Annotated in this window: 59 protein-coding genes and 2 pseudogenes; 25 read left to right on the top strand and 36 right to left on the bottom strand. The window is 64.1% G+C overall.

The window, feature by feature from the left end; translation table 11 throughout:
- Positions 1 to 152: 152 nt before the first annotated feature.
- A pseudogene (locus AB0J29_RS31050) lies at positions 153 to 635 on the top strand (Tn3 family transposase); the annotation flags it as partial.
- 403 nt (positions 636 to 1038) lie between these two features.
- Here the strand turns inward: AB0J29_RS31050 and AB0J29_RS31045 are convergent.
- Entirely contained in the window at positions 1039 to 2004 is a 966-nt protein-coding gene (locus AB0J29_RS31045; RefSeq protein WP_364793928.1) for an SDR family NAD(P)-dependent oxidoreductase, read from the bottom strand.
- Positions 2005 to 2033: 29 nt separating this feature from the next.
- Positions 2034 to 3326, bottom strand: coding sequence for a M24 family metallopeptidase (locus AB0J29_RS31040; protein WP_364793926.1), 1293 nt, complete (start codon positions 3324 to 3326; stop codon positions 2034 to 2036).
- Positions 3327 to 3503: 177 nt separating this feature from the next.
- Between AB0J29_RS31040 and AB0J29_RS31035 the strand changes: the two genes are divergently transcribed.
- A complete protein-coding gene (locus tag AB0J29_RS31035; protein WP_364793924.1) occupies positions 3504 to 4349 on the top strand; it encodes a helix-turn-helix transcriptional regulator in 846 nt (281 codons plus the stop codon).
- Positions 4350 to 4392: 43 nt separating this feature from the next.
- On the opposite strand, the pseudogene AB0J29_RS31030 reads toward AB0J29_RS31035, so the two are convergent.
- Positions 4393 to 4605: pseudogene (locus AB0J29_RS31030) on the bottom strand (IS256 family transposase); the annotation flags it as partial.
- On the opposite strand from AB0J29_RS31030, the gene arsB reads away from it, so the two are divergent.
- The 6 genes from arsB to AB0J29_RS31000 all read left to right on the top strand — a co-directional run bounded on the left by arsB (position 4592) and on the right by AB0J29_RS31000 (position 9129).
- Positions 4592 to 5587 carry an ACR3 family arsenite efflux transporter gene (gene arsB / locus AB0J29_RS31025; RefSeq protein ID WP_364793922.1) on the top strand — a complete coding sequence of 332 codons (996 nt, stop codon included), beginning with the start codon at positions 4592 to 4594 and terminating at the stop codon, positions 5585 to 5587. The pseudogene AB0J29_RS31030 and the gene arsB sit on opposite strands and share 14 nt — an antisense overlap.
- 16 nt (positions 5588 to 5603) lie before the next feature.
- Positions 5604 to 6017 carry an arsenate reductase ArsC gene (locus AB0J29_RS31020; protein ID WP_364793920.1) on the top strand — a complete coding sequence of 138 codons (414 nt, stop codon included), beginning with the start codon at positions 5604 to 5606 and terminating at the stop codon, positions 6015 to 6017.
- Positions 6018 to 6264: 247 nt separating this feature from the next.
- Entirely contained in the window at positions 6265 to 7008 is a 744-nt protein-coding gene (locus AB0J29_RS31015) for a DUF4440 domain-containing protein (RefSeq protein ID WP_364793918.1), read from the top strand.
- Between the two features lie 7 nt (positions 7009 to 7015).
- A complete protein-coding gene (locus AB0J29_RS31010) occupies positions 7016 to 7876 on the top strand; it encodes a methyltransferase domain-containing protein (protein WP_364793916.1) in 861 nt (286 codons plus the stop codon).
- A 128-nt stretch (positions 7877 to 8004) separates the two neighbouring features.
- On the top strand, positions 8005 to 8769 hold the full coding sequence (locus AB0J29_RS31005; RefSeq protein WP_364793914.1) for a hypothetical protein: 765 nt from the start codon (positions 8005 to 8007) through the stop codon (positions 8767 to 8769).
- A 45-nt stretch (positions 8770 to 8814) separates the two neighbouring features.
- Entirely contained in the window at positions 8815 to 9129 is a 315-nt protein-coding gene (locus tag AB0J29_RS31000; RefSeq protein WP_364793934.1) for a GFA family protein, read from the top strand.
- A gap of 50 nt (positions 9130 to 9179) precedes the next feature.
- Here AB0J29_RS31000 and AB0J29_RS30995 read toward each other — a convergent pair whose 3' ends face one another.
- Entirely contained in the window at positions 9180 to 10028 is an 849-nt protein-coding gene (locus tag AB0J29_RS30995; protein WP_364793912.1) for a TauD/TfdA family dioxygenase, read from the bottom strand.
- Between the two features lie 135 nt (positions 10029 to 10163).
- Between AB0J29_RS30995 and AB0J29_RS30990 the strand changes: the two genes are divergently transcribed.
- Positions 10164 to 11300 carry a hypothetical protein gene (locus AB0J29_RS30990; protein WP_364793910.1) on the top strand — a complete coding sequence of 379 codons (1137 nt, stop codon included), beginning with the start codon at positions 10164 to 10166 and terminating at the stop codon, positions 11298 to 11300.
- Here the strand turns inward: AB0J29_RS30990 and AB0J29_RS30985 are convergent.
- The 20 genes from AB0J29_RS30985 to AB0J29_RS30890 all read right to left on the bottom strand — a co-directional run bounded on the left by AB0J29_RS30985 (position 11196) and on the right by AB0J29_RS30890 (position 26625).
- Positions 11196 to 12020, bottom strand: a complete 825-nt coding sequence (locus AB0J29_RS30985) for an arginine deiminase family protein (RefSeq protein ID WP_364793908.1) — start codon at positions 12018 to 12020, stop codon at positions 11196 to 11198. The two genes, AB0J29_RS30990 and AB0J29_RS30985, sit on opposite strands and share 105 nt — an antisense overlap.
- Before the next feature lie 167 nt (positions 12021 to 12187).
- Entirely contained in the window at positions 12188 to 13477 is a 1290-nt protein-coding gene (locus AB0J29_RS30980) for a cation:proton antiporter (protein ID WP_364793906.1), read from the bottom strand.
- Between the two features lie 147 nt (positions 13478 to 13624).
- Positions 13625 to 14431 carry an SAM-dependent methyltransferase gene (locus AB0J29_RS30975; RefSeq protein ID WP_364793904.1) on the bottom strand — a complete coding sequence of 269 codons (807 nt, stop codon included), beginning with the start codon at positions 14429 to 14431 and terminating at the stop codon, positions 13625 to 13627.
- Positions 14432 to 14630: 199 nt separating this feature from the next.
- Positions 14631 to 14774 carry a hypothetical protein gene (locus AB0J29_RS30970; RefSeq protein WP_364793902.1) on the bottom strand — a complete coding sequence of 48 codons (144 nt, stop codon included), beginning with the start codon at positions 14772 to 14774 and terminating at the stop codon, positions 14631 to 14633.
- 84 nt (positions 14775 to 14858) lie between these two features.
- Complete coding sequence (locus AB0J29_RS30965; protein WP_364793900.1) at positions 14859 to 15239, bottom strand: hypothetical protein; 381 nt, start codon at positions 15237 to 15239, stop codon at positions 14859 to 14861.
- A 91-nt stretch (positions 15240 to 15330) separates the two neighbouring features.
- Positions 15331 to 17142 carry a hypothetical protein gene (locus AB0J29_RS30960; RefSeq protein ID WP_364793898.1) on the bottom strand — a complete coding sequence of 604 codons (1812 nt, stop codon included), beginning with the start codon at positions 17140 to 17142 and terminating at the stop codon, positions 15331 to 15333.
- A 153-nt stretch (positions 17143 to 17295) separates the two neighbouring features.
- Complete coding sequence (locus AB0J29_RS30955; protein ID WP_364793896.1) at positions 17296 to 17457, bottom strand: hypothetical protein; 162 nt, start codon at positions 17455 to 17457, stop codon at positions 17296 to 17298.
- A 70-nt stretch (positions 17458 to 17527) separates the two neighbouring features.
- Entirely contained in the window at positions 17528 to 18061 is a 534-nt protein-coding gene (locus tag AB0J29_RS30950) for a hypothetical protein (protein ID WP_364793894.1), read from the bottom strand.
- Positions 18062 to 18069: 8 nt separating this feature from the next.
- The gene (locus AB0J29_RS30945) at positions 18070 to 19374 is read right to left on the bottom strand and encodes a cytochrome P450 (protein ID WP_364793892.1); all 1305 of its coding nucleotides are present in this window, start codon (positions 19372 to 19374) and stop codon (positions 18070 to 18072) included.
- Positions 19375 to 19391: 17 nt separating this feature from the next.
- Positions 19392 to 20600: a cytochrome P450 gene (locus AB0J29_RS30940; RefSeq protein WP_364793890.1), complete on the bottom strand. Its 1209-nt coding sequence runs from the start codon at positions 20598 to 20600 to the stop codon at positions 19392 to 19394.
- 55 nt (positions 20601 to 20655) lie between these two features.
- Positions 20656 to 20856: a hypothetical protein gene (locus AB0J29_RS30935; RefSeq protein ID WP_364793888.1), complete on the bottom strand. Its 201-nt coding sequence runs from the start codon at positions 20854 to 20856 to the stop codon at positions 20656 to 20658.
- A gap of 307 nt (positions 20857 to 21163) precedes the next feature.
- Positions 21164 to 21526 (bottom strand): phosphotransferase, encoded by a 363-nt coding sequence (locus AB0J29_RS30930; RefSeq protein WP_364793886.1) that lies wholly within the window; start codon positions 21524 to 21526, stop codon positions 21164 to 21166.
- A 231-nt stretch (positions 21527 to 21757) separates the two neighbouring features.
- Complete coding sequence (locus AB0J29_RS30925; protein WP_364793884.1) at positions 21758 to 23128, bottom strand: helix-turn-helix transcriptional regulator; 1371 nt, start codon at positions 23126 to 23128, stop codon at positions 21758 to 21760.
- 134 nt (positions 23129 to 23262) lie between these two features.
- Entirely contained in the window at positions 23263 to 23502 is a 240-nt protein-coding gene (locus AB0J29_RS30920; RefSeq protein WP_364793882.1) for a hypothetical protein, read from the bottom strand.
- Positions 23502 to 23750 carry a hypothetical protein gene (locus tag AB0J29_RS30915; protein ID WP_364793880.1) on the bottom strand — a complete coding sequence of 83 codons (249 nt, stop codon included), beginning with the start codon at positions 23748 to 23750 and terminating at the stop codon, positions 23502 to 23504. The genes AB0J29_RS30920 and AB0J29_RS30915 overlap by 1 nt, the downstream gene beginning before the upstream one ends.
- A 412-nt stretch (positions 23751 to 24162) precedes the next feature.
- Positions 24163 to 24672: a hypothetical protein gene (locus AB0J29_RS30910; protein WP_364793878.1), complete on the bottom strand. Its 510-nt coding sequence runs from the start codon at positions 24670 to 24672 to the stop codon at positions 24163 to 24165.
- A gap of 231 nt (positions 24673 to 24903) precedes the next feature.
- Positions 24904 to 25083, bottom strand: a complete 180-nt coding sequence (locus AB0J29_RS30905; protein WP_364793876.1) for a hypothetical protein — start codon at positions 25081 to 25083, stop codon at positions 24904 to 24906.
- A gap of 69 nt (positions 25084 to 25152) precedes the next feature.
- On the bottom strand, positions 25153 to 25518 hold the full coding sequence (locus AB0J29_RS30900) for a DUF4254 domain-containing protein (RefSeq protein ID WP_364793932.1): 366 nt from the start codon (positions 25516 to 25518) through the stop codon (positions 25153 to 25155).
- A gap of 164 nt (positions 25519 to 25682) precedes the next feature.
- Positions 25683 to 26156 (bottom strand): hypothetical protein, encoded by a 474-nt coding sequence (locus AB0J29_RS30895; RefSeq protein WP_364793874.1) that lies wholly within the window; start codon positions 26154 to 26156, stop codon positions 25683 to 25685.
- Between the two features lie 163 nt (positions 26157 to 26319).
- Positions 26320 to 26625 carry a hypothetical protein gene (locus AB0J29_RS30890; protein WP_364793872.1) on the bottom strand — a complete coding sequence of 102 codons (306 nt, stop codon included), beginning with the start codon at positions 26623 to 26625 and terminating at the stop codon, positions 26320 to 26322.
- A gap of 345 nt (positions 26626 to 26970) precedes the next feature.
- On the opposite strand from AB0J29_RS30890, the gene AB0J29_RS30885 reads away from it, so the two are divergent.
- Positions 26971 to 28275, top strand: a complete 1305-nt coding sequence (locus tag AB0J29_RS30885) for a serine hydrolase domain-containing protein (protein WP_364793870.1) — start codon at positions 26971 to 26973, stop codon at positions 28273 to 28275.
- Here AB0J29_RS30885 and AB0J29_RS30880 read toward each other — a convergent pair.
- From AB0J29_RS30880 to AB0J29_RS30870, 3 genes are read right to left on the bottom strand one after another with little or no spacing between them, the layout of a single operon-like run.
- The gene (locus AB0J29_RS30880) at positions 28256 to 29440 is read right to left on the bottom strand and encodes a helix-turn-helix transcriptional regulator (RefSeq protein ID WP_364793867.1); all 1185 of its coding nucleotides are present in this window, start codon (positions 29438 to 29440) and stop codon (positions 28256 to 28258) included. The genes AB0J29_RS30885 and AB0J29_RS30880 overlap by 20 nt on opposite strands.
- 7 nt (positions 29441 to 29447) lie before the next feature.
- Complete coding sequence (locus AB0J29_RS30875) at positions 29448 to 29744, bottom strand: hypothetical protein (protein WP_364793865.1); 297 nt, start codon at positions 29742 to 29744, stop codon at positions 29448 to 29450.
- 16 nt (positions 29745 to 29760) lie between these two features.
- Positions 29761 to 30036 carry an HD domain-containing protein gene (locus AB0J29_RS30870; RefSeq protein WP_364793863.1) on the bottom strand — a complete coding sequence of 92 codons (276 nt, stop codon included), beginning with the start codon at positions 30034 to 30036 and terminating at the stop codon, positions 29761 to 29763.
- A gap of 416 nt (positions 30037 to 30452) precedes the next feature.
- Here AB0J29_RS30870 and AB0J29_RS30865 point away from each other — a divergent pair, with 416 nt between their 5' ends.
- On the top strand, positions 30453 to 30746 hold the full coding sequence (locus AB0J29_RS30865; protein ID WP_364793861.1) for a GNAT family N-acetyltransferase: 294 nt from the start codon (positions 30453 to 30455) through the stop codon (positions 30744 to 30746).
- 5 nt (positions 30747 to 30751) lie between these two features.
- Here AB0J29_RS30865 and AB0J29_RS30860 read toward each other — a convergent pair whose 3' ends face one another.
- A complete protein-coding gene (locus tag AB0J29_RS30860) occupies positions 30752 to 31132 on the bottom strand; it encodes a hypothetical protein (RefSeq protein ID WP_364793859.1) in 381 nt (126 codons plus the stop codon).
- Entirely contained in the window at positions 31116 to 32495 is a 1380-nt protein-coding gene (locus AB0J29_RS30855; protein WP_364793857.1) for a transcriptional regulator, read from the bottom strand. The genes AB0J29_RS30860 and AB0J29_RS30855 overlap by 17 nt, the downstream gene beginning before the upstream one ends.
- A 257-nt stretch (positions 32496 to 32752) precedes the next feature.
- Here AB0J29_RS30855 and AB0J29_RS30850 point away from each other — a divergent pair, with 257 nt between their 5' ends.
- The 4 genes from AB0J29_RS30850 to AB0J29_RS30835 all read left to right on the top strand — a co-directional run bounded on the left by AB0J29_RS30850 (position 32753) and on the right by AB0J29_RS30835 (position 38412).
- On the top strand, positions 32753 to 34108 hold the full coding sequence (locus AB0J29_RS30850; RefSeq protein ID WP_364793855.1) for a hypothetical protein: 1356 nt from the start codon (positions 32753 to 32755) through the stop codon (positions 34106 to 34108).
- A gap of 10 nt (positions 34109 to 34118) precedes the next feature.
- Entirely contained in the window at positions 34119 to 34808 is a 690-nt protein-coding gene (locus AB0J29_RS30845) for a class I SAM-dependent methyltransferase (RefSeq protein WP_364793853.1), read from the top strand.
- Complete coding sequence (locus AB0J29_RS30840; RefSeq protein WP_364793851.1) at positions 34805 to 35731, top strand: glycosyltransferase family A protein; 927 nt, start codon at positions 34805 to 34807, stop codon at positions 35729 to 35731. Before AB0J29_RS30845 ends, AB0J29_RS30840 begins: the two co-directional genes overlap by 4 nt.
- Positions 35732 to 35805: 74 nt before the next feature.
- Entirely contained in the window at positions 35806 to 38412 is a 2607-nt protein-coding gene (locus AB0J29_RS30835; protein ID WP_364793849.1) for a valine--tRNA ligase, read from the top strand.
- On the opposite strand, the gene AB0J29_RS30830 is transcribed toward AB0J29_RS30835, so the two are convergent.
- Entirely contained in the window at positions 38388 to 38657 is a 270-nt protein-coding gene (locus AB0J29_RS30830; protein WP_364793847.1) for a hypothetical protein, read from the bottom strand. The two genes, AB0J29_RS30835 and AB0J29_RS30830, sit on opposite strands and share 25 nt — an antisense overlap.
- Positions 38658 to 38801: 144 nt before the next feature.
- Positions 38802 to 40580: an arginine--tRNA ligase gene (gene argS / locus AB0J29_RS30825; protein ID WP_364793845.1), complete on the bottom strand. Its 1779-nt coding sequence runs from the start codon at positions 40578 to 40580 to the stop codon at positions 38802 to 38804.
- Positions 40581 to 40650: 70 nt separating this feature from the next.
- Here argS and AB0J29_RS30820 point away from each other — a divergent pair, with 70 nt between their 5' ends.
- The 3 genes from AB0J29_RS30820 to aspS all read left to right on the top strand — a co-directional run bounded on the left by AB0J29_RS30820 (position 40651) and on the right by aspS (position 43875).
- Positions 40651 to 40959 (top strand): hypothetical protein, encoded by a 309-nt coding sequence (locus AB0J29_RS30820; RefSeq protein WP_364793843.1) that lies wholly within the window; start codon positions 40651 to 40653, stop codon positions 40957 to 40959.
- A 115-nt stretch (positions 40960 to 41074) separates the two neighbouring features.
- The gene (locus AB0J29_RS30815) at positions 41075 to 41554 is read left to right on the top strand and encodes a GNAT family N-acetyltransferase (protein WP_364793841.1); all 480 of its coding nucleotides are present in this window, start codon (positions 41075 to 41077) and stop codon (positions 41552 to 41554) included.
- A gap of 563 nt (positions 41555 to 42117) precedes the next feature.
- The gene (gene aspS / locus AB0J29_RS30810) at positions 42118 to 43875 is read left to right on the top strand and encodes an aspartate--tRNA ligase (RefSeq protein ID WP_364793839.1); all 1758 of its coding nucleotides are present in this window, start codon (positions 42118 to 42120) and stop codon (positions 43873 to 43875) included.
- 180 nt (positions 43876 to 44055) lie between these two features.
- Here aspS and AB0J29_RS30805 read toward each other — a convergent pair whose 3' ends face one another.
- Both AB0J29_RS30805 and tyrS read right to left on the bottom strand, forming a co-directional pair.
- Positions 44056 to 44469: an NUDIX domain-containing protein gene (locus tag AB0J29_RS30805; RefSeq protein WP_364793837.1), complete on the bottom strand. Its 414-nt coding sequence runs from the start codon at positions 44467 to 44469 to the stop codon at positions 44056 to 44058.
- Between the two features lie 310 nt (positions 44470 to 44779).
- Positions 44780 to 45478, bottom strand: coding sequence for a tyrosine--tRNA ligase (gene tyrS, locus AB0J29_RS30800; protein ID WP_364793930.1), 699 nt, complete (start codon positions 45476 to 45478; stop codon positions 44780 to 44782).
- Positions 45479 to 45529: 51 nt separating this feature from the next.
- On the opposite strand from tyrS, the gene AB0J29_RS30795 reads away from it, so the two are divergent.
- The gene (locus AB0J29_RS30795; RefSeq protein WP_364793835.1) at positions 45530 to 46741 is read left to right on the top strand and encodes a HEAT repeat domain-containing protein; all 1212 of its coding nucleotides are present in this window, start codon (positions 45530 to 45532) and stop codon (positions 46739 to 46741) included.
- An 842-nt stretch (positions 46742 to 47583) separates the two neighbouring features.
- Here AB0J29_RS30795 and AB0J29_RS30790 read toward each other — a convergent pair.
- Entirely contained in the window at positions 47584 to 47787 is a 204-nt protein-coding gene (locus AB0J29_RS30790; RefSeq protein ID WP_328404798.1) for a cold-shock protein, read from the bottom strand.
- A gap of 388 nt (positions 47788 to 48175) precedes the next feature.
- Between AB0J29_RS30790 and AB0J29_RS30785 the strand changes: the two genes are divergently transcribed.
- The 5 genes from AB0J29_RS30785 (at position 48176) to AB0J29_RS30765 (ending at position 54267) form a co-directional block, all read left to right on the top strand.
- The gene (locus AB0J29_RS30785) at positions 48176 to 48577 is read left to right on the top strand and encodes a hypothetical protein (RefSeq protein ID WP_364793833.1); all 402 of its coding nucleotides are present in this window, start codon (positions 48176 to 48178) and stop codon (positions 48575 to 48577) included.
- Positions 48574 to 49473 carry an FAD-dependent monooxygenase gene (locus AB0J29_RS30780; RefSeq protein WP_364793831.1) on the top strand — a complete coding sequence of 300 codons (900 nt, stop codon included), beginning with the start codon at positions 48574 to 48576 and terminating at the stop codon, positions 49471 to 49473. Before AB0J29_RS30785 ends, AB0J29_RS30780 begins: the two co-directional genes overlap by 4 nt.
- Positions 49474 to 49619: 146 nt before the next feature.
- A complete protein-coding gene (locus AB0J29_RS30775; RefSeq protein ID WP_364793829.1) occupies positions 49620 to 50705 on the top strand; it encodes a serine hydrolase domain-containing protein in 1086 nt (361 codons plus the stop codon).
- A gap of 205 nt (positions 50706 to 50910) precedes the next feature.
- Positions 50911 to 51123 carry a hypothetical protein gene (locus tag AB0J29_RS30770; RefSeq protein WP_364793827.1) on the top strand — a complete coding sequence of 71 codons (213 nt, stop codon included), beginning with the start codon at positions 50911 to 50913 and terminating at the stop codon, positions 51121 to 51123.
- Positions 51124 to 52689: 1566 nt separating this feature from the next.
- Positions 52690 to 54267: a protein kinase gene (locus AB0J29_RS30765; protein WP_364793825.1), complete on the top strand. Its 1578-nt coding sequence runs from the start codon at positions 52690 to 52692 to the stop codon at positions 54265 to 54267.
- 117 nt (positions 54268 to 54384) lie between these two features.
- Here the strand turns inward: AB0J29_RS30765 and AB0J29_RS30760 are convergent, their stop codons facing one another.
- On the bottom strand, positions 54385 to 54678 hold the full coding sequence (locus tag AB0J29_RS30760) for an integrase core domain-containing protein (protein ID WP_364793823.1): 294 nt from the start codon (positions 54676 to 54678) through the stop codon (positions 54385 to 54387).
- Positions 54675 to 55007: a hypothetical protein gene (locus AB0J29_RS30755; protein ID WP_364793821.1), complete on the bottom strand. Its 333-nt coding sequence runs from the start codon at positions 55005 to 55007 to the stop codon at positions 54675 to 54677. Before AB0J29_RS30755 ends, AB0J29_RS30760 begins: the two co-directional genes overlap by 4 nt.
- 171 nt (positions 55008 to 55178) lie before the next feature.
- Between AB0J29_RS30755 and AB0J29_RS30750 the strand changes: the two genes are divergently transcribed.
- A complete protein-coding gene (locus tag AB0J29_RS30750) occupies positions 55179 to 55751 on the top strand; it encodes a hypothetical protein (RefSeq protein WP_364793819.1) in 573 nt (190 codons plus the stop codon).
- Positions 55752 to 56419 lie beyond the last annotated feature (668 nt).

The raw sequence follows: 56419 nt of genomic DNA, 5'->3' as shown, positions 1-56419 counted from the left end.
GTTTCGGCATCGAGGCCCGCTCGAGCTGTTGGTGAGGGTGTGACTTTTGTGTCGATGTCGCGCGAGCCTATCTGTCACTCTCGTCCGAGACTTGGTGATCAAGTAGTTCTCTGACGATGTGGGCGAGATCGGAAGTTGTCGAGCGTGACGTTGAGGCACCGACCGGGTTCGTGCCGACGAAGTGGCGCGATACTTGGACGAGGCCCGCAAGTCCGGCAATGCTGTTGCCTACCGGCACTTTTGGGAGCTGTGTGTCCTGGTCCGCTTGCGGGACGGGCTTCGCACCGGTGCCGGGCTCGCGCCGCTACGCAGATCCGGCCGCCTATCTGCTGACCCGAGAGCAGTGGGAGCCGCAGCGTGCCGAATTCTGCCGTCTGGTCGGCAAATCCAATGATCCGGCTCGCGCGCTGGCCACGCTCGTCGAAGAGTGGCAGGAAGCGATGGGTGAGCTCGAGAAGGTGCTGGCCGAGGGCGACGGCCCGGTCCGCCTCGATGAGGAGGGCAGCCTGGTGATCTCGCCGCTGTCGGCCGAAGATATTCCGTCCGAAGCGTCGGCGCTCAAGGCTGAGCTGACCGAGATGCTGCCGTTCGCGCCGATCGTGTCATTGCTGATCGAGCTGGACAAACGCACCGGTCTCAACATAGAATTCGCTCACTACTCATTCTCCTTTCTTCCCAGCGAGATAGCGTTGCCAGAACGCTTCATCGGCGGCGTATGCCTCGTCTTCCAGCTCCCGGGTCACTCCTGTTCCTACTCTGCCTTGTGCGTACTGGTCGATGTGGACGCGCTCGTGCACCAAGTCGCGGAGCAGTGTCTGTTCATCGGCAAAGGCGCTGGGGGCCAGGGCAATATGTCCCGGCGCGGTGCTGGCGCTGGCCTCCATATAGTCTGCATGGGTTTCGTGATATGGGCCGGATCTTACTGCGGGACCATTTCGCCTCTGGTTGTGAATGTCGACTGTCAATGATGCTGTCCCACAACATTTTCCGCGTACTCGCGAGCAATTCTGGTGAGAAACTCCGATTGGAAGCCGTTCGCTAGCGTAGTTGGGCAGGTTCCTCGTTGAGGCGGAGACCGACCAGCCGCTTCGAGTCGTTCCACAGCGTGACCGCGCGCTGCTCGTCGTAGGAGGCCTTTGATGAACGCATCTGCGAGAGCTTTCCCTGATTGGCTTGGAAGTATTGCCCGGACTTCGTGGCGTACTGCTCGTTGACGGCGAGGTCGGCCAGTGCAGCGCCGGAAAATGCGACTGTCGAGGTGGTGACGCCGATGCGCTTGAACGCCGACTTCATCAGCGATCTTGTCGCCAGCCACTGCACCGCTTTGGGCATGTCGCGTAGGAAGCCTGTCTCGGGCACCGCGCCGGGGTCGTAGGCGATGGATGCGATCGAGCTGCCCGCACGGTCGAGCCGGCGCGCGAGTTCGTAGGCGTACATGATGGTGCAGAGTTTCGACGTGGAGTAGCGCTTGCCCGCCGACAGCGGCTTGGCCCCGTTTTTCCCGTCGTTGGCGAGCTTGGTGGCGTTCGGCTCAACGGCTTTGCCGATCATCTTGCCGTCCATGGTGTCGGGGTCGTGGGTGCCACTGGCGGTGAACACGACTCGACCATCTACGGGCATCATCGAGAGGAGGAGCTCGGTGAGGAGGAAGTGGCCGAGGCAGTTCGTTGCGAAGGTCAGGTCGTATCCCTCCGGGCTGTATTTCTCCTGCCCGTCGAAGCGGCCTCCGGCGTTGCAGAGCACCGCTCGCAACGGTCCGATCTCGCCGCGTTCGATCAGCGCAGCGCACCTGACCGCTGCGCTGCGCACCGAGGCGAGCGAGGACGTGTCGAGTTCGACGGTGACCACGGAGATATCGGGAATCGCTTGCAGTTCATCGGCAACCGACTGCATTTTTGCCGGGCTGCGACCGGCGAGGATGATGTCGACCCCTCGCGCGGCGAGCTGTCGGGAGCATTCAAGGCCGATGCCGGAATGACCACCAGTGATGAATACGGTTGTCATACTGTCTCCTTCGGTGAACAGGGGCTTCGCTATTTGCTTGTGCCTTCGGCGCGCAGAATTTGGGCGGTGTAGGGGTTGAGTTCCAGAGGGGCGGGGTCACCGACGATGACGGTGCCGCCCAGATAAGCCAAGTGCCGGCCGAAGACGTAATTCGGTTCCATGGCGAAGGTCATTCCCGGCTCGAGCATCATGTCGGCGCCGATGGTGGGGTGGTCCGGCTCAGGTGGGTAAACATCCGCGCCGGGAATATGTTTCGTGGCGTCTGCGGGGAACCCGCTGAGCACGAAGGCCGGGTTGAGCGAGTGCAGTGAAGGGCCGAACTCCCAACCGTGAGCCGCCTCTGGAACCGTGCGCATGGCGTCGACGACGCTGCCGAATGTCCGGCCCGGACGCAGCGCCTGCAGACCCGCGTCATAGGTTGCGCGCGCAACCTCGGCTGCTCGCAGCAGATCCGGATGCGGATCGCCGATCGTGATGGTGACCTGGTGCTGGGTGTGGCGCCCACCCACGTTGGCGAAAACCTCCGCGGATACGACGTCGCCGTCCCGCAGGATGCGGGGCGCCTGCGGGCGGTAGCTCCACGGTGGCAGCGCCCGGGCCAGTGGATCGGGCCCCGAGTAGAGGTGCATGGCGGCCGGAGTTGTGCAGCGTACATATCCGGCAGCCATTCCCGCCGCGTACACCTCGCATTCCGAGACCCCGGCAGCGGCGGTGGCCACCATGGCCGTCACCATGGCATCGCCGATGCTCGCCGCGCGGCGTACGACCGCGATCTCTTCAGCGCTCAGCGGCAACATCAAACGCGACATCGTCTGGGTGACGGGTGTGAACGTCGCGTCTGGGAATCTGGTGAGAATGTAGTTCCACTGCTGGTAGGGGAGGATGCCCTCCGGATGCCACGGCGCAGCGGGTTCCAGACCGAGGACGCCGATCGTCGCCGCCGACAGCCCCAGTTCGATCAGCGTGTCGGCGATCGCCGCGGAGTCACGCGCTGCTCGGATGTTCTCGGGTGCAATCCAGAGGGGGTCGCCTCGGCGCTCGCATTCCAGATAGTCCCGCCAGAACATCTCCATCGGCAACAGCGATAGCGGGTCGCCGTCACGTGGAAAAACGATCGTGGTGCCGGCCCTGGCGTTAGTGAACCAGGTGTCGTACGCGAACGGCGCGGGACCGGCGTCCTCGTGTTCGCCGTGGACCAGCAGCGCATCAAGCCCTTCGCGCTGCATGAATTCGCGGGCCAGGTTCCATCGGCGGTCACGCTCGGCGCTCGAATAGCTCGGCACTGCTGCGTTGTCTTCGTTTGCGTTGCCTTCGGTGTCCATGTCGCTCTCCCCAATACTTCTGACGTGAAAGCCGCTGACCTGCTCGGCCTGGCCCGCGGTCGCGTCGACTCACTGCTGACACCACCATGGCCCGGCGCCGAGATGCCATCCAGAGACCCTGGAGGCTAGGAGTTGCAGTACCAGGACAGCGGGCACCCAGCCGAGGAGACTGGAGGCATGGACCGCGCCGAACTCGCCTGCGTCCTCAAGGCCGCACGGGCGCGCATCGCGCCCGAAGAGGTGGGCCTTGTGGCGGGCCCCAGGAGGCGGGTCGCCGGCCTACGCCGCGAGGAGGTCGCACAACTGTCCGGGTTGAGTGTGGACTACGTGGTCCGCCTCGAACAGGGTCGCGCACCACGACCGTCGATTCAGGTGCTCACCGCGCTGACCCGGGTGCTGCGTCTTGACCGCGACGGACGCGATCAAGTCTTCCGCCTGGCCGGCAGCGCACCGCCGCTGGCCGGGCGGGTCGAGATGTCGGTACGGCCCAGCGTGCTGCGGCTGCTGCAACGCATGACCGACCTGCCCGCGCTGGTCTTGTCGGCCAAAGGTGACGTACTGGTGCAAAACCCGATGGCCTGCGCGCTCATCGGCGACCTCACCAGCTGGCCCGAGGGACGCCGCAACCTATTCTGGCAGCGGTTCCTCGGCGCCGGTGAAACTCGCGTGGCACTCACCGCGGAAGAAATCGAGCCAGCCGAGCAGCAGGCAGTCGGGTCGCTACGCACCGCGCTCTCGCGCTACCCCGACGACCCCGAGCTGCGCGAGCTGATCGATGATCTGATCGCCGGTAGCCCGCGGTTCCAGGGCCTGTGGCGGACAGGAAACGTCACGACGTGGCGGTCGACGCACAAGACGATCGACCATCCCGACTTCGGGGTCCTGGTTTTGGACTGCGACACCCTGCTGCTGCCTGATACCGACCAATCGATGATCGTCTACTCCGCCGCAGCTGGCACCCGTGAAGCCTCGGCACTCGACATGATGCGCGTCACCGGCACCGAGCGAATGACCGCACGCTGACCTGCTACCCGGCATGAGGTCGTCGCACTGTGTTTGGGGTATCTCAGGCGACTTCCGATCCGGTCGCCCGGGTTTCGGTGCTGGGCGGCTCTGGGCGGTGGGGCGTTTGCCTTCCTGGAAGACAGCTCCGGCGCGCATGAGCGCGACCAGGTGTGGGGCGTTGACGGCCCGCCAGCGGGCCTGTGCGGCGTCGATCAGCTTGTAGGCGACGGCGCAGACCAGCCGCCCGCGACCCCGGCCCCTTGGTCACCTTCGTCCCGCAACCTGTCGCTGCAGGTGACCGCCGCCTCGTCCCCGGCCTCGGTGACGGACTGTCCGCCGTCCAGGTCGACGGAATCTCGCTGCCCATCGCGATCGGCCTGCTGATCATGATGTACCCGGTGCTGGCCAAGGTTCGCTACGACCGCCTCGACTCGGTGACCGGGGACCGCCGCTTGCTGGTCGGCTCCCTGGTGCTGAACTGGCTGATCGGTCCCGCGCTGATGTTCGCCCTGGCCTGGCTGCTGCTACCGGACCTGCCCGAATACCGGACCGGGCTGATCATCGTCGGCTTGGCCAGATGTATTGCGATGGTGATCATCTGGAACGACCTGGCCTGCGGCGACCGAGAAGCCGCCGCCGTGCTGGTCGCGCTGAACTCGATCTTCCAGGTCGTCATATTCGCCGTACTGGGCTGGTTCTACCTGTCGGTCCTTCCCGGCTGGCTCGGGCTGGCGCAGACCACGATCCACACCTCCCCGTGGCAGATCGCGAAATCAGTGCTGATCTTCCTCGGCATCCCCCTGGTCGCCGGTTTCCTCACCCGCCGATTCGGGGAGAAGGCCTGGGGCCGTGACTGGTACGAGTCGACGCTGCTGCCACGCATCGGGCCCTGGGCGCTGTACGGACTGCTGTTCACCATCGTGATCCTGTTCGCCCTGCAAGGCCACCAAATCACTTCTCGCCCATGGGATGTCGTGCGCATCGCGGTCCCGCTGCTGGCCTATTTCGCGATCATGTGGGGCGGCGGCTACCTCTACGGCCGCGTCATCGGTCTGAGCTACGAACGCACCACCACCCTCGCGTTCACCGCCGCGGGCAACAACTTCGAACTCGCCATCGCTGTGGCGATCGCCACCTACGGCGCCACCTCCGGCCAGGCCCTTGCCGGAGTCGTCGGCCCGCTCATCGAAGTCCCCGTCCTCGTCGGCCTGGTCTACGTCTCCCTCGCCCTGCGTCGCCGTTTCTCTGCATCCTGAAAGGTCCACTCATACAATGTCTTCCACGCCGAGCGTGCTGTTCGTGTGCGTCCACAACGCCGGACGCTCCCAGATGGCCGCCGCATTCCTGACCCACCTCGCCACCGACCGTGTCGAAGTCCGCTCCGCCGGCTCCGAGCCCGCCGACCAGGTCAACCCCGCCGCCGTACAGGCCATGGCCGAGGTCGGCATCGACATCTCCACCGAAATCCCCAAGATCCTCACCGCCGACGCGGTCGAATCCTCCGACGTGGTGATCACCATGGGCTGCGGGGACACCTGCCCGTACTTCCCCGGAAAGCGTTACCTGGACTGGAAACTCGACGACCCCGCCGGACAAGGCGTCGACGCCGTGCGCCCCATCCGCGACGAGATCGAACACCGCATCCGCGCTCTGCTCAAGGATATGGGCATACCGTCTGTGGCATGAGCCAGGACACCCGTGTCGAGAGGATACGACCCGCACACCGCGCCGGCCGAGCCCGTCGACACGGTAGCTCAGCCGGGTCATCGACTCGATGGTTCTGGGTTGAGTAAGGCGCAACTGCAACAGCGCCAACTGTTGCGCAGCCGCCGACGATGCGGAATGATCTGACCTGCAAGGATTCGAGCCTAAACGGGCTGAGCTACAACAGATTTAACCAGCTATAGAACTTTGGCGCCCGAACTTGTTGCGTGTGGCCGAATTCGCCGAAGTTCGCATCATCCACTGCGTCGCGCCGCAGCAGGTGCTCCACGATCGCATCACCTGCCGTGCCGAGCGTGACCCTCACCGGCGCGCGCACAACGACGCCGACCTCATCGCCGAGATCGCCGCCGGAACCCGCACTGCAGACTCCTTCGTGCCGGTGAAGATGGACGTCGCGGAAATGACCGTCGACACCGCCAACGGATACCAACCAGGCCTGGACGCCATCGCGCGATTCATCACGAACAGCCCTCACGACACCCAGACCCCGGTCGACTTGGACAGACCACATAACCGACCAAGTGACGAACTCTCAATAGAGGCGAAGCCGATGAACGAACCGCAGATTCCGCCAACCGCACGCAACGCCGACGAACAAATACGGGAAGCTATCGCTGCCGAGATGCAACTACTTGACCCGGCCGTTCGACGATCACGCGAACTTGCCGAAGCGCTGCTGGATCCAGAGTTCGTGGAGGTTGGCGCATCTGGTCGACGATGGAATCGGCACCAAATGCTCGCGGAGTTACCAACGATGTCGGGTTCGGCGGGCAATCAGCGGATCGAGGTCTCCGACGTTCGCGGAGTACTACTGGCACCAGGCCTGGTGCACCTGACCTATCAGACCAACCGCGATGGGCGGCAAGTACTTCGATCTTCGTTGTGGCGCAAGGATTTTGCCGCCACCAGCTGGAGGATGTACTACCACCAGGGAACTTCAATAAAGGAATGATGACGATATGACCGAGACCTCGTCGTCTGCGTCGACACCGCCGAGCTGGCCGGTGCAGCCCGGCTACCGCGAGGATCTGTTTCGCGGGGCCGCGGAGTATTACAGCCGCTATCGCCCGGCCTACCCTGATCCGCTATTCGAGGACCTCCTCGGCAGGGCGGATGAGGGCGGGCTTCTCGTCGACCTTGCCTGCGGCACAGGCGAAGTCGCGATTCCGCTGCACGACCGGTTCGCCGACGTCCAGGCTGTTGACCTCGAACCCGACATGGTCGAGGTCGGTCGCAGCAAAGCCGTCGAAGCCGGCGCGAACAATATCGCGTGGAGCATCGGCAGAGCCGAGGATTTGGTGGTCACCGCCCCGGCACAGTTGGTCACGATCGGCAATGCCTTCCATCGACTCGACCGAGGATTGATCGCCGAACGCGCCGGTCAATGGCTGGCTCCGGGCTGTTGTCTGGCGATCCTGGGCAGCAGCACGCCGTGGAGTGGAACCGAGTCGTGGCAGGCGATTGCCGTCGATGTCGTGGGCCGATGGTCCGGCGAACCGGGACGTCCTGCGAGTGCGTCGCCAGCGACGGCTGACAGCAGCACCCCGACACGGCGCACCCATGAAGACATCCTGCGAGAGGCAGGGTTCCTCGACGTCACCGAGTACCGGTTCCCGACACCAAACGCCTGGACGTTGGACGAGTTCATCGGGTTCTTGTGGTCGACCTCGTACACAGCGCCGATTCGTCAGAACCCCGCTCTCGCTGAAGAATTCGAGAAGGATCTTCGAACGCAACTTCTCGAGTGCGAGCCGTCCGGACAGTTGCGGGAGTCGATCGCGCACTACTACATCCTCGGCCGCAAACCCAACGCCCGATGAGTGCTCGGCCGCGGGATCAGGACGCGTCTTCGACTGACGAGCGGGAGCGGCCTGTAGAAATCTGTCGTGAACGAGTCCGTCGAGCCGGGGAGATCAGGGCCGCGATCGGAGCCGAGTGGATACGACACATGGGTGATCGACCGCGCGAAATCGACGTCATCCGGGGAGAAACGAGCACCACCTGGGTCTTCGTAGTCAGGACTGTGATCCCCATGCCTGTCCGGCTCAGTGTCCTGTTCGGGGAGTGGCTGTATGAACTGCGTGCTGCGCTCGACGGAATCGTGTACTACCTCGCAGTGCGAGACAGCGGCCAGAGCCCCCCACCCGCCGAACGCAGCATCTACTTTCCGACATTCGTCGACGCCGCAAAGTACGACGATCCGAACCACAGAGGGAAGCTGAAAGCGCTGTCCGACGAGACGTTTGCCCTGCTTCGACATGTCCAACCCTTCAACGCTGAACCAGACCATCGGTCGAACATGCTGTGGTGGATCGAAGAACTCGCCCGGATCGATCGCCACCGGCAGGGACACGCCCTCGCCCCCCACATCGAGAAGGTCCGGATCGGTCTCATGGAGCCGCTACGGCCCGTCGGCGATGTCATGGCAGAGCCGCACAAGCCAATCCGGATCGACGAGTCGGCGCCGACGCCGCTCATGAAGTTCGAGGCCCCGCAAGGCTGGGACACGCAGCAGGTCCGAGAGCACCTGGAAGTCACCGACGCCATCACAAGTCGCCTCGACGTCAGCGAATGGGTCCTGAACTCGTCACCGCCCATGAGGTCACTTGAGCTGGGCGAGAGGATGTCTCGATGTGAGAGGTTCGTCCTGGACGGGATCATAGACCCGCTAGCGACGGGCGACATCGTGCTGTCACCAACGCCTGAACAGTGAGATGGGTATGTGCGCTGGCGCTGAACAGAAGCACTTGCCAGGGAACTGTGTTCGTGTCCGCACTGCCAGAAACTGGCAGGAGGACCCGTCACAGCCTGGGTTGATTTCCCCCTCGCCACGGTCGCCTGGATCGGCGATGGCGGCGAGCCGAGCTGGTATCACACCTATCCGACTACCAAGCGCGGGTTCTGTCCGAACTGCGGCTCGCTCGTCGCCGCGTTCGACGAGGGCGGTGATGCGATGGGCATCACGATGATGGCCCTCGACGACCACAGTGCACTGACCCCGGTGCACCAATCCTGCAAGGACAACGCCGTGTCGTGGCTGCCGGTCATTGAAACCATCGACGCCGGCGCCTGACTTTCCCCGGTCGCCGCGCCGAGCGCACCGTTCGGCGCGGCGATCAGGTGTCACATGACCGTGGTGCGATACAGCAGCCGCTGATGGCGAGTGTGATCACACGGTGAGGCGGTGTGCATTGTGGCCCGATTGTCCCAGATGACCAGATCGCCGACCGCCCACCGGTGCGAGTACACATATCGCTCGGCGGTCACGTGGGCATGCAGCTGATCGAGCAGCCCGGCGGACTCGGCCGGGCTGAGACCGACGATATTGCGAATGATCGTGTCTCCCAGCAGCAGTGACCGCCGGCCGGTCTGCGGGTGCAACCGAACCAGCGGATGCACGACGTCGGGCGTCTTCGCTCTCTGAGCCTCGGTTAGTGGCACCTTGGCCGGGTTGTCGGCGGCCTGCTGCTCGAACAGGTGCACCAGCGAGTGCACCGCCTCGCGCCCGTCGACCTGAGCGGCCAGCTCCTCCGGAAGATCGTCGTAGGCCGTGGTCGTATCGGCGAACCGGGTTTGCCCGCCGACCTCGGGCGCGATCACCGAGTACAGCAGCGACACCGAACTCATCGCCGGTTGAAACGACAGATCCGTGTGCCACTCCTGTTCGTTATCGCCGTCATACAAGCCGATCGGCACGCCGTTGCGATGAATATTGCTGATCGTCACGATCTGCGCAAAACCTGGCACCGTGTACTGATCCTGCACATGTATTTCCGGCTCACCGAACACTCTGCTCACCCGGATATGATCCTCGTGAGACAGGGTTTGGTCCCGCACGACCAGGACCCTGTATTTCATCAGATCGTCGACGAGGGAAACCGAATCCGACTCATTCAGCGGCCGGGACAGATCAATCCCTGAAACACGCGCTCCGAAAGTCGATGACAAAGGGTCGATATGATAGCGACTCACCTTCGAATTCTAGCAAGAACAACCCGAATTCAAATACAATCGGTGAGATGTGATCGAACCTCGCGAGACCGCCTACTACCCGGGCAGATCAGGGTTCGCCGCGTGAGGTCGGCCGGATGGGATACCATTCCGGGCATGAGTCAGCCGATTCCGCTGAAAGAATCTGCCATGAACCAGGCACGGGTTGAATCGCTGGCCGGTGACCTATCGCGCGTCGCGCCCAGCTTCGACGCCGAGGGGTTCGTCACCATCGTCATGGCGCAACTTGCGCGGCTGGAACTCAAAGCCCGAATCGCTTGTGTTGCGGACACTTTAGCGGATCACTTGCCCGCTGATGTCAGTACCGCGACAGCGATCTTGGTTACCGCGCTGCCTCCACACGACGATGCAACCTTTACCGGCAGCGACTTCGGTCTCTACACCTACGCCCCGTATTCCGATTTCATCGCCCGCTACGGATGCACTCGAGAAAATCTCGATTCCTCACTCAACGCGTTGAAAGAAATGACCAAGCATTTCACCGCAGAAGACGCGTTGCGCTATTTCCTCAACGCGTACCCCGACGAGACGATGGAAGCAGTCGTGGAATGGAGTCGCGATCCCGATTATCACGTCCGTCGTTTGGCCAGCGAAGGAACACGCCCGAAGCTGCCGTGGTCGCCCCGCATCACCCTTCCCGTTGAAGCGACTATTCCGATATTGGACGAACTATTCTCCGATGATTCTCGATTCGTCACTCAATCGGTTGCCAATCACCTCAACGACATCACCGCCACCGATCCCGAACTTGTGTTGACCACCCTGGGCCGATGGCGTGATTCGAACAGGCAACGCCCGAGAGAAATAGAATTCATCGTCAGGCAATCGCTTCGCACACTGGTCAAAAAGGGGCATCCCGGTGCGTTCGAATTTCTCGGACTGTCGATCACCCCGGCGGTAGATGTGGCCGAACTACGCCTGGACGCGCCCGCGGTGGCCATCGGAAACAGCCTCGGCGTCGACTGCACCCTGCGGGCGACCGGCACCACCACCGAGCGTGTCGTCATCGACTACGTCCTGACCTACCCACGGGCCCGCTCTGGCCACGGGGAGGCGATATTCAAAGGGACCACTCTCGACCTGGACCCCGGTGAATCGCGCACCGTGTCCCGGACACAACCGATGCGTTCAACGGCCAGCCGCAAACTCGCCCCCGGCACCGGCCGAGTGCAGATCCAGATCAACGGCCGTCGAATCGCCGAGGCCGCGTTCGAACTGCTGCCCGCCAGGTGAGGGCATGACGGTGCTCGCGCGGGCCAACGGCAGCGTAGAGCAGCGGAACGCGCCCGGAATCCGGGTGACCTCGGAATAGTCCACCGGAATCACCTCGATTCCCCGGGTATCGAGCTCCGCGGCGATCCGCTCGCTGCGCTCGGCGACGACCACCACCCCCGGCCCAAGCGCGAGCGCGTTCACCTCCACCGCCGCGGCCTCAGCACCGGTCACCGGGATAACGTCGAAATGCTCGGCGAACCACCGCATCTGAGCATCGTCGAACACGCCCGGGTGCACGAGCGCCACCTCCGGCGCGACGATGTTGAAATGGTCGTCAAGGTGCACGATGCCACCGCAGGCGAACCCGATCGGCTGAACCACTCGCTCGCTGCCGAGCTGGTCGAGCTGGTAGCGCAACGCATCGACCCCGGCCGGCGAGGTCTCCTCGCTCAGGCCGACCAGCACGAGCCCGTCGTGCAACATGACGTCACCGCCCTCGATCGTGCCTGCATCGAGATAGGCGACCCGCTCGATGCGCTCCACCAGCCGCCGCACTCCCGCGAACTCACCTTGCCGCCGCCGCGAGTGCAACCGGGACACCACGAACACATCGTCGATAACGAACCCGATGTCGCGGGTGTAATGCTGGCCGTAGGAGCCCGGCGCCTGGTCGGCAAGCACCACATCCACACCGCGGCCGCGCAGGAGATCGATGAAGCGGTGCTGCTGCGCGCGCACACGGTCAGGCGAATATGGCCCCCACCGGCTGGTCTCGCGCTGGCGCGCCAGCACCGGATCCAGCGACCCGGAAAGATCCAGCGTGACCGGTCCAGCATGACGCATCACCACCGACCGCAGCTCCCCGAACTCGCTGTCCACCCCGACCCGTCGCACCCGAACTCCCGTCACTGCCGCGCTCCCGAATCTGCTGCTCGGCGAAAGCTACGCCGCCCACGTCCTGGCGGAGATCCGCCGACGGCGGCCCCATCCTCATGTGGTGCCGTCTGGTCGGCGCCGCGAGCAGCGGTCACGCCGACCAGACGCAGCATCGGCGATGTCATAGCCGTCGTCACCAGTGCCATCACCACCAGCAGCGAATACAGCGGTCCGGCGATGAGCCCCACGCTGAGCCCGACATTGAGGATCACCAGCTCGGTCAACCCGCGAGTGTTCAGCAGCGCCGCGACTGCGGCCGCCGTCCGAGAGCCCAAGCCGACCATGCGCCCGGCGGCGTAGACACTGCCGACCTTGCCCATCACCGCTGCTGCCACGATGATCGCTAACTCACCCACCGCGGTTGCGTCGAGCGCGCCCAGGTCGACCGCCAGGCCCGCGACGACGAAAAACGCAGGCATCAGGACTGCGCTCAGCACCTGGGCGCCGGACTCGACCGCAGCGCGGCGCTCGCGCGGGAAGACCAGCCCGAACGCGAAAGCCCCGAACACCAGGTGCAGCCCGACCCATTCGGTGATCGCTCCCATCAGCAACGCCCCTCCGACCCCGGCCACGATCATCGTCTGATCGGTGCCGCCCGAGGCCAGACGCATCAGCGCGGGCCGCGCCACCCACCACGTCAGCACCATCACCGGAATCAGGCCCGCCCACCGCCAGTACCCGCCGCTCTGCGGGTTCGCGAAAGCGAGCACCACCGCCAGCGCCGCCCACGCCATCAGATCGACCACCGCGGCACACGCGAGGCTGATCTGCCCGACCGGTGTGCGAATCAGCCGATGATCGTGAAGGATTCGCGCCAACACGGGGAAAGCCGTGACTGCAAGAGCGCAGCCGAGGAACAGCGCGAAGTGCCGCCCATCCCCGACCCGGTGACGCGCAAGCACCACCACCGCCATGCCACAACCCAACAGGAACGGCGCGGCGTAGGCAGCCGTCGAAACAACGGGGATCGTGCGGCGCCGGCCCGAAAATACCGAACCGTCGAGCTCCAAACCAGCCAGGAACATGAACACCGCGACGCCGACGGAGGCCAGCAGGCTCAGATACGAGCGGACCTCATGCGGAAACAGTGCGCCCGAGGCTGTGGGACCGAGCACTGTCGGGCCCGCCAGGATCCCCGCCGCGATCTCCCCGACCACCGCAGGCTGTCCGACCTTCTCCGCCAGCCACCCCATGGCCCTGGCCGCCACCAGAATGACGACCAAGCCGACGAGTACGACCACGAGCTGACTACTCGGCATGCACGACCCCCTTCGCTGTGACGCGACAGGCTATGCCGCCCGCGCCACCCATCTCGATACTCTGCCTGGAAAACGCCTGTGGCGCACGGTTACTCGGACTTGGAGGCCCGCCCTGCTGGATAGGCAGACATATGCTGCTCGATCCGGTCAGTGGAGCTTCCCCACGGCGGCGTAGCAGCACACCTGTTCCTCCTGCGGCGGCTCCCAGCGTTTGCGCCGCGCACGGCGACGGTCGAGTTCGTCAGCCGGTCGCCATCGGTGCGGCGCAACCAGCCCCGGCTCGACGAGGTCGCAGCGCGCCAGCAACGAAGCAACTTCCCCTCGCGAGCGGGGCCGAAAATTGATGCCATAGCTGGCGTAGACCTCGGCAGCACTTTTGACCACACCGGGTTCTATGTCGTCGGCGACGTGGCTCAGCGCCACGAAAGAGCCGCGCGGCAACGCGGCGGTCACAGCGTCGACGACGTCGACCGGCTCGGCGATAAACTCCGCCACGAACGACAGACATACCGCCACAGGCGCACCGAGATCCAGCACGGTAGTGATCTCGTTGACGATGGTGTCGGTGTCAGTCAGATCGGCATGGGCGAAGAATGTCTGAGCATCGTCAGCGAGCAGAGCCCGACCGTGAGACGCGACCACCGGATCATGGTCGACGTAGAGGGTGCGCGCGGCGGGCAGGTGTTCCCGCGCCATCTCGTGGACGTTCGGTGCGCACGGGTAGCCCGAACCCAACTCCACGAACTGCGCAACCTGCTCTTCCGCAGCCAGGTACTTCACCGCGCGCAACAGCCACAGCCGCGTCGCGCGAGTCGCCATCTGGAAGCGCTTTGCCTCGGCGGCCAGCCGCTCGCTGGCAGCGAAATCGGGGGAATAGGCATCTTTGCCGCCCAGCAGGGCGCTGTGAATGCGGCCGCTGTGCGCTCGCTCCGGACTGTGTGTATAGCCGTTCATTCGGTTTCCCCTTCCTCGCTCTGGACCGTGCGTCGTTGCGACATAGTCAGTGGCTTTGCAATGTTGATCCGGACCGGCTGGCGCGCTGATGCCGTGCAAGCGGGAATCCGTTGGTGTGGAAAGTGTTTGAGTCATGTCCTGGTGAATGTGGCTCTGGGCGTGCGGCACTGGGAGCCACATCGCTGGGTGGGTGTGAGCTTCAGCTGGCCTGGCGGACCGGGACGGCAGGTGGCGTGTCGGCGTTCGAGCTGGTCAGCGTCCGATATGGGTCGAGGTAGTCGCGGGCGAACAGCGGCGCCCTGGGCAGGGCGGGGATTTCGAAAGCGGCCACGAGTTCGGCCATGGGGTCCGTTGGTCCCGGCCAGCACCGTATGCAAGGCGTCGACGAGATCGGCGTTGAGTGGACCGTCCAGCGTGCCGTCGGTTGTCATGACTGTCCCGGTTCGCCGGATATGTCACCGACGGGTCGATCGCGCCCATCGTGCGATAGCGCAGGATCCTGCACGGTTGCTTCGTGGTGGTTCGAGCTTTGGAGGTCGGCGTCGAGCGCAGCGAAAATCGTCGCCAGGTGATCGACCACCAGCGCCTCGGCCGTGGATTTGTCGCGGGTCAGGATGTTGATCGCTGCGTTGATCGCGCTCATGTAGCGCGCCTTATCGTCTCGATTGGTGACCTCGACCACCGCGGCGAGTTTCAGGTTGTAGTCGGCGCCGTACTCGTGGAGCAGTTGCGTGATGAATTCATTGGTTCGAGGCAGTGGATTCGGCTCTGCGGCATCCAAACAGTGCGGCGTTGTTACAGCGTCCATGTGGGCGCGTCCTTTCCGAATGTCTCGATGCGGCTGCGAGCGCGGTTGCTCGCAGCCGCATCCGTGAGCCGCCAGCCGAGGTTGGTGGCGGTCATGGTGTGGTGGCGGTGATGAAGGTGTCGGGGTTCCAGCCGGTCAACTGCTGATAGGTCGCGGTGTAGTCGTCGCCGCTCAGCGGTGAACCGGGAAATTCGGGGATGTCGAAGGCGGCCACCATCTCTGCCAGATGGGTGAGCAAGATGCGTTGATGGGCAACGAGATCGGAGGCGATTGATTCGCGGTGCTCGAGCCAGCCTGGGACTGGGTGGTCGTTGTACCAGCCGGTTTCTTGATGGATGCGGGCCAGCGCGTATGTTTCGCCGACTGTGTTGAGCAGGTAGATGGCGAGGGGTTCGGTGGTGGTCGATGCGGCGATGATCGCGGCGGTGGCCAGCATCCGGTCGGTGACCGCACCGGTCAGTGCGATGGCCGCCGAGTCCGGGCCCAGTACCGGCCCGGCGGCGGTGATGTCGCCGCCGCGCAGACCTTCGGTGATGACGTGTTCCCGCTGTATGAGGAGTTCGATCGCCCATGGCAGTTCGGTCGGCGTGCCCGGCAGCTGTGGTGTGCTGCTGGCCAGTAGCATCTTTCCGGCTTTGATCTGGGCGACTTGGGTCACGCCCTCGGCGATCAGCGATCCGACAATATTGCCGTGCCACGCGCTCAGACGGCTGAGCACGGTTGATCCGTGTGAGGCGGTGTTGAGCCGACACATCAACAACACCTGCTCGGCGATGACCGGCAACGACGCTTTGGCGAGCAGCGCCATCAGGCCCATGGTGGGGTCGGTGTTGGTCGTGGCTGCGCGCATCTCGCGCAGATAGCGGCCGAAGATGCTCGCGCAGTACACCGAAACCAGCGCGGTGACGAGGTCGGTCTGTAGCGCGTCACGGTCGAGCATTCCGGTGCCTGCCCCTGATCGGCGTTGGCGGGCGAAGTTGTGTAGACCGTGTAGGGCGGCGCGGGGGGTGGCGAAGGTTGTCGCCAGGTCGAGGCGGCCGTCTGCCAGCCTGGGGATGGTGTGATGGAACCGTTCCCGGTGGTCGGGGATGTCGCATTCGAATCGGCCGTCATCGGTGATTCGAGCCCAGTCTCCGGCCAGCAGCGCGTCGTGGGGTACCCAGCAATCCCGGAACCGGATGATCGCGTGCGGCATCGGCGCGAAGTCCTTGTCCGGAAGGTCGACAACATCGACACCCTCGGCCAACCCGTCGGTGGTGCGCAGCCGCAGCAGGAACGCGAACACGCCCTCGTCGCGGCCGTGCACGTACAGCCGTGCAATAGCCAACACAACATTCGGCACGTCGGCCAAGGCCACGTTCGGCAGGTTGTAGGCTGCGCGGATGTCGGGAGTCCGTAGCCAGAATCCCTTCGTTACCGGATCCCAGACCGCCAGCGTGCGATGGTCGGCTCCATTGGTTCCCCCGACCTCGGTCAGCATCATCACCCCCACCGCGGCGCCGGTGTCGAGGTCGGCCAAGCACTGCTGCTGATACGGCGTGCCGGTCCCCAGCGAAACGATCCCGCCAACCGCCAAGTCGATGTGCCCGGTCTCCACCGGCAACAGCCGCGGCGCGCTCATCGCGGACTCGTCAACGACAACACCGCGAAACCTGGCGTCGCCAGCGAGGGCACCCGCGGACACGCCGAGCCCCGCAAGCACCGAACGCAGCAGGACCGGCCCGCGGGCGGCGTGCTCGGCATACGTCAGGCCCGACATCGGGAGGTCATTCAATCCGGTCACGACGTCACGGACCCGCGTCCGCAGCGCGGTATCCGGGCCGAGCAACGCGGTCCGCAAGGCGTCGACGACAGGTTCGCCGCCGACGTGCTCGCATGCGGTGGTGGTGAGATCGATGGTCATGTGGATACTCGCCTTCTCGCCAGGCGACCCGCCGACGGCTGTAGCCGTAGCATGTGCCGCCGAATCATGTTGGGTTGCAATATCTTTCGTGTGCGTTCGGATACAGGGAATGTCATCGGTAGCCCGAAGCGTTCTGCTGCCTGGTCTGTGTGATCAGGGCCAGAGACCGACCGCGCGCAGAGCGGTGACCGAGTCGCAATGGACTACACGGTGGCAGGTGATGGCACCGAGGACGGCGAAAGCCTGTTCCGGATGCCAGGATTGGCCGAGCCACCGTTCGTTGTGGTGCGCCACCGTGGCACCAGCGCGGGACATGGTCGCCATCGTGGTGCCGTGGTGGGGCCACCACTGGTCGTCGAACCGCGCGATCGGCGTGTCGATGACCTCATACAGCGTCAGTATTAATGCGACCGCCTGCTCCGGATGCCACGCCCGGCGCGCGGTGGCCAGCTGCTGGGCGAAGAACTCCCGATAGACGTGTGGGTCGGTATCCAGAGCCTGCAGCTGCGGCTGGGTCAGGGTTGTGCTGCCGCGCGGGTCCGCGAACCAGACCTACCGCGGACAACGCGTCGTCTACGTCGCTGATCCAGTACCTGTCGATCGCGTTCAGGACCGCGAAAGCCTGTGCCGGATGCCAGGATTCGCAGAGTTCGGCGAGCGCGGCGAAGTGCACGCCCCACCGCTCGCCGTGGTGGGGATCTTCCTGGGCCCGAGCCCGGACCTCCTCGGCCATCCGGCGGCCGGGTTCGAGCAGCCACGACTCATTGGCGTACGCGACAGAACCTTCGAAGATGTCGCAGAGAGTCAATGCCTGCATCTCGGTCAGCACAATGGTGGCCAGCTGGCAGGAGAAGAAACCGTCAGCGTGAGCGTCGATTGCGGGATGCGGGACCGGAGTGTGCTGGTCGATGCTGGTCATGATCGTTCCTAGACGTGGATGGGCAGCGGCCGGGACTTGGGGAAGGTGACGGGAAGCCCGGTCAGCGCGCGGTGGAATGGGCCTGGCCGCCAGGCCAGCTCGGTGGGATCGACCGCGAGATGCAGCTCGGGCAGGCGGTCCAGGAGTTCATCGATGGTGCCTTCTGCGATCAGGCGGGCCATGACGCGGGCGGGGTTCGGGCAGGCGTGCGGGCCGGACCCGTAGGCCATGTGTGACCGGTTGTCGAGGTAGTGGCCGGTGTTGATCTCGGGGCTGTCGTTGATCGCGGCCATGCTGGTGACGACGGGCTGATTCGCGGGCAGCCACACGCTGCCGACACGCTGCCGGGCAGGCAGCCACACATTCTCGATACGCCGGGGTTGTCGCGGATAGGTGATGCAGTAGTTGGCCATCGGCGGGTTGGTGAACAGGGTTTCGTCGATGGCCGCACTGGTCGAGGCAGGCAAGCCACTCGCTGTGCTGGCGGTGAACCGGTCGCGTTGGCTCAGCAACAGCAGCAAGGTGTTGGCGATGAGGTTTTGGGGGACCTCGATCGCGGCCGACACGATGGTCAGCAGTTGTTGCACCATCTCGTCGTCGTCCAGACGAGCGGGATGGTTGACCAGTCGAGACGCGACGTCGTCGCCGGGGGCGGCGCGTTTGTTGCGGGTCAGTTCCCGCAACGCGTCATCGAACATCTGGTTGACGGTGTCGGTGTCGCGGCCGTCGAACAGCGCCGCTGAGGCGGCGCCCAGACGTGCGGCCAGCTCGGGTGTGCATCCGAGGATGGTGGTGACCACTGTGAATGCCACCGGCCCGCAGTACTGACTCAGCAGATCGGCGACCCCGTCGCGGCAGAAGGTGTTGACCGCTGCGCCCGCGGTTTGTTCCACCAGTTGTTGCAGGGGGTATTGGTTGATCCCGGCGAGTGCGGCGGTTGTCGCCTCACGGTAGCGGTCGTGTTCTTTGCCGTTGCTGCGCAACGAGTTCGGCCGCCATTGGATCATGGTGTAGACGTCCCACTGGCGGCGTTGGGTTTCGGGTACCGTCTGCTGCCAGGCGCGCGGGTCGGCGGTGAAATGCTCGGAGTCGTTGAGGATGCCGATCGCGGTGCGATAGTCGATAACCAGCGTTGCGTCCAAACCGGCGGCGAGCTCGACCGGCACCAGCGCACCGTAGCGCTCGCGCATCTGCTGGTATCGGCGCAGCGGGTCGACAGCGAAATCGGGTGTGTAGATCGGGATTCGGGGCCCGAGGTCCTCGATCGAGACACCGCCGGTCGTGCCGGTTTGTGTGGGTGTGTGCTGCTGCACGGCAGAAAAATCTCCTACTAGGTCAGCGGAAGCGGCGGCGACGGCGGGAAGGTGACCGGAAAAGCTTTGAGCGCACGGCGGAACGGGTTGGGCCGCCACTGCAGTTGGTCGGCGGGGATGGCGAGTGCGATCTCCGGTAGCGCGTCGATTAGCTGGCTGACGCCTTCTCCCGCGATGAGCAGTGCCTCGGATTGGGCTGGACATTCGTGCGGGCCGGCGCCCCACCCCAAATGCGACCGGTTGCCGGTGCGGTCACCTTGCACGGATTGGTTGGCTGCGGCCAGGCTGATCAGCACGGGCCGGTGCGGCTGCAGCGTCATGCTGGGCAGGGGCTGGATCCCCCGCGGGAACCGGGGGTTGGCGATGGCCAGCGGTGGGTTGTTGAACAGGGCTTCATCGATCAACTCCCGGGTCGACAGCGGTTGCGCCGCGAGATCAGCGGTGATCGTCTCGGCCAGGGTGATGCAGATCAGGTTCCACGTCAGTTCGGTCCCGAGCGAATACAGCATGGCCAGCGTGTGCGCCACCTCGACGGTGGACAGATCCGATGGGTGCGCCAGCAGCGAGGTGGCCACATCGGCGCCGCGGTGAGTCCTTTTGATCTCCACCGCTTCCTGCATCGCCTCGATCAGAAGCTGATGCGCCGCAGCCGGATCGAGCGAGTCATACAGTGCCGCGGTCGCGGTGAACGCCTGCTGGGCTGGTGCGGGCGCCAACCCGAGCACACTGTCGAGAACGGTCACGGTGAGCGGAATCGCGTACTCGTGCAACAGGTCCGCCGCACCGGCCGTACAGAACTGGTTGATCAATGCTTTCGCCGTGGTTTCGGCCATGCGGGACAACGCGTACTGATCGATGTCTTTGAGGCTGTCGGTCACCGCGCGCCGATACCGGGTGTGCTCTGTGCTGTCGGAGCGCAAGGCATCGGGCCGCCAGCTCAGAACCGGCAACGCGGGACAGTCGGACGCGACACTGTCCTGCCAGCGGCGGGGATCAACCCGGTAATGATCATCATCGGGCAGGATCAATCGGGCGATCTCATGGTCGAGGACCAGGTCCGCTTCCACACCCGGCGCGATCTCGACCGGCACCAGGGACCCTTGGTGCTCGCGCATCGCGCAGTAGGTGGCGTGCGGGTAGGCACTGAACCAGGTCTCCCATATCGGCACCGGTACTGGCTCGTCTCCCGGCGGGTGCGGCGGTAGGGCTGACTTCCCGGTGCTCACGGATGTTCGCCTTTCATCATGACTTGGTTGCGTGCGCTCGTGCCCCCTTGGGCGGCTAAGCGTCCGGGTCGTCTTGCGCCTGCTGGCCCGCGGTGTATGCGGCGGCAGCGATGTACTGGCGACACCGCGGGCCGTGCCCGGAGTGGACCCTCATGACGAACCGGGCTTCGGTGATCGATCCGAACTGTGGATCGACCTCGGCGGCGCAGTCGCGGTGCTTGACCAGAAGCAGCTCTGTATCCCTAACGGTGTTCATGCACACGCCTCCCCAGGTAGCCGGACAGCATCCCAACACCGCCTCGCACCGGCCGACACGTTCGCGGCTGCTAGTCCTCAGCGAGCGCATCTGGTGTCGGATGCCTCATTCAGGCTCGCGTGCACGCAGGCACCGCCCAACATCCTTTGGACATAGATCCAAAGGATGTTGCGTTCCGAAATTTCCGATATCTCCCCTGGTCATCAGCCAGAAAGCAGCCGCGCGCTCACACCGAAAGGTGGGCTGGGAACCTCACATCCGATTCGCTCTTGCGGGCCGGGCGGCGCACCGAGATGATGCGGGTTAGTTAGGACACCGGCTGCCAGATGACGGATCGGTCGCCGCTGTGCAGGGACCGGACCCTGCGGTGTAGTTCGTTCGCGGCGGCCGGCTTGTCCGGCGCCAGGCGGATGTAGCTGCCGATCGAATGCAGTTCGACGATGTCGCGCAGTGACGTCCAGCCCGACCAGGTGAATATGTCGTAGCCGTAGGCGGTGCTGAATTGTTCTCGGTAGCGGTCGGATTCGTGGAAATGGTCGGGCACTGCCCCGGCTAGGTCGAGTCTCTGGGGCCGAATGCTGGTGTTGTCCCAGTCGATCAGCACCCACCCGTTCTCGGTACCGACCATGTTCGCGGCGTCTGCGTCGGCGTGGATCAGCCCGATTCCCAACGGCCACTCGGTACCCCGGTACGCGCGACCACTTCGGAAGCTCGGCTGCGCAGCCACGCGCGATCAGCGCCGGACAATGCCGGTTCGGTGCGGTGATCGTCGATATCGAGCGCTTCGCCCAGCCGGAGGGCGGCGGATCACCAGCCCGCGTGCAAGCTGGCGGATCAATCGGCCGAGATCAGCGGGTCCGGTGGGGTCGCGAGTCGGGCGGCCCGGGAGGCCCGCTGTCGATCACGTCGGCAACGCCACGGTGTCGGCGATGTGGGCTCGCATATCGGTGACGGCTGAGTCCCGATCATATTGTGCGGCAATCCGATTCAAGTCACGCAGCCGGGTGTAGCAACGCCGCGAGGTCAGTGCGTTGATCTGCTGGATCGCTGAGCCGCAGTAGTAGGCGGCGCTGTCGTGGTCACCGGCTTGCAGGTAGGCGCCCGCCAATGTCGGCAACGCGACGGCCTTGCTGCGGGCATGTTCGACGGCGTGGCCGTCCACGCCAGCGGTGAGCAGCTCGATCGCTTGCGCAGCGTGGTCACGGTCATGAGTCGACAGCAAGTAGTGCGAATGTCCATGCTGTGCAGAGATTTCGGCGGCGGTGAGGAACGACGACCACGCAGGCAGATTGTTCCGGTCCGCTTGTGCATAGAGGTCTTCAGAGCGTTCGATCGATCGGTGCACCGCTTCGGCGTCTCCGCGCGCAGCCCAGCACCACGCTGTCACCGACGCGATGTATCCCTCGGTGACGGAACTGACCGGGTAGCGGCGGCTGCTCGCGGTCGCCGCGGCGGTCTGCGCGCAGCGAAGCGCCTCGTCGAGATACCTTTGCTGGCAACGTCGTTGGTCGGGCTCCGGTGCCGTCCACAGCGGACGCCACAGATGCAATGACTGATGAGCCGTATCGAGCAAAATGTTCGCCGCCAGATCAGCGCTGTGCGGATGGTCGGCACCCTGACCAGCCGCCCACACGGCATAGGTCCACAGGCGGCGGGCGCCATCGTGGTCCTCGAGATCGTAGGCCAGCCAACCGGTCACCCACGCCAGCTCCGCCGTGGCCACCCACAACCGCGGCCGCAGCGCCTCACTACAGGCGACGTGTTGGTAGGTGCGGACCTCACGCAGCTGGGTCAGGGCAGCATCCCTGTACAAGGCACTACCGTGGGCGAGATCCTGACAGCGGTAGTACTCGCTGAGCGCCTCGATCGCCTCGACATCCTTGACACCGATCCGCGTGCGGTGAAAATCCTTCAACCGCTCCGGGAGCTGACCGCTCAGCCGATCGAGTTCGGGATGCAAATTGGAGCCGAGCGCGGCCGCCATCAACACAGACAGGAAGTCACGCCGCTCCACCCAATCCACTTCCTCCGCTGCCAGGCTATTACTCGCCTCGCCCGGGAAACCCAGGAACTGCGCGGGGATCTCGAACGCCACCGATATCCGGATGGCGACATCAAGCCCAGCCACCTTCCGCGTTCTGCGCTCGATCTTCGAGACCCGTTCCTGGTTCAGACCCACCAGCTGCCCCAGGTCATACTGTGACAACCCGGTGCGTTCCCGGATGGCGGTGAAAACCATCCCGAAATCATGGTGCGCCAATGCTTCTCGCATCGACAGCGTGTCGAAGAACCCAGGCGGGAGTAGCTGCCGGAACCCCCGCGCCGACGCGCAGATCGCACACAGGCCACCCACATGACCAGACGACAGCGATCCGCCGCACGACCGACACCACCCCCGCGCCATCCCTATCCCTCCCCACCGCTGTCAGCATCGCTATTGGCGTCGTACTCGTCCTCGAGCCTCGAAAGAATGCCGGCCGCACTCACACCGAAGTCGGCATAGCCGGTGCCATCCCGCGTCGTGTTGCGGTGGCCATCCAGCCCGTCACCCGACGGGCTCTTGCAGACAACCCACCCGGCCCACACGATCGTCGAGGCGAACACCACCACGACCACAATCACGAGGCCCAGTTGCCGCCACGGCATTACAAACACTCCACGACGGCATCGAATCCGATGCGACGAGAGGTCATCGCGCCGTCCACGGTGACCACCGCATTGATCCAGCGCGCCGCTCCTCGGCGGTGCCAGCGCGCCGGACACACATCGTTCCGCAGGCCCCAGATGACGGTCGAGTCGAGCGGCCCAGCGACGGCGGTGAATTCCGCGCCGAAGGTGTGCAATTCTCGGTGCAGGACTAGACACTGTGGTGCGCAGTCGTGGTGGCGACTCATCGCGCAATTCGCCTCGCAAACAGTGAGGTGACCAGGGTCGGTGAGGCACTCACCCAGGTTTGTCGTGTCATCGAGCTCGGGTGAGGTCGAGACGTTCACGACATCGCCTGCACGGGTTGGGCGGTGTCGTCGATGATGCGCGCTCCGACCCACTGACACGGTTGAGCGTTCCATGTGTGGTGTGCGCCGATCCGGTTGTCGGACACCGGGACCGAGCCGCAAAGCACAGCCGGGCACGCCACGCTGATCAAACGGTTCTCGCCGTCGAATCGCGCGCGCCCGCAATCGGCATACAGCCGAACACGACCCTCGCCCAATGCGCTGTACCTGAGCGCGGGCGGATGGTGATAGGAAGTCGTGCAGCCCGAGATAGAAGGCGCCTGTGCTGGTGATTGGATCCAGCGTCGCCAGTTCATGCACACACCCCCTCGTGCATCCATTCCACGAAGGCCTCGTAGTCGACCGCGCACGCGACTTCCATTGCGCGACCGTTAGGGTCGCGGACGTCGCTCCGGATCCGCTCGAGGGTGAAGGTGACAAACGGCAATCCGAATGCGACCGAGGGGGTGAGCGAGTCGTGCATCCAGCTGCCATGCCGCCGCCCCCTGGTGCTCCGGTGCTGAAACCATGCGTCGAAATTCGCCGCCAGCAACGTCGCCCACTTCAGTGCGGTCGCTGATCGCAGTCGCGCCAGCAGTTCCGAGTCGGCGGTGATGTCGATCGCGGAGCAATTCATGAAATCCGACAGGACCAGCTGGTGCGGGCGGACCAGGCGAAGCGCGACACCTGCTGCGACGGGGTCGGTGTGGAAGTTGTGCGAGGCACGGGTCTTGTCGCGGTATCGATCCGACCCGCCACCCATCTGGGTGAGCGTGATCCGCTCGGCGAGCCGGTCGGCGGAATGCGGTGGGTTATCGAGCATAGGGGTACTGCGCTCCTTTCCCAAGGGACGATCGGTATTGGTAGGTAGATGGAATGCTTTGGGAGACAGCACTTCTCACTAGGGCAAGGAGTGTTGGGGTAGTCGGCGGATGCCCGCAGGCAAGTTCGTCGGCAAAGTCCTGATACGCCCTCGCGGCTTCGCCCAGCCACAGCGAGGCGTCGTAGAAGAGCCCCTCCGGGGCGCCGGCGAGTGCGCTATGGGTGTGCACGGTCAGAGCTGTGCAAGCTGGTCCATGACCTGCCCCATTGTGTGGATATGGGTCTTCGCGGTGGGGAACCGGATCGCAGTGGCCGCCACCACCCATCGGTCGATTGCCGACATCACACGGGTGCGCTGCCAATCGATATCCTCGAGCGCGCACAGCGGCGTATGTTCGCGGGTCTGATGCAATACTGCGAGTTCCCCGGGCCGCGTCCAACAGCGGATAGTCGGTCATGTTCGGGAACCCTCGGCAGGCGGTCAGCACGGCATCTTTGCCGGGGAGTCTGGTGCGGGGCACCGGACTGCGCCCAGGGCTGGAAGTCGCCGTGCCCGCCGTGCGATGTCGGCGGTCAGATCGGTGTAGCCATCGACGAGTTCGGCTAGCTGGTACCAGGCCGCGTGCACGGCCGGGTCGGCAGGATCGATCGTCATCAACAGGTGGTAGGCGTATACGTGGGCCTGAGCCAACCGGGCTATCACCGCCCCCAACGTCTCAGTATGCATCCTCGCCTTTGGATGCGGGACGGGCAGCCGGTCGGCGACCCACACATCCACCGCAAGTACGAGTTCATTTGCGCGGCAACGACACTCACTACCGAACGTGGCCAGACGCCGCTGGTACATGACACCGAACTCGTGCGCCAGCTTCGCCAGCGGATGAATGCCTACGTGATGGCCCCGGATCGCCGATAACAACGCCTCATCGGACAGGAAGAGTGTCCCTGAGTCGGATTCGGACCATTGGAGACCGCCGCAACCCCAACCGAATCTGGAATGGCGTGCATTGCTCACCGCCACACCACAGACGACCGAGCCGGGCCACAGAGCCGACGAGCAGCGGATACCACGCTGGTACGCGACGGCAACGAATGTGCCGTTATAGGCTGCGACACCCAGTACCACCCGGTCTGATGGTCGGTCATCGGAAGCCAGACTCGCTCGCCGGACACCAGGATCCGCACGCCGCGCTCCTGCAACTGGGCCGGGATGTGCACCCCGAGCCTGCTGCCCCACGCCGGGCCGACGAGGAAGACCCACTCGCGATTCGGTCGGGAGTAGCTGATGATCGGCGCCGACGCGCACCGGGCCTCCTCGAGAAGCTCCTCACGCACCTGCCTGCCGAGATCAGAGGGCATCGACACCGCACCCAACGCCGTCGTCGCGATCAACGACACACGCTCGAACGCACACGACACCGCGAACCCCAACCCGCGATACACGTGGGCCACCTCGCCCACGCTGTGGCAGCTCTCGAACATCACTGCCCCCTCCGATGGCGGCGCTTCGGTTCACTGACCACCGCAAGCTGCATCGACCGCAACCGGATGGACTTCCACGCGCGCACCGCAACGCCGCGCCGCCCACATGCTGCACCCTTGCTGAGGGCCGCGATATCCGACACACGCAGCAAAGCCCGCTCGCGGATCATCGGGAAATCCCCTTCCAGAAACGGATACGCGATTGGCCTGATCGCGATTTCTCGGGCGGCGGCCAGGTGCACTCTGTTGCTGCCATGCCCACAAGCTCAAGCGCGGTCAGGCCGAGGAGACTCGCGCACGCTTGCATCGCGGCCCACTCATCAGCGGCACGAAGCGCGGCGAAGGCTTGGTCCTGCGAGAAGGTCCGACCGGGTAGAAAGCTCACAACCCAATTGCCATTGCCGACGCTCTTCGCTTGATGCTGGGTTCTGACGCTGGTCATCAACGATTGCTCGTCGTCTTCGATCGACATGCCAACCACCTCTCTGCGCATATGGCTGGGAGACCCATGCGGGGCATCCAGATCAGAATCGGGAGATTGGATTCTTGGATGTCATTCATCGGGCCTCCTCGGATCAGAGGCACCAGCGATCGACGGTTTGTCCCTTTCGACACGGCTGTGGCTTTCGCTGTCGTCCGATTCCTCGATCGGACACTTCGTCAGTTCGCTGTGTCGAATGTGCGGACCGACGTCCGCGGTGCTGATTTCACCCTGGTCTGCGGAAATCCGGTGTGGAAGGACTTTGCTGTGGACAGAAACTTTGTCAACAACGTGTCGCCGAGGGTGTGGGATGCTGGTCAAGAAGGAAAGGGGCGCATGGACACCGACTTCCAGACGGCGCTGGCCGCCAAGGTTGCGCAGGCGCAGACCGCCGCACAGATACCGAGCTTGACCGTCGCGATCAGCGTCGAGGGCGTCCCTTTCGCGGCAGCCTCATCCGGATACGCGGATGTCGAGAACCGGATGCCAGCCACGATCGACAGCATCTACCGCATCGGGTCGATCACGAAAACGTTCACCGCGGCGGTCACGTTGTTGCTGGCCCACCGCGGTGATCTGAGCCTGAACTCCACCGTCGATTGCTATCTACCCGGCACGCCGTTCGGGCATCTCCCACTTCGGATGCTGTTGTCGCACAGCAGTGGGCTGCAACGCGAAGCCCCGGTGGACATGTGGGAGAGCATGCAAGGACCGACGGCCGCCGAACTGCGCGACGCGTTTCAGGATGTTGAATTGGTCGCCGATCCGGGACAGCGGTGGCATTACTCGAACCTCGGATACGCCGTGCTCGGCCAGATCATCGAAAATGTCAGTGGTCAACCGTGCGAAAAGCTGATCGAGCAGAGACTGCTAGCTCCGCTCGACCTTTCCCAGACGAGTTGGGCACGGCCTGCGGATGCAGCGATCGGCTACCGGTTGGATCCGTATATCGCCACTGTCCATCGCGAACCGGTAATGGACCAAGCCTCCATCGGTGTCGGCGGCCAAATGTGGTCCGCGCCAGCCGATCTCCTGCGCTGGGGACACGCACTCGCCGGGGGAGAACCCGACGTTCTTCCTGCACCGGTCGTCGACAGCATGCACACCCTGCAGGTCATGGTCGACACCGGAGCATGGACCAAAGGCTGGGGCCTCGGGTTGATCCTGGAACGCAGGGGTGACCGCGTCCTCGCCGGGCACACCGGCGCGATGCCGGGCTTCCAGTCCGCACTGACGTTGGACCGCGCTACCGGAGTGACGGTGGTCGCGTTGGCCAACGCCACCCGCGGGATCAAACCTGCTGACCTCGCCGCCGAAATCCTCTGCGAGGCAATCGCATCCCAGCCAATCCAACCGCCACGCAAATGGCAGCCGGTGTCGTGTCCACCAGAGATCCGTCCGCTTCTGGGCAGCTGGTGGTCGGAAGCCGACGAAACGGTGTTCCGGTGGGAGCACGACGGCCTGCACGCGAGCCTGGCGGATGACCCACTCGCCAGCGACACCCGCTTCGAACCGGAAGGGCCGGGACGTTTCCGAGCAGCGGAAGGCCGGTTGCAAGGCGAACTGCTGATTGTCGTGGACAGCGGTGTAGGGATCGAGATGCGTTGGGCGACTTACCCGCTCACGCGCACGCCCCGATGAAGACCTCTAACCGGTCAGCAGTTGGCGACACTGCCGTATCACCGGATGCGCGCAGTTTCAGAAGGATTGAGCGGAACATGCGCGCAACCCGAGGAGTAATGGAACTGGCTGTTACGGCATCCATCGCATGATTCACTGCCGCTGCTGCGGCTTCATCCTCACCCATTCGCAATTGCGCCTCGGCTTGTTCTAGTTGCCAAATGGTGCGATTGCGCAGGAAGACCACTGGGCTGGCCGAATCCTGCTCACGCAAAGACTCGACGGCGTGCCGTGGTTGCCCGAGATCCAACAAGCACGAACCGCGATGCCCAGCCAACGCAGCGTCATCGAACACGTCCAGCCAGACCGGGTCGGGCTCTTGTGGCTGATGCCGGGACAGCTCCGATTCGGCTTCAACGAGCATCTTGGTGCAGAGGTCGGCTTCGTCCATTCTCGCGTGTGCACGCGCGGCGATCGTGGCCACGAACGCTGTCAAGCGCCGATTTCCACTGCGCCGCGCCCATGACATCGCCCCATATGCTCGCTCGGCACCCTGGGCTGGATCCCCGCTCCAGGTGCTCATGAAGGCGGCGTTCGGGCCGCCGACGAACGCAATTAGATCCATTGCGCCGATGCGTTCTGCCGTCCGCCGGGCATTGGCGAACGCATCCTCGGCTAATGAGACGCTGCCTCGATCGAACAGCATCCAACCGGCGAGTTGATGCGCTTCAGCGATATTCCGCAGTAACTGCGCCCTCTGCGACTCGTTGACCCGACACACAAACTTCTCGGCGCCCTTTGCCTGGGCCACCACCTCGGGTAGGCGTTTGGCTGCCATGGTGTGGTCAGCCATGCGGACCTGCGTGATCAGATCACGAAGCGACGGTCCAACGAGGTCTGGCTCCAACGAAATATCTTGAGGCTGAAGGACAATATCGGTGAACGGGGCGGCGAGCCGATTCAGCTGGCCTCGAGCACCGAGGGCTCGGTCGAGCCGGTCAACCAAGTCAGGATGCGGCCGACGCTGTGCCGTCTCGATCCTCCACAGCAGATCGTGGCTGACCAGCACGCGTGGCGCCAACTGCCGCAATGAAAGGCCGGCGGCCTTACGTCGGGCGCGCAGTTCGGCACCGAACAGCGTTTCCGCGGTTTCCCGCGGATCGGATTGGCGAAGGGCTGGTCGCACGAGGCAATTATTGCCTCACACAATCCGGTTGACCAGCGATCTCGCGGCAGACACGGTCGGTATCCAGTGCCTGCCGGCATTGACGCCACTTCAACGGCGAGGTGGTCAGTGCCACGTCGGCTATACGTATCGCGGTGGTTGTCTTCAGCCGAGCGCGGGAGTCGGTGATCCATTCCTGCATGAGCGTGTCGCCCGCGGCGCGATATTCGAGTGCATGGAACCGGCACTCGAGACGGTCCGCGTCGCGGGCACAGACTGCCTCGACGGTGGCTTGGGCTTCGAACTCGCCGACAGTGTCGTTCAACAGCTTTCGCAGGAGTTCAGGCAGCGGCGACTTGTGCGGCGGTGACGGCTTCGTGGTCGACGCTGGGCAGGAACGGTTTGGCGGTCTTGTTCAGGTCGCGGGTACGGGTCTCTTGGGAGTCGTGCCAGATCGCGATGTGCGCGGCTTTGGCGGGGTTGCCGCCTTCGAGGGCAGCGATCAGGGCTGCGCGCTGCGCGGTTCGGCAGGTGTGATCGGCCACCGATTCCGGGTTGGGGACGTGCGCGCCAATACAGGCTTTTCGACCAGCGAGTCGACTCCCTCCTCCACACAACGACGCAGGTATTGCTCATGCGAGCCGACTTCGGTGGCGATGTACGCCTTCATCGGCAGCCCCGGTATCCGCAAGAACCTCAGAGCTGATTGCGCGGTCTCCAGCGCCCGCGCGGCGTCACCCCGGTCCAACGAGACGAACAGCTTCATCCGCGGCTGCGGATCGACACCGATGAGCCGCGCCTCGATGGCTTCACGCTCAGATTCCAGATCTACAATCGGAATCGACCATGAATCGAGATCACCGTCCCCGATCGCGGCTCAGATAACAGGCATGTACTTGTTGCGGACGATCTCGTCGAAGCCGATCACGACCAGTTGGTGGACGCCCATAGAGTTCTCCCGTCGTCGATGCCGCACCACCGGCGACCCGGCTCCGGCGCGGCGAGCTGGACAGGGCCCGCGAAAGCTCTTGCAGTGCCGTTGATTGAATCGGCTGCGGCGGGTACCGGCGCCACACAGATGATCCAACCGGTCAAACTGTCGAGATCAAACGCATGTATGTCGATCCTCACGTACGCCGACATGGGCATCGCTCAGCAACTGCTTGCCCGCTTGGAAAGCAATGCCCGAAACGCCGGGTATCGAGCCGTCATTCTCGATACGGGCAGCAAACGGGCTGCAGCACATGCGCTTTATGAAAAGTGCGGTTACAACAGAACAGTCAGGTTTTCGATTTACAAGGATAGCCCGGGAACCGGGCCTACCTGAAGGACCTACTGAGTGATTGCGGCGATCGACGCCTCGATGACCTCGAAGATGTGTGAATCGGTCTGCCGCTGCCAGTCCGGCATATCGTTCCAATCGGCGATGTAGGACGGCTTCGGGGAGGGAAAGTGCTTGTGGATCTGCCCGATCCAGCACAGGGCCACCCATCGCCCCTTCTGCTCAGGCGTGAGTTTGGTTGCGGCACCGTCGGTGGCGGTCAAGAACTGGGCCACCTGGTCGTAGACCGCGATCGCAGCGGCTTGCTCCCAGCCCGGCATGTCTTCCCACCCGGCGACGTACCCGGGTTTGGGCTCACCCGGGTAGTAGGTGTGGACGCCTTCGATCCAGGCGTTGCGGAAGATCCGGCCGCGGTCAGTGTCGTTGAGCAACGTCTCTCCTCGGGGTGGTCGTTGGCGACGGTAAGTATGCGATCTGCTCGTCGAGGTTGCGGACGTGGACGTCGGCGAACAAGGGGCGGAGGTGCTCGCGTAAGTCATCCAGTCGGCGACCAAGGTATCCGGAATGCGTTCGGTGCGCCGCGTCGAGGGCGGCGTTGCCGAAGGCGACCAATTGCACCGGATCTCGCCGCAGCGCGGAGCTCGCGGCCAGGTCGATGAGAACGCCCGCACGTCGCCGCGTAGACAGGGGCCGATCCAGCAGGGTCGCCAGCGTGGTTTCGGCGCGCTCGTGCTGTCCGAGTTGGACCAGGCAGTGGCCGCGTTCCTCGTCCAGACGTGTGCCGTCGAAACGTAACCAGCCGATCAGCGTTTCGCGCCCCAGATCTTGCACACCTTGCGCGGACTCGGCGGCGCCTGCCCATCCGGTGGCGTCGCCAAGGCCAGCGAGGGCTTGCGCGTGTACAGCGTCGACCCAGTAGCGAGTGGTCAGTTGGGAATCGCCTCGCTGCGCAAGGTAACTGGCGGATTCCAGGAGCGGGATCGCGGCGGCGTATTGATGGTTGTAGATGCCCAAATAGGCGTGTCTGGTCAGCGCGCATGCCCACAAGTCGTGCGCAGCGGCTTCCTTTCCAAAGGATGCGGCGAGGGTGTAGCAGGATGCCGCAGCGTGGTAATCGTAGCTGTCGAAGAGGATCTCGCCGAGCAGTTGCAGCGCCTCGCTGCTCAGTTCGTACAGGTGTGTGCGGACCTTGTTGTTGCGCGCGTGTCGCACACCGTCGATCAGCTTGTCGAGATGACTGCGGACCGCTGCGAAGATCTCAGCTTTTGTTTCTGCCTCGGAGTAGTCCTGCCAGAGCGCGCGGTTGATGACTGTGTATTGCTCGGCGGCGGTTGCGTCGACCGAACCCGTCCTCGTCGCCGCGACGATCTGATCCCAGTCGACCGGTGCCGCCAGCACAGCGCTGCCGACACCCAGGACGCTGAGAAGCGAACGGCGGTTCATGTCGTTGATCTCCATGAGGTACTGCGATTTATGCGGTGCGGGTGACCGCTGGGGACCATCACCCTTGAGCTTAGACGTGGGATTCGACGACTCGGACAGGTTGTGCTCCCGGTGCAGCTCAGCACAGCGCAGTTCGAAATGCGTGCGTTGGTCGATGGTCGTCCGCGCGAGGGTAGTGTCCATGATCGCGGCGTTCACCGCGCGCAGCGTCAGCGTCGGGCCCCGACGCTCCCACTTTCGAAGGGCATCGGAGCGCACACCGGTGAGCTCGCAGAAGCCGGCGCGGGTTTCCCGCAGTGCGTCGCGCAGAGCGCGCACCTCCAAGCCGGTCCATAAGAGTTGCACAGGCATCTGCACTCACCCCCGTACCAGTTCGTGTGAGAAGCGTACCCCCTAAGTGCCACCGCAGTACCCCTGACGTTACTTCCCGCATCGTCGTGAAACTGCGACCGTGGAAACACCGCATCACTCGCCAGGTCGCTGGAATACCCAGCACAGCAGTGGTTTTCGCGCATTCCTCTTGGGCTGATCGCTGAGTGACGCACGTGCCCAGTGATGCGGCACCGGCGGCGAACCGACCGTTTCGCCGCCCCAGAACGGAGGTACTGGTGAGCATCCATCAACTGGTCGTGATCGGCTTCGACGCGATCGTCCGCAACAAGTACATGCCGTGCATCAAGGCAGCGATCGCCGACGGATACCTGGATTCATGGTCGATCGTCGACCTGGAATCTGAGCGAGAGGTGATCGAGGCGCGGCTCGTAGGCGCCGATCCGCAACCGCGCATGAAGTTGTTTGTCCAAGCGGACCGGGGAAATCCGACGCGGACGCGCGAGACGACTCGCTCGGCGCTCGGGTGCATCCGTGTGCCCGGTCTTCCTATGAAGGCATACATCGCCACCGAGGTGGGCTCGCACGAACAGTACCTTCGCCAATGCGTCGAGGACGGAATCGATTCGCTGGTCGAGAAGCCGGTGCTGGCACCGATGATCGGCGACCGTTTCGACCCGACCCTGATCTCGACCACCATGGCCGAGCTCATCGCAACAGCCCAGCGGCGCAAGGCTCACCACTCGGTGATGACGCTGAGTCGCTACCACAGCATCTATAACGATCGGGTCATCACGTCACTGCGCGAACGAATGCTGCGGTGGAAGTCGCCGCTGACCTCGTTCCACCTTCGGGCGGCCGGCGGTGTCTGGAACTTGGAACACGAATTCGTCACCCGCGACGATCACCCGTACCGCAATGGTTACGGGATGCTGATGCACGGCAGCTACCACTACATCGACCTTGCCGTGCAGGTTCTTTCGCTGAATAAGCTGCTATTCCCCACTCGGCCACTCCGACTGCAGGTGTGCTCCTTCGGCGCCTACCCCGCCGATCAATGGCAGCGCGTGTCCCATCCTGCTACCGAGATGCTCGGCGGCGACTCCCGCTGCGCGGTTCTGGCGCGGGAACCGCGCCGTTACGGCGAAACCGATATCACCTCCACCTTCCGGCTCGTAGACGCCGAGACCGACACCACAATCACCCTTGGCACCTTGTCATTCGAGCAGACAACACCCTCGATCCGGCATTGGACGACCTTCCCGGACGGGGTCTACAACAAAAACGGCCGCACCTCTAGCGTCGATCTGGAAGCGCAGTTGTCGACCCTGTACTCGATGCATGTCACCTGCTACGACGTTCCCCGGGGTCCGGACGCCGACAAGATCGGCGCGGTAGCGGAGATCCTGACCCGCGCCAACGCGTCGTTGCTCACCGATGACGAATACGTCTCGCGGGAGACCCACGACGGGTTGTTCCACAGCGACAGCAATCGTGCACTCATGCAGAACTGGTTGCGCGGCACCGAAACCCGCAGCCGCCTCAATGAGCACTTCCTGCCGATGCGCGTTACCGAGGCGCTCGCGCTTTCTCTGCGCATTCCCGGTCAAACAGTCGAAATCGACGGATTCTAGGAGCTGCCACATGTGCGTTGTTCGTTCCCAACATGAGCTCAGCGAGTTCTATCTCAACGCCCTCGCCGACGGCGCTCAGACTGCCGAACGGCTCTGCGCGCCGGTCTCCGACCGGTTCGCCGGATTCCTCAATTCCATCGGCACCCGCACACCACGCACCGCGTTGGAGCTGGGATACGGGATGGGCACCTACACCGTGGCGTTGGCTCGCACAGGATTCGATGTCGCCGCCGTCGACCAGGTGCCAGCCCGGATCCTGCGCTCACGGCTGGCGGGCTGCCCGGACTGGGCCCACCGCATCGAGATTATTGAGAAGCGGATCGAAAACTATCCCGTGGCACAGCAATTCGGGATTGTTGTCGCCAAAGACGTGCTGCACTACCTGCGTCAAGACCAGGTTAGGAAAGTGCTCACACGCTGCATCGAAACAGCACCCGACGGGGCCGCACACTTCCTCGAGGTGTTCACCGACATCAGTCGCACTGACCGCCAAGGCCGCAGCGTATTCATCGAAGACGAGGCCGCCTACACCGCCGGAATCTTCTGCGCGACTATCGAACACCTGTATGCCGGCTGGAGCGTGCACATGGTGTTGACTCCACATGCTGAACGCAATACCGACTCTCCACGAAACTACTTCGAGGCCAACCGAATAACCGTCTGCGCACATCGCGATGCCACCGATCAGGCGGACCGATGAGCCAATTATCGGGCCACGGCGTCAGCGTTATTCTGCCCTGCTACAATGGCGGAGACCTTCTGGCTGATGCCATCGAATCCATTGTCCAGCAATCGCTTTCCATCCCGTACGAGATCATCGTCATCGATGACGGCAGCGACGATACTGCCACGATTGCCGCGATTGAAGCCTCGACCGAACAGGCGGGTGTGAGGGTTGTGCGGTTGCCGAGCAACCATGGAGCCCAGGCAGCCCGCAACGCTGGAATCGACGCTGCCCGCCTCGACTATGTCCTGCCCCTGGACTGCGATGACCGTCTCGCCACCGACCCCGCGCTGCTGGCTCACGGCGGTTTTCCAGAACGGGCTGTGCGGATTCTGGACTCGGCACCACAAGTCGCCTTCGTGCATACCTACTCGCGGATGTTCGGCGACTTCGACGGGCTGACGATCTCGGCGTACCCCTGCCGCGAGGAGCTGCTGGTCCGCAAGCATCATGCGCCGATGTCGATTCTCTACCGACGCGCCGATGGACTCGCCGCGGGCGGCTACGACCCCCGGATTCGCAAGTGGCAGGACTGGGCCTTCGCCATCGACCTGCTCGCTGCCCGGCACCGTCGCGGCATCGCCAACGTGATCGACTGTGTGTCGGGCTCGTTCCACGAGTACCGCATCCATCGGCGGTTCCCCCGCTTGTCCGCCACACAGGTCAGTGAGCTGGCGATGACACAAATCGTGGTGGAGAAGAACCTGGACTACTTCCGTGCCGTACTCGGTGACGACCGTCCCGCCGCCGAGCTCACCGCATTCGTGTGCGCAAGCAAGCCTGACCGGTTGACCGACCTGCTCCACATGGCGGCCGTCGATCTCGATCAAGCCCTCGTCGTGGCTCGGCAGCGCCAAGTAGCCTGGTCCAGCCGGGCGGATTCGCTGGGCATCCCATGACCAGCCCGACCGGATCGCGGTCATCTCCTGGTACCGGTCCGAGTGGTGATGGGCAGGCAATATGCTGGGCGACTGTGACCGAAACCCACCCCCAGAACAGTATCGACCCCACAACCCTGCCGACGACGTTCGTACCGGTAGAGCTGGAAGGCGAGCTGTACGTACGGTGGGTAGACCGCGGTTACTTCAAGGCCGACGAGACCAGCGACAAGCCCGCGTACGCGATCGTCATCCCGCCGCCGAATGTCACCGGCCGCCTGCATATGGGCCATGCCTACGAACACACCCAGATCGACGCCATCACCCGCCGCAAGCGAATGCAGGGGTTCGAAACCCTGTGGCAGCCCGGCATGGACCACGCGGGCATCGCCACCCAGAACGTGGTCGAACGTGAGTTGGCGAAAGAGAGACTGTCCCGTCACGACCTCGGCCGCGAGGCATTCGAGCAACGCGTGTGGCGGTGGAAGGCCGAGTCCGGCGGCGCGATCTCCGACCAGATGCGTCGCCTCGGTGACGGCGTCGACTGGGAACGCGAGCGGTTCACCATGGACGAGGGCCTGTCCCACGCGGTCCAGACGATCTTCAAACGTCTTTACGACGACGAACTGATTTACCGGGCCGAACGCATCATCAACTGGTGCCCGCGCTGCACCACCGCGATCTCCGATATCGAGGTCGACCACAAGGAACTCGACGGCGAGCTGGTCTCGATCCGCTACGGCGACGGCGAGGACTCGATCGTGGTCGCCACCACCCGCGCGGAAACCATGCTCGGAGACACCGCCGTCGCCGTGCATCCCGACGATGACCGCTACCGCCATCTGATCGGTCGCGAGATTGTTCTGCCGCTGACCGGCCGCCGTATCCCGGTCGTCGCCGACGAGCACGTCGACCCCGAATTCGGTACCGGCGCAGTCAAAGTCACCCCCGCCCACGACCCGAACGACTTCGAGATCGGGCAACGCCACAACCTGTCATCGCTGACCGTGATGGACGAACGGGCGATCATCACCGCCGCCGGACCGTTCCAAGGACTCGATCGGCTCGAAGCCCGCAGCGGAGTAGTCGCCGCCCTGCGCGCCGACGGCCGCATCGTCGCCGAGAAACGCCCCTATGTGCACGCGGTCGGGCACTGCTCGCGCTGCGGAACCGTCATCGAACCCCGGCTGTCGATGCAGTGGTGGGTCAAGGTCGCGCCGCTGGCCAAGGCCGCGGGCGACGCCGTCCGCGACGGCCGCGTCGCCATCCATCCGCCCGAGTTGGCGTCCAGGTATTTCGACTGGGTCGACAACCTGCGCGACTGGAACATCTCCCGCCAACTGTGGTGGGGCCACCGTATCCCGATCTGGTACGGATCCGCGGGCGAGGTCATGTGCGTCGGGCCGAACGAGACCGCACCCGAAGGCTGGGTGCAGGACCCCGATGTCCTCGACACCTGGTTCTCCTCGGCACTGTGGCCGTTCTCCACCATGGGCTGGCCCGACAAGACCGAAAGCCTCGCCAAGTTTTACCCGAATTCAGTGTTGTTCACCGGCTACGACCTGATGTTCTTCTGGATCGCGCGGATGATGATGTTCGGGCTCTACGCCACCGGCCAGCCACCGTTCGCGACGATCGCATTGCACGGCATGGTGCGCGACAAGTTCGGCAAGAAAATGTCGAAGTCCTTCGGCAACGTCGTCGACCCGATCACCTGGATGGACGCCTACGGCACCGACGCGCTGCGCTTCGCGCTCGCTCGCGCCGCCAACCCCGGAACCGACGCCCCGATCAGCGAAGAGTCCGTCGAAGGCGCCCGCAACTTCACCACCAAGATCTGGAACGCAACCCGTTTCGCCCTGCTCAACGGTGCCACCACGACCGGACCCATCCCGGCCCCGGAGACACTCTCGGCGGTCGACCGCTGGATTCTCTCGCGCCTCAACACCGTCATAGCCGAAGCGGACGCACTGTTCGAGGACTACCAGTTCGCCAAACTTGCCGAGTTGCTGTATCACTTCGCGTGGGACGAAGTGTTCGACTGGTACCTCGAGCTGTCCAAGACGACCTACTCCGCGGGTGGCGCAGCAGCCGACACCTCACGCCGGGTTCTCGGGCATGTTCTGGACAGCCTTCTGCGCCTGCTGCATCCAATCGTTCCGTTCGTCACCGACAAGCTCTGGACCACCCTCACCGGGCAGGAATCCGTCGTCATCGCTTCCTGGCCAACAGATCCCGGTTATCGCGACCGCGACGCAGAATCCGAAATCGCCGAGTTGCAAGAGCTCGTCACCGAAGTTCGTCGTTTCCGCTCCGACCAGGGGGTGCGCACCAGTCAGCGGGTACCTGCCGAGCTCGAGCTCACACCTACATTGGCGGCGCATGAGCCTGCGATTCGGCAACTGCTTCGGCTCGAACCTGCCACGCAGGGGTTCAGCGCGACAGCGACGTTGCCGATCGGCCAGGCACGCGTGAGTCTCGACCTTTCCCAGGCAATCGATGTCGAAGCCGAACGACGTCGCTTGCAGAAGGCCCTCGTGGCCGCCGAGAAGGAGCTGGATACTGCGGCGAAGAAACTCGGCAACGAAGGGTTCCTGGCGAAGGCACCCGCCGATGTCGTTGAAGGAATCCGCGCTCGCCAGCAGACCGCCCAACAGGATGCCCAGCGGATCCGAGGTCAACTCGAGCTCCTGCCGCAGTAGACCGGTGTCAGCCGCGTACCCATCGAACGCGGCATCACCAGGATGTAGAGGGCCGCTTGGTCTTTCGACAACGTCTCAGGCGACACCTCGACGGTGATCTGCTCGAACAGCGCGGCGATCATCAGCGCCATGTGCTCGTCGACCAGGTCGTCACCGCTGCCGCGGGCTGGTTGAGCAGGACTGGTGATCGCGGCTTTCGTGTCGGGGTATCGGTGGAGGTAACTCTGGACCTTCGATGCGCTCACGCCGGCTCCTCGGCTTCGGCGCCGGTGAGGACCTGGATGCCGCCGGTGTCAAGCAACAGCGCCAACGTGTCCCCTCCCGGGGCATCCATGACCGAAAACCGTAGCAGGACAACCGCTATCGACGCAGCCGAAAATATTCGCGTATCAGATGCGCTCTGGCGCAGCGATTCCCAGCAACTCGAGCCCCTTGGCGAGAGTGTCGCCGGTCAACTGGCACAACGCGATCCGGTTGCCGCGCACGCGGGGATCTTCGGCCTTCAGCACCGGGCACGCCTCGTAGAACGTGGTGAAGGTTTGCGCGAGTGCGAACAGGTACCCGGCCAGGCGGTGTGGCTCGAGGCTATCGGCCACATCGGTGACCGCTTTGCCGAACTCGTCCAACAACAGGCCCAGCGCCCGCTCGGCCGGTTCGAGCGCCAGCTCGGTGTCCACCACCTGGGAGGCGTCGGCGGGCGCGACGTTGCGCAGGATGGATCGGATGCGGGCATGGGCGTATTGCAGGTAGACACCGGTGTTGCCGGTGAAGTTGACCATGCGGTCCACGTCGAAGACGTAGTCCTTGATCCGCGATCCGGACAGGTCGGCGTACTTCACCGACCCGATACCAGCCGCCTCAGCGACCTGCTCGAGGGTCTGAGGGTCCAGACCCGACGCCTTCTCCTTCACGATCTCCCTGGCCCGATCCACCGCTGAATCCAGCAGTTCGGTCAACGGGATCGTCGAGCCCGACCGGGTCTTGAACGGGCGGCCGTCCGCGCCCAGCACGGTCCCGAACGGCACGTGGATCGCTTCCACGTCATCGGTCAGCCAGCCCGCGCGGCGGGCGGTGGCGAATACCATCTCGAAATGCTGGGCCTGGCGGGCATCGACCACGTAGAGGATCTTGGTGGCTGCCAGCTTGCGGATCCGGTAACGGATCGTCGCCAAATCGGTTGCCGCGTACCCGTATCCGCCGTCGCTTTTACGCACGATCAACGGCGCGGGTTTACCGTCCGGGCCGGTGAACTCGTCGAAGAACACGCACAGCGCACCGTCGCTTTCCACCGCGAGCCCGGCACAGACCAGCTCGTCGGTCACCTCGTCCAGATACGGGTTGTACGTGGACTCCCCGGCCGCATCCTCCGGTGCCAGCAACACCCCCAGCCGGTCGTACAGCGCCTGGAACGAATGCTGTGACTCGGTGACCAGGTCCCGCCACACCCGCAGCGTGTCCTCGTCGCCGGACTGCAACGCCACCACCCTCGCTCGCGCCCGATCCGCGAAACCAGAATCGGAATCGAACTTCGCCCGCGCGGCCCGATACAACCGGTCCAGAGCCTCGATCGGCGCGTCCGCGTTCCCGGACAGGTCGTCTTGATGCCACTTGGCTTCGGGATGCTCGTCGAGGTACTGAATCAGCATCCCGAACTGGGTGCCCCAGTCCCCGTAATGGATCTGCCGGATGACTTGCGCGCCAAGGAATCCGAGCACACGGGCGAGGGCATCGCCGATGATCGTGGTCCGCAGATGACCGACATGCATCTGCTTGGCGATATTCGGCGAGGAATAGTCGATCACCACCCGCTCACCCTCGAGCGGCGTGCCCACTCCCAGCCGATCCGCGTCCCGCCGCGCGGCCAGCTGCGACCACACCGACGAGCCAGTGACCGAGATGTTGATGAATCCCGGGCCCGACAACTCGGTATCCGCGATCACCTCATCACGCAGCTGCTCACTGATCGAGGCACCAACCTCGCGGGGAGCACGACCGATCTTCTTGGCCAGCGACAGGGCCACATTGGATTGGAAATCGGCATGATCGGATCGGCGCACCAGCGGATCGGCTCCCGCCACCTCGGCCGGCAACACAGCCGACATGGCCTGCGATACCGCACCGGCCACCGCGACCGCCAAGGGGCGCACCGAATCCCGCACTCGCCTCATCCTCTCTCCGCACCTTGCCACACCCACGACCAGGGCACACGACTGGCGCCAAGCCTATGCAACCAGCGGCGTGACACTATCCTTCGACTGTTTCGGACAGAACTGGTCCGAACCAGATCTCGGCCTGGTCATCGAGAACGACTGGCAGCGGCTCACCGCCGTCACCATCCTCCTACGCGAAGGCCACGCCTCCCAACTAGTTTTGGGCACCGACGTATTCCTGCCCATGCTGACCCGCCGCGGAGGAAGCCACGGATACCGCCACCTATTCGCCCAGGTCCTCCCCTGGATGCGGACGGTTGGCGTGCCAGAGACCGACATCGAACAAATGACCACAACGAATCCGCGACGACTACTGACAATGGCGGCGACTGTGTGAACGTTGCCTCCCCGGGAGCGGGCGTCGGCCGCAGCATCGCTGGCGCCGTCGACTCGGCAGACATCGCGTATCAGTTGACCAGCATCGTCCGAAAGATCCGCACCGAGGAGCGCCCGTGATCGTCGTCCCCCTGCAACCCGAGTACATCACCGAAGTCCAGGAGCTCATGAAGCTCGGCGAGCCATACATCTCGGCACGCACCCTGTCCGACTACTGGCTCTACGCCAAACTGTTCTCCACGACTTGTCCCATCACGATTGAGGAGGACAACACCGTCACCGGAGCGGTGATCGCGTTCCGAAGCCAGACGGACCCCGGGGATGTGTACATCCAAGATGTGATGATCCATCCGCAGCACCGACGGCGCGGCATCGCACGGGCTCTTCTGCAGAGCGTACGGTCACAGGCCGAGAAATGGGCGTGCGAGCGCCTGTATCTCACTTCCGAACCCGACAACCAGGCAGCGCAAGCCACATGGGCAACGCTCGGTTTCGTCAACGTACCCGGCGATCACGAGAACGACGGAGTTTCGATCATCACCGACTTCAAAGGACCAGGCCGCAGTCGGGCCGTCTACGAACTGGCCCTAACATGAAATGGCTAAGCCTACGGTGGTGCGCAGCGGCGCTGATGTCAGCTTTGCGGGGTAGGTAGCGCCATGAAGGATCCGCTGCCGTCGTAGGTGTCGCGGTGCTTCTCGTTGCTGGCCCCTATGGCGTCCAAAGGAGGGGCTCAGACGTGCAGGGCGGTGGCGGGGTCAGCCCGCCCAGCTATGCCAGCTTGACCGGGTTGTGGCGTCGATGAAATCCTTCATCGCGCTCGGACGCAGGTCGGTCGTCGGGAGTTGGGCTGTTGGTATCCACTGGAATTCGAGATGCGCTTCTTGACTGGACGCTTCATCTGTTTGCGCGCCCGCAGCATCTCGTTCGAACCCGAGACGAGCGAACTCAACGGCATAGCAGACGTTGACGCGTCATAAAGTTTGACCGTCCTCGTAATCCTGTAGCGCTCAGCGAGATTCGACAGATCGTCCCGAATTCCGCCACCCACGCGCAGATCCGGACCGGCCGGTGCTGCGGCTAGAGGCGGCTTTGACGTACGCTTTGAACTTATCCCAAGCCATCGGGCGACTGACCTCGCTCCCCCGATCACGGATGGATGATGCACCCATACCGCTCCCACACCTGCGCCGAGCTGCGTTCATCGGATGTCGACCGCCACGTGCGGCTGTCCGGGTGGCTTCACAATCGGCGTGACCTCGGAGGCGTGCTGTTCATCGATCTTCGGGACAACTACGGCATCGTCCAGCTTGTTGCGCGGCCCAGCTCGACCTTCTTCAACCAGCTCAGCCATATGTCCAAGGAATCAGTGATCCGAGTCGACGGGCGAGTACTTCGTCGCGCTCCGGAGAACGTGAACCCCGAAATCGGATCGGGCGAGATTGAGGTAGAGGTCTCGGACCTCGAAGTCCTCGGGACCTGCGAGCCGCTTCCGTTCCAGATTTTTCCTGAGGATCGGGTAGGTGAGGAGAGTCGCCTTCGCTACCGGTTCCTCGATCTGCGCCGTCAACGGATGCACGCCAACATTCTGTTGCGTTCGGCCGTCATCGCGGCCATCCGGCAGAAAATGACCACCCGCGGGTTCTTCGACATGCAGACCCCGATCCTGTCGGCGACCAGCCCGGAAGGCGCCCGCGACTTTCTGGTGCCCTCCCGAACCCACCCCGGCAAGTTCTACGCTCTGCCGCAGGCTCCGCAGCAGTTCAAACAGCTGCTCATGATCAGCGGCTTTGACCGGTACTTCCAGATAGCGCCCTGTTTCCGTGACGAGGACGCCCGCGCCGACCGCTCGCCCGGCGAGTTCTATCAGCTCGACATCGAGATGAGCTTCGTCGAGCAAGAGGACGTGTTCCAAGTCATCGAGGAAGTGTTCGTTGAGCTGTTCAACGAGTTCGCACCGGACCGTCAGACGGTTGCACCATTCCCCCGGATCGCTTACCGCGACTCGATGGCTCGGTACGGCACGGACAAGCCCGACCTTCGCGCTCCGCTCGAACTAGTCGATGTTTCAAATCTGTTCCGTGACAGCGAGTTCAAGGCATTCTCGAACAAACACGTCCGTGCGTTGGCGGTCCACGACTGCGCCGACAAGCCGCGTTCGTTCTACGACCAACTCGGTGCATTCGCGATCGAACTGGGCGCAGCCGGTCTGGCATGGGTCAAGATCGGCGACAACGGCGCGCTTTCGGGGCCGATCGCGAAGTTCCTGACTGAAGAGGTGACCCAGCAGCTTGTTTCCGCAGTCGAGGGAAAGCCTGGTACCGCAGTGTTTTTCGGTGCCGGACACGACGCCGACGTCGCGAAGATCATGAGCGAAGTCCGGCTGGAAGCGGCCAAGCGAGCGGGCATCTTCGAGGAAGACGTGTTCCGTTTCGCGTGGGTCGTCGACTTCCCGATGTACGAGAAAGCCGACGACGGCTCGATCGAGTTCAGCCACAACCCCTTCTCGATGCCTCAAGGCGGGTTGAACGCACTCCGCAATCAGGAGCCACTCGATATCCTTGCGTGGCAATACGACATCGTGTGCAACGGCATCGAACTATCCAGCGGAGCGGTCCGTAACCACGACCCGGTCATCATGTACGAAGCCTTCCGCATTGCTGGCTACGACAAGGAGCACGTGGACGGCCACTTCGGTGGCATGGTCCGCGCTCTGCACTACGGTGCACCGCCCCACGCTGGCATCGCGCCAGGCGTGGACCGAATTGTCATGCTTCTGGCGGATGAGCCCAACATCCGCGAAACCATTGCGTTCCCGCTCAACCAGAGCGCGCAGGACCTCCTCATGGGCGCACCGAGTGACGTCGAACCAGTACGGTTGCGTGAACTCCACCTCAACCCGCGGAAGCCGCAGTGAGATTCTCCCCCGGGCCACCCTGCGCGGGATATCGACTCCGGAACTATGTCCGATAGTAGGTTCGGGGCCGCCACCCGTCACCGGGGTTGATGCGCTCGGGGGAAATAGCCAAGCGCGAAATCGGTTCCGGCGCCCATAGGATGGGCTAAGTCGTGCAGGGCGGTGGCGGGGTCAGCCCGCTCAGCTATGCCAGCTTGACCGGGTTGTGGTGCCGATGAAATCCTTCATCGCGCTCGGACGCAGGTCGGTCGTCGGGAGTTCGGCTGTTGGTATCCACTGGAATTCGAGATGCGCTTCTTGACTGGATGCTTCATCCGCCAGTTCGGCGTCGAACACGAGATTGATCTCGTGGTGGGTTATCTCGTTGTCATCGATGTAACCGTGCTCGACGACGGCGACAAGACCGAGGATCTTTGCTCGGGCACCGAGTTCTTCGGCGATCTCGCGGACAAGCGCGGCTTCGACTGACTCGCCGGGTTCGATGTGTCCTCCTGGGAGGAATGCCCATTGTTTTCCGTGTTCGCGTGCCACGAGCAGCCTATCGCCGTCGCGGATGGCTGCTCGGACGATGAGTTCTGTTGTGGCGGAGCCCATCTGGACCTTTCGTGTCGGATGGCTCTCGTACGGTGTGAGAGTGATTTCGGAACTCACTGCTGATGATATGGCGCTTGGGGTCGGGCAGATTGTTGCCGGGATAGGTCGAGTGTGTCCGGTTCGGCCATTGCGGCGAGGACGCAACCATGTGTCATGGGTGATGTCGTCGTCACGTGGCGGATCATGAATCAGCCAGTAGAACAGCGGAATTCGACCCGATTCGAGATGCTGATCCGGTCAACTGAACGCGTCCATAACGTTCAATGGACAACCGGCGTGGGCGCCACTGCACCCCAGCCGGTTTCGATGCTCAGACGACCTCGACTACGGCCAGCGAACGCCGACCGCGACGCAGAAGTATCCACCGGCCGTGCAGCAGATCCGCGACGTCGGCGGTCGCATCCTCGCCACTGACCTTGGCGTTGTTCACATACGCCCCGCCCTCGGCGATCGTGCGCCGACCGGCCGATCTACTTGCCACCAGACCGGTCGCGGCGAGCAGATCGACGATGTCGTGCTCGCCACGTGGAACAGCCGCCGACGGTAGTTCCTGAACGGCCTCCCGCAGCGTCGATGCGTCGAGGGCGGCGAGATCGCCGCGGCCGAACAGCGCCTGGCTGGCCTCTCGGACTCGGACCACCGCCTCCTTGCCGTGAACGAGCGAGGTGACATCCTCAGCTAGAGCGCGCTGCGCTACCCGCTCGGCAGGGCGCTCGCGGGTGACCGCATCGAGGGCATCTATTTCCTCCCGTTCCCGGAAGGTGAAGATCTTCAGGTAGTCGGTGACCTTCGCGTCTTCGGCGTTGAGCCAGAACTGGTAGAACGCATACGGCGACGTCATCTCCGGGTCAAGCCAGATCGCGCCGCCCTCCGTCTTGCCGAACTTCGTACCGTCGGCCTTCGTGATGAGCGGCGTAGCCAGGGCATGCACGCTGACCCCCTCGGCCCGGTGGGTCAGGTCCGTGCCAGCGGTCAAGTTGCCCCATTGGTCCGACCCGCCGGTCTGCAGCGTGCAGCCGTATCACCGGTAGAGCTCGTAGAAATCCATGCCCTGCAGGAGTTGATCACCGGGATCCGAGTGCAGCACATTACCGGCGAGGTGGTGACACAGTCCGGTGGTCCCTCCGGCGCACGACCGCCCGACGCTTTGTATGCGTTTCCGTTCGAGTACCGCCAGAAAGCCACGCATGATCTCGAGCCGACGCTCGTTATCAATCCCGCCGACAGGGACACCATCCATTTCGATCTGTGGCTGTACCCGAAAGGGGGCTTTCCTTCGGGTAGTGGCCGTCTCTGCGCGACCTTGCTGTACCACTTGCCTGGCGGTGAGCAGGGAGAACTGCCGATCGAGCGATTAGATCCACAATGGCGACTGTTCGCGCGGGTGAGTGGAAAGCCGATCCCGATCCGATTTTCCGAGAGTCAAGGCGTGAGTTACGTGATGTCCTCGGGCGCGCTGCGCGGTACGGCTCCAACTGTCCGAGATGCCGGGCGCGTTCGCTCCTCCGACGATTTCGATCCCCATTGGCTGGTTGATCCCGCATACGCTGCGCAGCTTCGCGAGTCGACGGCGGACGTGGATCCAGCGGTGAGGAAGGCAGCGGTATGGGCGCTGGGCGAACTCGGTGATGCCGAAGGTTTGGCGGCGATACTGCAAACCCGATGGGACGACGAGGGAAATCGCATGCACAAAATGCTGCAGGCCGTTGAAAAGATTGCTGAGACGGCCGACGCCTCAAGTGCCGTCGAGGCCCTGCTGCCATTATTGGAGGCCCGCCGGGCAGTGATACGTCAACGAGTCGCGCTGACACTCGGCAAACTCGGCGATCCGAAAGCAACCCCCGCGCTCGTAACCGCGCTCCTACACGAAAACACCCGAGTTCCGAGGCTCGAGCAGAACCGAGACAGCGAGCGTTCGTGGGTCCGGTTGCGTTGTAGCTACCGTTATATCGAAGGAATCTACGGCTGGTACTACGTGAACAATGGGCACGATGAGCTTGAGGAATTCTCCGAAGAGTACATCCTTGAGTCCGAGGACGAGGGATGCAATGACTGGTTCGCCGGAGACTGGTTCGCCGGAGCCGCCCATGTCTGCTCTAAGACCGAATTGCTCGCTGACGAAGCGGTCTGTCTCTCCGCCGCGAAGGCGCTAATCGCACTCCACGATACGTCGGTCGTACCGGAACTAACGCGGTTGCGTGATCATCCGGACAGCCGGGTCCGGACAGCCGTCGCCTACGCTCTCGACGGGCTTCTGCCCCGCAGGGATTGATCGCAAGCACACAGGTCGCGGTTCGGAAACGATGACTGGAGTATGCCCGTGTCACGGCTACGAATGGCCAGCGCAGCGGAGTCAGTCGTGATGCAGTAGGAAGGCCGAACCTGCTGGGCATGGCCTCCGCAACACAACCGAACTCACCAACGCACCGGTTCCGCAAAGAGAGCCGCTCCGTGTCTGCGCCTGGCCGCAACACCGCGCGCCTAGCTTGAGTTTTTAGCTGCGGCGTGGTCGTGGTCCGGCAGGGGTTGATGCTCGGGTGTTGCTGGCGGTCTTGATGTGGACGTCGTGGCGGGGTGCGGGTCGTTAGTTGCGTAGGCCTGCCGGGCGGCCGGGTCCTGGGCGTGTGGGTTTCGGTGCACCGGCCGGGCAGGAGATGTTCGGGCGGAGGTGCCGAAACCCTCGCCGGACGCGTGCTGGTGTGAGTTGTTGCGGGGCAACGGGTTTCTTCCACGGCCGTCGCTGGTCGGCGGCGAGTCCTCTGGCAAGACGCAGTTGGGTGTAGGCGGCCAGTAGCAGCCAGGTCCGGCGGTCGGCGTCGGCGGGGTCGCGTGGTTTCGGGCGGTCCATCCGAGGGTTTGCTTGAGCATGCGGAAGGTGTGCTCGATGTCGAACCGGCGCAGGAACGCCTGCCAGAGCAGGTCGATGGTGGTGGCGTCCAGGCCGGTGCCGGAGTACCACAGCCAGACCAGTGCACGGGCGGTGGCGGCGCCAGCAATACCGTTTGACTCGTACCGCGGACTCGCGGATCTGAGCAACTGCCGTCGCCGCACCAGCCGCATGAACGCGAAAGGCTCCGCACCTCAACGGTGCGGAGCCTGTGCAAGTCACGCCGATCAGATAGCGCGGACGTCCTGAGCCTGCGGACCCTTCTGGCCCTGGCCTACCTCGAACTCCACCCGCTGGCCCTCTTCGAGGGACTTGAAACCCGCCCCGCCGATAGCCGAGTAATGCACGAAGACGTCAGGGCCGCCTCCGTCTTGAGCGATAAAGCCGAAGCCCTTTTCACCGTTGAACCACTTCACACTGCCTTGAGCCATGTTATTTACTACTTCTTTTCTGTAGGTGAGCCGTGCGGATCACTTCGATCCACCCAGTCTCAATACATCACTATGTCATAAGCTGCGGCACCGCTCGCGGGGCGCACAGTTGGCTGTGCCGGAATTGGCCTGGGCGGTGTCCGCGCCTACGCGGACTATTCGTGTGCCTGCGGGGTCGACCACGAGTCGAAACCAAACCCCTCCGCCATGCCGGACCATCCCGCGCGTACGGGGCCGACATCACACTGCTGACCCTGCCCCGGGGCAGCATCCACGGACAATCCCCGCACGTGCGGGGCCGACCTGATCGACCTCGGCGCGCAGTCGCTCAATACCGGACTATCCCCGCAAGTGCGAGGCCGACGTTTTCACGACCGGCGCGATCAATGTGCCCACCGCACAGGCGCTCGACCGGTGCGGACTGCTGCCCCAGCTGCTCGCCGTCCAAGAGGATGCGCTGGCGCGTTTCCATCGATTCCTGCGTGGCACAGGCAAGTCCATGCCGGTGCGGGCGAGCGGGCATCGTCCCGTCGTCGGGCATTTCGCGGGTATCATCATCGACCCGAACCAGGTCGATTTCGAGGACCCCGCCTTGGCTGAGGTCGGCCCGGCAGGGGAGGCGTTCCTGGTGTCCCAGCAGGCTGTTGAGGCCATTCTCACCCGTCGCGCCATCGACCTGGGTGTTGAGATTCGGCGCGGTGTCGAGGTGAGCGGCTCCGCAGACTCGCCGAATTCGATTTCCCCGGAGTCGATCCCGAGATCACCGGCCGCCAGGCGCTGGTGGAGATGACCGGCACCGACGACCTCGCCCCCGGCTGGCACACCACTCCCACCGGCATCGACACCTTCGGTCCCATGCCGGGCCGCTTTCTCACCGTCGAGCTCGATGGCCCGCCCACGGACCGAGCCACCCCCGTCACCGCCGAGGAACTGCAAGCCAGCCTGCGCCGTGTCTCTGGCGTGCAGGTCCACATCACGAAGGTCATCTCGGCCACCCGCTTCACCGACAACACCCGCCAAGCCACCGATTACCGCAGGGGCCGGGTGCTGTTGGCCGGCGACGCCGCCTACGTGCACTCCCCCTTCGGCGGCCAAGGCCTCAACCTCGGCATCGGCGACGCGGTCAACCTCGGCTGGAAACTCGCCGCAGTGGCAACAGGCTGGGCACCCGCCGATCTGCTCGACACCTACACCACCGAACGCCACCCCGTCGGCGAATGGGTCCTGGAATGGACCCGCGCCCAGATCCCGATCATGCGCACCGACCCCCGCAGCCGCGCCGTGCGCGCGGTCACCGCTGAACTCCTTGCGGGCCGCGACGGCGCCACCACGATCTTCAAGAAGACCTCCGGAGTCCTGCACCGCTACGACCTCGGCGGCACCCATGCCCGCACCGGTTCATCGGTTCCCGACCTGGAGTTGTCCGACGGCACCCGCGTGGCCGAACACTTCGCCACCGGCAAGGCGGTGCTATTCGATCTCGCCGACTCGCCCGAACTGCCCGACCGGGCTGCCGCCTGGGGAGAACACCTCCGCATCGTGACCACCGAACCCACTCGGCCACAAGATCTTTCGGTACTACTCATGCGACCCGACGGCTGCATCGCCTGGGCCGCGGACCACGGCAACCTCGACGGCCTCGACGCCGCGCTGACCCGCTGGTTCGGCACACCCCACCGCAGCTGACCCGAATCGACCCACAGACAGCGCCAGGTGAGTGCGCGACAGATCAGCGCAAGACGCACGCAAGCCCAGTCGCGCAGGCTGAGAAGCGACGGACAACGACACGCCAGCACATAATTGGTGCCGAACGAAATATCAAGTGAGGAACAATGATTCAGCAGCTGCTCGACGATCTCGTGGATTCCGGCCGGGAAATCGGCATCCAGGTCGCGACCTATGTCCACGGGCGTCTCGCGCTCGAGGCCCACGCCGGCTCGGCGGACACCGCCACGGGCTGGATGGTGGACGAAAAGACGTTTTTCCCGTCGTACTCGACGGGAAAGGGGATCGCCGCCCTCGTTGTCGCCGTGTTGGTGGAGCGCGGCGTGCTCGACTACGCCGCCCCGGTCGCCGCGTACTGGCCCGAGTTCGGTGCGCACGGCAAGGAGTCCATCACCGTCGGTGATGTGCTCACCCACCGGGCGGGCCTGCCATCTCTTCCCGCCGATCTCAGTGTCGAGCAGTTCACCGACGTCGCAGGGGTCACCGCCTGGCTGGCCGAGCAGCGCCCCGAATGGGAACCCGGCACCGCCACCGGCTACCACGGCTGGAGCTACGGACACCTGGTCGCCGAGATCGTGCGCCGCGCCACCGGCCGGCCCATCGACGCCGTCCTCGACGAAATCGCTACCCCGCTTGGTATCGAGGGCCAGCTGTACTTCGCTCTGCCCGACGGCGTCCGCGCCGCCACTCTCTATGACGGAAACTGGTCCGCCGTATTGAATTACATGCCTCCGGCCTTCCATCGGGTCGCCCCGCCGGCCGTGGCACCCACCGCCGATTTCGCCAACCGCCCCGAGATCCGCCGTCTGGCGGTACCGGCGGCCGCGACGATCACCGCCCGCGGTGCGGCCCGTCTCTACGCCGCCGCGCTCTCCGGCGAACTCCTGAGCCCCTCCACCCTGTACGAGGCCACCGCCCTGCGCACCACCGACCCCGACCGCGTGCTGGGCGGACCCATCCCCAAGGCCCACGGCTTCTTCCTCGGCGGCCCCGGCTCTCCCATGGGTACGAACCCAACCATCTTCGGCCGCAACGGTTCCGGCGGCAGTATCGCCTTCGCCGACCCCGAGCACGGCCTCGCGCTCGCTGTGACCCACAACCGCCTCGCGGCCGGACCCGAAGACTGCGTGAATCAGGTCGTTGCCGCGGTGCGCCGCGAACTGGGGTTCGGGAGTGCTGTGACCGCCGACTAGCGGGTAGGGCGTAGTCGCTGTCAATGAGTGCGGGAACCGCCAGGGCCGACGAGGCTGGTCGGTTCGCGCATCCGGGTCATGGCCGGGGTCGCCGATTGGCAGGCTCCAGCTTCATGTCGGTCCTCTGGACGGCTCCCGGCCCGTCGAGCTGGGCGTGCAGGGATGGGGCCAGTCGGGCCAGACCCAGTGGGAAGCCAGTGGGGGAATGTTCTGGCCGGGCTCGCACCAGGACAATGTCGTCACGCTGCTGCCCGCCGGCCAGGGCTACCGCGCCGTCGTCGCCGGGCGAGGCGCTGCCAACCAGCGGTGGCGCTTCGACGAGGTAAAGCTTTCCGGCGAATCGGTCCCCACCAGAAGGAAGGGCATGTATGAGTCGGGAAGCGGCGGCGACCCACTCAAGTGGACCGACGCCTACTAGGTCCGGCCACCAGCACCGAATCCCCTGCCTACACCGACCGGCCGCCTCCCGCCTCACCCGCTGGGCGTGAGGCGGCCGGTCGTGTTCAGTTTCACCTCGCCGTAGAGTGAGACGTGTTCCCAGAGCAGCAGCATCACACCGATTCCCGCCCCCACCAACTGGCGCCGGGTTCGCACGCTAACAGCACTATCAGCGACAAGGAAGTTGCAGGTCAGCGGCATACACCAGGTTGGGGATATGGGTCAGCTCCCCCTCCGGACACAGACAGTTACGTCACGTCACCCGTTCTACCTGCGGTTATGCAGGAGGGGTGGGTGGCGGCGTCGAGCCGGATCAGTGCATAACCGCAGGTGGGAGCCCTGTGGGGGTTCAATTCGGGTTCAGCTGAGAGAATCCTGAGAAACCGGCACGTCGACGCGGCGAACCGTGGACAGTCATATCACGGAAGTCTTTTCAGCTCTGCAGGTATCGGTCGAGGCCCTTCACCTCGATCTGGATGCGGCCCCGCTCGCCACGCCGATCAGAAGAGGGCCTCATGCGGAACGTTCGCCCGGCCGACTCCTCGGTCGAGACCGACCAGTCGACGCCCACACGCCTATTGCATGACAGCGCAAAACCAACCGAACTCACAGTCGTCGTACCGAAGGATCCACCTGACCTCACACCGGCCGCTGCTCGCGCCCTGCGCGCCTCATCCAAAATGTTGCGTCCGAGGCGCGATACCCCGGACGTCCGAGCATTGAGACGCGCGAAAGGAACGAGGCCGCCTTCCTAATCTCGTTGGCCTCCTTTAGATCTCGCACTTCTCGTTCGAGTTCTTTGATCCGCGCCTGCTCCGTGCTGGTCGCACCCGGAGCCTTCCGATGTCGATCTGTGCCTGCTTCACCCAGACCCGCAGGGGCTCGGCGTGGATGCCGAGCTTCAGAGCAAGCGCCTGGCACGCGGCGTACGCCGACCGTTACCCGTCGATTCGGTCAAGCACCATCTTCACCGCACACCACGCTGCTCGATCGGATAATGCTCACACCCCGATCGCCGCGGCGAACAACGCGTGTGTCCCGCACGACCTCAGGTCGAGCTGGCCGGGAAGTGATCGAGCGGCCCGAACCAAGGATGCTGCTACTCGCCGATCGCGGGTTCTACGGATTCATCTGTGGAAACAGGCCCGATACCGGGACGGAGTTTGCTGTGGCGGGTGAAATCCACCGTGAAACCACGGCACCTAGACATGCTGCCCGACGGTTCGTGCTGGCCCGGATCTGCCCGAGCTCCGGCCCCGGATAGCGCACAGCGGCGCCGTTGACGGTGCGGGTCATCGAGTACACGATCGATGGCGGCCGCGACAATCCCGAAGTGCTGGCGCGACAGCATCAACCGATATGCCCATGACCGCTGCGCGCCGACCGGTCTTCGGCCTGGTCTCGAACTGCCCCATATCCAAGCCACGACTGACCAATGAGCAGTTTGCGGCAGGAGAGTTTGACCGCAGGGGATGGTCAGCGATCGATTCGGGCTCTCGGATAGCATTGCGCGGCTGGGATGCTCGTGATGTCGAACGGGGGCTGTGTGGCCGATCCACGTGTGGGAGAGGTATTCGCCGGGTATCGGCTGGAGCGGGTGCTTGGCCGGGGTGGTATGGGGACGGTGTACCTGGCTCGGCATCCGCGACTGCCGCGGTCGAGTGCGTTGAAGCTGCTGGATCCGGAGATGTTCGCCGACAACGAGATCCGGGCCCGGTTCGAGCGTGAAGCCGATATCGTTGCGCGCCTGGAACATCCGAACATCATCGTGGTGCACGACCGTGGCGTCGAGTGCCGATACCCATGGATCGCGATGCAGTACGTCGCCGGAACCGACGCCGCGTCGGTCGGTGTCGTCGACGTGGCCCGGGCAGTGCGGATCATCGGAGAGACCGCCGCTGCACTCGATTACGCGCACCGGCACGGTGTGTTGCACCGGGATGTGAAGCCTGCCAACATTCTGTTGGCCAACGCCGAGCCCGGGGAACCGGAACGGGCGCTGCTGGCCGACTTCGGCATCGCCCGATTGCGCGACGACGTCGGTGGTTTGACGCGAACGGGTACGTTCACCGCGACCTTGGCGTTCGCCTCGCCCGAGCAGCTGGCCGCGGGCCCGGTAGACCACCGCTGCGACCAGTATTCGCTGGCCTGCACCTTGTTCGCGTTACTTACCGGGGGTGCGCCGTTCGCGGCGACCAACCCGGTGGCCGTGATCGAAGCGCAGATGCGCCAGCCGCCACCGCCGTTGAGCAGACTCCGTCCGGACCTGCCGCCCGGCCTGGATACTGTGCTGTACCGGGCGCTGGCCAAGCGCCCGGACGAAAGGTACGACAGCTGTGGCGAGTTCGTGGCGGCGGTGGTCGGTGTCTTACAGTCGGCGAGCGCGCTGACCGTGGTGACGGGCGAACAGGCTACGGCGGTGCCGACGGTCCGTGCATGGCAGAGTCGTCCGGCACTGCCGACCGTGATGCAGCGGGTGCCGCCGTCACCACCGGTCTATGGTCAGCACCACCCGATGGCGACGCCGCAGGCGAATCCGCTACTTGCCCCGCAGTATCCGATGCAGTCACCGCTGCCGGCCAAGCCCTCGAAGAGCCGCCGGTGGGTTCTGATTGCCGCACCGGTTGTCGTTGTTGTCCTCGCGGTCACCGGGTTCGTGGTGTATCGCAAAATGCAGCCGACCTACCCGACCGTCTCGACGACCGCGGCCGATGTCACCTCCGCGTTCCCTCCCGAACTTTCGGCATCGAGTTCGCAATGCGTGCCGAAAAGCATTGATGTCGACAACGGTCACGACGGGCGCATGAATGCCGTCGAGGTGACCTGCCGAATCGTCCAGCCCGCCAGCCTCGCTTCGGCCCCAGCGGGCCTGTACTCCGGCATCTTCGACGCGTTCATCGACAGCAAAGCATCAAGGGACGTTATCGACAGCGACAAAGATCTTCTTCCGAGTGACGATCATACGATCTGGAATTCCGACAAGTCGGCGGAGTTGGGCGTGAACAACGCTACTCAGGCAACCTATATCAACTCTCCGCGAATGCTGGTGATCCACTTCGGCTTCGAGAGAAGGCTGACTGCTGACCAGATAGTTGCCTTCGCCAAGGCAACCGGACTTTTGTAGGTCCAAGCTCGCTCATTTGGCGTGATCAATCCGGTCGGTCAGGAAGCTCAGCACCTGCTGTGGGCCCCCGATGACGGGACCACCCCGTTTTCGAGTCCGGGTTGTTTCCGTCCTGATTCAGTTGAACTCGCAGGCCACCGGGTCGTGGGTGCGGCTGCAGCGGGCAGCGTACTCGGCCGGGGTCAGATAGCCCAGCGCCGAATGCCGATGCCGCCGATTGTGTTCGTCCTTGAAGTCGCCGATGACGACCCGGGCCTCGAGAAGGCTCGTCCAGTGGTTACGGTTGAGGCACTCGCTGCGTAACCGCCGGTTGAACGATTCGATATGACCGTTGTTCGACGGCGTGCCGGGCGGGATATAGACGATCCCCGCCCGGTCGGCGCAGAACTGTTGCAGCGCAGCCGAAATCATTTCAGGACTGTTGTCATACGCAGCACCTTCGGTGGCGCACCGCGCGCGGTGAACACCTGCTGCAACTCGGCCAGCAGCCGCTCGGCGGTGATCGAGCGCTCCACCAAGTGCAGCAGCGATTCGCGGGTGTGCTCATCGAGCATCGAAGCGATTTTCACCGCCCGCCCGTCGACGGTGGCGTCGAACTGAAAGTCCGACGCCCACACCACCTTCGGAGCATTCGTATCAACCAGCGGCGTAGTCGAGCACCCCGCCCGCTTGCGTGGCGAGTGCGCCCGCGCCCGCAAGCCTTCCTCCCGCCAGAGCCGGTGCAATCTCTTCTTGTTCACCTGCGAGCCCTCGTCGAACCGTGACGCGGCCCACGCACGCCGGAACCCGTGCCCTTGATGTTTCGTGGCGTAGAACGCAGCCAGACCCGCAACCCGGCATCCGGATCGGCGAGGGTTTGCGCGGCCGGCATCCGGTAGGGTCTCGTTCGACAGTTTCCGAAGGGATGGGGAATGATCCAGTCGCAGAATGAGTTTCGCGTGCGCGCCTACGTGACTCGACGTTATTCGATAGGGCTGGCGGTGCTTGCTGTAGCCATCGCTGCTTGGATGGTATCGCCGGTGTGGGTGCCCCAGGATGTCGTCCCGAACGAAATCGCCGCTGTCGCCGTAGGATTGCTGTTCTTCTTCTGGGGATTCAGGAAACAGGTCTTCCGGCAGACGATGATTCGGGCCACTCCAGAAGGCCTGGAACTGGACAGGAAGGTCCTCAGGGAGCCCTGGCAGCACATCGTGTCCGTGTCGATCGGCACCATTGCCTCGATCGGATTGGACCGCAACAGCAAGAAAGAGGCGCATCGGTCCTACTGGCCGATCTTGATCGTCCAGCTGGCCTCGGGCGGAGCCCCGACGACATACCGGTACGAACCGTGGTTCGACCAGCAGTGGCAGGAGCTGTTCCGATATATCAACGCCGTAGCACCCCATGTCCAACTGGCCGACGTTCGTGAAACCCAACGCCAAGCACACGAAGCGAACCGTCCTGGGAATTCAAATGTGTACCTCGACCGTAGCTTTGACGTGTAAATCGTCTGTATGATCCAGCGCGGCAGTGGATTCCATCGGGATCAGTACCGGCATCCAACGTCACGCACACTCGGTAGGGACCGAGAGCGGCCGTGGGGGCAGTGGCAAGAACCTGAGCCCGCATCCACCGACGTGATTTGTGGGTGGTCTGCGTGCCGCGGGTGCCGCGCAGACGACAGGGTTTGGATAAGCCGACAGCCGCTGGTCTGCCCAGCCTTCCACTGTTATTCCTTGGTAGAGCCTGGTTTTGCGGGGTGGTGGAATGGATCAGGCCGCTGGGGGTGGTGCGTGGACGACGGTGAACAGTTCGTACCAGCCGTGTTCGGCGTGCCAGTGCTGGGGTAGATGCCAAACATGTTGTCGCCCAGACGATGCCAACCGTACAGGGACCGCTATTTGCCGATGACCAGCAGTTTTCGGTGTTGCAGGAGGTTGGCGTAGTGGTCGATTCCCCCTCCGGACACAGAACTGTGGCATTTATGCCCCCAAATCCGGGTCCGGGCATCGCCTGGACACTCTCTCCTGGTCGTACACCGCCACCTGCGGGTTTTCTCTGTTCGACGGTGGTCGATATGACCGATGACACATTATCTCCGCTGATCCCTTCCTTCTCCTCCATCGGCCTGGTCGGCGGCGATGCCTGCGGTATCGGTGCCGGTCTGCCGATG

It is taken from the genome of Nocardia sp. NPDC049707 (genome assembly GCF_040674855.1).
Taxonomy (GTDB): Bacteria; Actinomycetota; Actinomycetes; order Mycobacteriales; family Mycobacteriaceae; genus Nocardia.
This window is presented reverse-complemented; position numbering and strand designations above follow the sequence as displayed.

What these genes read in the sequence shown, in the direction of transcription:
- AB0J29_RS30840 (WP_364793851.1), top strand. Translation starts at nt 34,805, where the DNA reads ATGAGCCAATTATCGGGCCACGGCGTCAGCGTTATTCTGCCCTGCTAC.
- AB0J29_RS30965 (WP_364793900.1), bottom strand. Translation starts at nt 15,239, where the DNA reads ATGGACGCTGTAACAACGCCGCACTGTTTGGATGCCGCAGAGCCGAAT.
- AB0J29_RS30920 (WP_364793882.1), bottom strand. Translation starts at nt 23,502, where the DNA reads ATGCCGTGGCGGCAACTGGGCCTCGTGATTGTGGTCGTGGTGGTGTTC.
- AB0J29_RS30845 (WP_364793853.1), top strand. Translation starts at nt 34,119, where the DNA reads ATGTGCGTTGTTCGTTCCCAACATGAGCTCAGCGAGTTCTATCTCAAC.
- AB0J29_RS31045 (WP_364793928.1), bottom strand. Translation starts at nt 2,004, where the DNA reads ATGACAACCGTATTCATCACTGGTGGTCATTCCGGCATCGGCCTTGAA.
- AB0J29_RS31035 (WP_364793924.1), top strand. Translation starts at nt 3,504, where the DNA reads ATGGACCGCGCCGAACTCGCCTGCGTCCTCAAGGCCGCACGGGCGCGC.
- AB0J29_RS30775 (WP_364793829.1), top strand. Translation starts at nt 49,620, where the DNA reads ATGATTCAGCAGCTGCTCGACGATCTCGTGGATTCCGGCCGGGAAATC.
- AB0J29_RS30960 (WP_364793898.1), bottom strand. Translation starts at nt 17,142, where the DNA reads ATGACCATCGATCTCACCACCACCGCATGCGAGCACGTCGGCGGCGAA.
- AB0J29_RS30975 (WP_364793904.1), bottom strand. Translation starts at nt 14,431, where the DNA reads ATGAACGGCTATACACACAGTCCGGAGCGAGCGCACAGCGGCCGCATT.
- AB0J29_RS30950 (WP_364793894.1), bottom strand. Translation starts at nt 18,061, where the DNA reads ATGACCAGCATCGACCAGCACACTCCGGTCCCGCATCCCGCAATCGAC.
- AB0J29_RS30915 (WP_364793880.1), bottom strand. Translation starts at nt 23,750, where the DNA reads ATGAGTCGCCACCACGACTGCGCACCACAGTGTCTAGTCCTGCACCGA.
- AB0J29_RS30955 (WP_364793896.1), bottom strand. Translation starts at nt 17,457, where the DNA reads ATGTCCCGCGCTGGTGCCACGGTGGCGCACCACAACGAACGGTGGCTC.
- AB0J29_RS30935 (WP_364793888.1), bottom strand. Translation starts at nt 20,856, where the DNA reads ATGAACACCGTTAGGGATACAGAGCTGCTTCTGGTCAAGCACCGCGAC.
- AB0J29_RS30770 (WP_364793827.1), top strand. Translation starts at nt 50,911, where the DNA reads ATGTTCTGGCCGGGCTCGCACCAGGACAATGTCGTCACGCTGCTGCCC.
- AB0J29_RS30750 (WP_364793819.1), top strand. Translation starts at nt 55,179, where the DNA reads ATGATCCAGTCGCAGAATGAGTTTCGCGTGCGCGCCTACGTGACTCGA.
- AB0J29_RS30890 (WP_364793872.1), bottom strand. Translation starts at nt 26,625, where the DNA reads ATGTCGATCGAAGACGACGAGCAATCGTTGATGACCAGCGTCAGAACC.
- AB0J29_RS30760 (WP_364793823.1), bottom strand. Translation starts at nt 54,678, where the DNA reads ATGATTTCGGCTGCGCTGCAACAGTTCTGCGCCGACCGGGCGGGGATC.
- AB0J29_RS30855 (WP_364793857.1), bottom strand. Translation starts at nt 32,495, where the DNA reads ATGCCTGTGCAACTCTTATGGACCGGCTTGGAGGTGCGCGCTCTGCGC.
- AB0J29_RS30970 (WP_364793902.1), bottom strand. Translation starts at nt 14,774, where the DNA reads ATGGCCGAACTCGTGGCCGCTTTCGAAATCCCCGCCCTGCCCAGGGCG.
- AB0J29_RS30805 (WP_364793837.1), bottom strand. Translation starts at nt 44,469, where the DNA reads ATGGGCTCCGCCACAACAGAACTCATCGTCCGAGCAGCCATCCGCGAC.
- argS (WP_364793845.1), bottom strand. Translation starts at nt 40,580, where the DNA reads ATGAGGCGAGTGCGGGATTCGGTGCGCCCCTTGGCGGTCGCGGTGGCC.
- AB0J29_RS30990 (WP_364793910.1), top strand. Translation starts at nt 10,164, where the DNA reads ATGAGTCAGCCGATTCCGCTGAAAGAATCTGCCATGAACCAGGCACGG.
- AB0J29_RS31005 (WP_364793914.1), top strand. Translation starts at nt 8,005, where the DNA reads ATGGGTGATCGACCGCGCGAAATCGACGTCATCCGGGGAGAAACGAGC.
- AB0J29_RS30790 (WP_328404798.1), bottom strand. Translation starts at nt 47,787, where the DNA reads ATGGCTCAAGGCAGTGTGAAGTGGTTCAACGGTGAAAAGGGCTTCGGC.
- AB0J29_RS31040 (WP_364793926.1), bottom strand. Translation starts at nt 3,326, where the DNA reads ATGGACACCGAAGGCAACGCAAACGAAGACAACGCAGCAGTGCCGAGC.
- AB0J29_RS31010 (WP_364793916.1), top strand. Translation starts at nt 7,016, where the DNA reads ATGACCGAGACCTCGTCGTCTGCGTCGACACCGCCGAGCTGGCCGGTG.
- aspS (WP_364793839.1), top strand. Translation starts at nt 42,118, where the DNA reads ATGATGCACCCATACCGCTCCCACACCTGCGCCGAGCTGCGTTCATCG.
- AB0J29_RS30980 (WP_364793906.1), bottom strand. Translation starts at nt 13,477, where the DNA reads ATGCCGAGTAGTCAGCTCGTGGTCGTACTCGTCGGCTTGGTCGTCATT.
- AB0J29_RS30780 (WP_364793831.1), top strand. Translation starts at nt 48,574, where the DNA reads ATGACCGGCACCGACGACCTCGCCCCCGGCTGGCACACCACTCCCACC.
- AB0J29_RS30910 (WP_364793878.1), bottom strand. Translation starts at nt 24,672, where the DNA reads ATGCTCGATAACCCACCGCATTCCGCCGACCGGCTCGCCGAGCGGATC.
- AB0J29_RS30900 (WP_364793932.1), bottom strand. Translation starts at nt 25,518, where the DNA reads ATGTACCAGCGGCGTCTGGCCACGTTCGGTAGTGAGTGTCGTTGCCGC.
- AB0J29_RS30885 (WP_364793870.1), top strand. Translation starts at nt 26,971, where the DNA reads ATGGACACCGACTTCCAGACGGCGCTGGCCGCCAAGGTTGCGCAGGCG.
- AB0J29_RS30925 (WP_364793884.1), bottom strand. Translation starts at nt 23,128, where the DNA reads ATGCGAGAAGCATTGGCGCACCATGATTTCGGGATGGTTTTCACCGCC.
- AB0J29_RS31020 (WP_364793920.1), top strand. Translation starts at nt 5,604, where the DNA reads ATGTCTTCCACGCCGAGCGTGCTGTTCGTGTGCGTCCACAACGCCGGA.